This window comes from Pacificispira sp. (assembly GCF_965228185.1).
Taxonomy (GTDB): Bacteria; Pseudomonadota; Alphaproteobacteria; order UBA8366; family Aestuariispiraceae; genus Pacificispira.
In genome coordinates this window covers 475485-533155 of sequence record NZ_CBDDHE010000006.1, presented here as the reverse complement: position 1 = coordinate 533155, position 57671 = coordinate 475485, and the positions used below count along the sequence as shown (strand labels likewise).

The following is a 57671-nucleotide window of genomic DNA, read 5'->3' as shown; positions in this document are numbered from 1 at the left end:
TCAAAGCCGTATTCGCAACTTCTCCATCGTCGCCCATATCGACCACGGGAAATCCACCCTGGCCGACCGGCTGATTCAGCTGTGCGGCGGGCTGACCGATCGGGAGATGAAGGCGCAGGTGCTCGATTCCATGGATATCGAGCGCGAGCGCGGCATTACCATCAAGGCGCAGACGGTCCGCCTGCTCTACACCGCCCAGGACGGCGTGCAATACACGCTGAACCTGATGGACACGCCCGGCCATGTCGACTTCTCCTATGAGGTCAGCCGGTCGCTGGCAGCCTGCGAGGGCGCGTTGCTGGTGGTCGACGCGTCCCAGGGTGTCGAGGCGCAGACCCTGGCCAACGTCTATCTGGCGCTGGACAACGATCTGGAAATCCTGCCGGTCCTGAACAAGATCGACCTGCCGGCGGCCGAACCGGAGCGGATCAAGCGCCAGGTCGAGGACGTGATCGGGCTGGATTGTTCCGAGGCGCTGGAGATTTCCGCGAAAAGCGGCCTGGGCGTGAACGCCCTGCTGGAAGCCATCGTCAAGCGCCTGCCGCCGCCGCCGCAGGAAGACGCCGCCGCCCCGCTTCGCGCCATGCTGGTCGACAGCTGGTACGACGCCTATCTGGGCATCGTGACCATGATCCGGGTTGTCGAAGGCACGATCAAGAAGGGGCAGAAGATCCGTCTGCTCGCCACCGGCGCGGCCTATGAGGTCGACCGGGTCGGCGTCTTCACGCCCAAGGGCCTGGTCGTCGACAGCCTCGGCCCGGGCGAGATGGGCTTCATCACCGCCGGCATCAAGGCGGTCGCCGATTGTAAGATCGGGGATACGATCACCGAGGACAAGCGCCCGACCGACCGACCGCTGCCGGGCTTCAAGCCGACCGTGCCGGTCGTGTTCTGCGGCCTGTTCCCGGTCGACGCGTCGGATTTCGAGGCGCTGCGTGACGCCATGTCGAAACTGGCGCTGAACGATTCCAGCTTCCATTCGGAAATGGAAACCTCGGCGGCGCTGGGTTTCGGCTTCCGCTGCGGTTTCCTCGGTCTGCTGCATCTGGAAATCATCCAGGAGCGCCTGAACCGCGAATACGATCTGGACCTGATCTCCACGGCGCCCTCCGTCGTCTATAAGATCACGCTCAACAACGGCCAGGAAATCGATCTCCACAATCCGGCGGACTTTCCGGATGTGACCTATATCGACACGATCGAAGAGCCGTGGATCAAGGCGACGATCCTGGTGCCGGACGATTTCCTCGGCCCGGTCCTGACCCTGTGCACCGAAAAGCGCGGCGAACAGCGGGAACTGACCTATGTCGGCAACCGCGCCATGGTGGTCTATGACCTGCCGCTGAACGAGGTCGTGTTCGATTTCTACGACCGCCTGAAATCGGTCAGCCGGGGCTATGCCAGCTTCGATTATGAAATGACCGGCTATCGCGAGGGCGATCTGGTCAAGGTGTCGATCCTGATCAACGGCGATCCGGTCGACGCGCTGGCCATGATCGTGCACCGCAGCCAGGCCGAATACCGCGGCCGCCATATCTGTTCGCGCCTGAAGGATCTGATCCCGCGCCAACTGTTCAAGGTCGCGCTGCAGGCGGCGATCGGCGGCAAGGTCATCGCCCGCGAAACTCTCGGCGCCCTGCGCAAGGACGTCACCGCTAAATGCTATGGCGGCGATATTACCCGGAAGCGGAAACTGCTGGAAAAGCAGAAGGAAGGAAAGAAGCGCATGCGGCAGTTCGGCAAGGTCGAAATCCCGCAATCCGCCTTCCTGGAAGCCCTGAAAATGGGCGACAACTGACGCGTCCTGGGCGCGGCACCGGCCCGCACCGTCTTCCGCCCCTTCTCCGGACCCGCCATGCGTCATGATCGGGACGTGGAGCGGGCCGGACCCGAGTTCGGAAAGACCCCTAGTTGTTGAAGCCGCCGCTGCGCCGGCGCCGCCCGCGTCCCAGGAAGATCAGGACGCCGCCCGCGATCAGCAGGGCGATGACGGCCCACAGGATCGCCTCCCAGGCCGGGCGCTGCAGATAGGGCAGCACGCTGTCGAACCAGAATTTGTCCAGGCCCAGATGGCGCTGGATGATGACCTGGGAATAGTTCAGCGTGAACTGGCTCATCTCGAACCAGACCTGGCCCGCCTTGTCGGTCGCGCGCCCGTCGAGCCAGATATAGATGCCCAGTCCCAGCAGGAACAGAGCGAGAAGCGTGAACAGCCGGCCGATAAAGCGAAGGACGGCCATACGGCGCCTCCCGTCATAAGGTCTTGATTCGGCGAGGACCGTATCATGATTTTCCGGCCAAACCAAAGACCCGGATTTCATCCGCGGACCGCCCGCACAGCGCGGCGACTTTTCGCCATTCCGCCTCTTGCCCGCCGGGGAAGCATTGGGTATGTTCCGCCGCCTTCAAAAAAGGCACCCGCATCCCGCCCGCCGGGATGACGATCCGGAGAGATGGCCGAGCGGTTTAAGGCGCACGACTGGAAATCGTGTTGGGGCGGAAGCCCCTCGGGGGTTCGAATCCCCCTCTCTCCGCCAGTGCCCCCGTCATTGAATCCCGATTTCTGTGATTTCCCATTTAACTTGGCACTGACCAGTTAAGAATGGCACTGGCGATTCTTGATTTCTTTGAAATCAACGCGCTAGCTGTTATCCGCTCTTGGACGCACTAAGGCTGTCGTCTCGATGTTCGTGCAAGATATCTGAGCCAAAATGCCGCTTAATCTTGGCACTGAAGATTTTGTACCCGAAATTCCCCACATACGGACAGCCGAGCGTACCACCCTTGTAAAATGACACATGACCTTGGACAGAACGGGTTCGAAACCCTGCGATGCGTGACGCATAAGTTTGGACCGTTTTGACAGATTTCCTTAGGATCGTATGCCACGTGTAAACGCTCGGGCTCTTATCCGTGGAAGTCCGATCCTGATCACTCAGAGGACATATAGGGCGCAGGACAGAGCCGGCCGGGACTAGCCAAATTCAGTCATTTCAGTGTAATGCGTCACTGCGGGTTTTGCGCATTTTTGGGCGGATGATTGTCGGCTAAACACTTTGAATGGTCGGCCAGGACCTCAATGATCCGGCATTCCGCGACCTTTCCGCCGACGCATTCACGGATCATTAGCTTCAGTTCGCGCTCCATGGATTGCAGGCGTGCGAGCCGCTCCTGCACATCTCCCAAGTGTTTCCGTGCAATTGCATCCACTCGCCCACAGGGTTGGTCAGGGTGGTCGGAAAACGAAAGCAATTGCCGAATAGCGTCCAGACTGAACCCAAGTTCTCGGCTGTGACGGATAAAGATTAGTCGCGACGCCTGATCTTCCGAATAGACCCGCCGATTGCCCCTGGTCCGTCGTGGTTCGGGCAGAAGCCTGATTTTTTCGTAATGCCGAATGATCTGAACGGTGCATCCGGCCCGCTCGGCAAGTTCGCCGATGGGGAGGTTTTCTACGGCCATGGATTTGCCCTCTTGCTCCTACAACGATTGTAGATTGTAGTATCTGAGGGTCGAAGAATACAGAATGGGGTCCAGGCTCCAATACTGGTCGTATAGAACAAAAGGACAAGGACATGAGCGGCAGTTGTTGCGGGCAGGACGCGCAATTCGATGGTACCTCAGAGGCGTTCAAGAGAGCGCTGTGGACCGTCATCGCCATCAACGGCGGAATGTTCTTCGTCGAAATGACAGCAGGTGCTTTCGCTGGCTCGAAAGCCCTACAGGCCGATGCGTTAGACTTCCTGGGTGACACGGCGACCTATGCGATCAGCCTTTTCGTCATCGGCATGTCTCTCAGGGTCCGAGCGACGGCGGCAATTGCAAAGGGGCTCAGCCTTGGTGCCATGGGGCTTTGGGTGTTCGGCTCGACGGCCTATCAAGTCCTGGTTTTGGGCGTTCCGTCAGCGACGGTCATGGGCGGGGTCGGGTTTCTGGCGCTCATGGCAAACCTCGCCAGCGTCGTCCTTCTGATGCGGTTTAAAGACGGCGACGCGAATGTCCGCTCTGTCTGGCTCTGCAGCCGAAATGATGCCATCGGCAACGTGGCCGTCATGCTGGCGGCAGCAGGTGTTTGGTTCACGGGGACGGCCTGGCCCGACTTGACCGTCGCGGCGATCATGGCGGGGCTCTTCCTTTGGTCCGCCACGCAGATCGTTTTGCAGGCTCAATCTGAATTGTCGGCGGAACGGCAGACGAGTTAGATGGAGATATCGAAAGAAGAAGGGCAGTCGGGACCGGGAGGGACCAGCACCGGGCCGAAAAGTATGGCGATTCGCGCCGTGCGTACATTCGGCTGGGGCATCATTGGTCTGCTTGCCGCCTTTCTATTCAACAATTTCCTGACCAATTGGCTCGGTTGGCCCGGCGTGGTCCGTTTGGCTGACGGGGCAGTTGGCGGGCCCGATCCCCGCGGCTGGTTGCAGGCGGCTGTCTACGCTGGCTCCGTGCTGGCTGCCGCTGCCTATGTGGCGCGCACCGGGGAACACAGTCTGCGAACCGATCACGAGCGGGCTTTCGCGCTCAACGCCGTTCTGATCCGCGCCGGTTTTTGGGCCGTTCTCCTGATCGGCTTGGTTGATTTCACCCTTGCCTTTTTGAAGGGCGAGGAATTCCTGATTGCTCTGGTCGGCGCGCCGCTGGCCGATACTTTGGGCCGCGCAGAATTGCGCGGTGCCTACTTGCATATGCCGCTGGTTGCTGTCGGTGTCGTAATCGCGCTCCGCACACGCGCCTTGGCGCTGCCCTGGCTGGCTCTGATGATCGTCGTCGCCGAACTGCTGATCGTGTTGTTCCGGTTCGAGTTTTCCTACGAACAGGTCTACATGGGCGATCTGGTCCGTTTCTGGTATGCTACCCTATTCATGCTGGGTTGCGCCTATACCCTCCATGAGGACGGCCATGTGCGGATTGACCTGTTGTATGCGGAAGCAAGCCCGCGCCGACGCGGGTTGGTCAACACTGTTGGCGCTTTGGTGCTCGGTATGCCGTTCTGCTGGCTGATCTTGATTGTCGGCACGGCAGGTCGCACCGGCATCCTCAACAGCGCACTGCGGACGTTTGAGATCGAGGGTGTCGGCGACGGTATGTATATCCTCTACCTGATGACCGTCCTGGTCGGCGCTTTCGCCGTCACCCTCATCATCCAATTCGTCAGCATGATGTTCTGCGGTATGGCCGACGCGCTGGGCGAGCCCGCACTGACTGGCAGCGCTGAAGGGAGCTGAGGATGGAATTCTTCTTTCTCGCCCTGCTGATCGTGCTGCTGGCTGTCTCCCTCGGCTCGGGCTTCCCTGTCGCCTTCGCCATTCCGGGCTCGGCGATCGTCGCCGTTGGCCTGGCCGCGCTCTCAGGCCTGATCGTTTCTGGAAATCCGGATGCCTTCTTTACCCACGGTGGGGGGCCTGGGGAATGGCTGTTCGCGGGAGCCATGAACATCCGGGGAATCTATAACAACGTCGGCACGGATGTGTTGATCGCCGTACCGTTGTTCATCTTCATGGGCTTGATGCTGGAGAAGTCGCGCGTCGCTGAGGACCTTCTCGTTGCCATGGCGCGTTTGTTCGGCACGCTGCGCGGCGGGCTCGGAATTTCTGTCGTCCTGGTCGGTGCCTTGTTGGCAGCAACGACCAGCGTGATCGGCGCCACGGTGATCGCCATGGGCATGATCTCGCTGCCGACCATGTTGCGGAACCGATATTCCAAACCCATGGCAACCGGCATAGTCGCGGCCACGGGGACGCTCGGCCAGATCGTCCCGCCGTCCATCGTGTTGCTGATCCTGGTCCATCAACTCACCACCGCCGTCAACGAAGCCAATGCCGCCCGACGGGCCCTATACAAGACCGTGACGGGCGAGTTGCTGATGCCGAGCCAGTTCGACGTACCGTCGGTCAGCGCCGGGGAGATGTTCATGGGCGCGATGGTGCCAAGCCTGGTCCTCGTCGCTCTCTATGTCCTCTACATCCTCGCCGCGGCCCATCTGCGCCCGGACCTGGCGCCGGTGCACCAGCGTACGGAGACCACAAGCAAGAATGCTGTTGCGGCGCTGTTTGTCGCCCTAGCCCCTCCCATGACCCTTATTCTCTTGGTGCTTGGTTCGATCATCGCCGGTGTCACCACGGTCAATCAGGCCGGTGCCGTGGGTGCCGCTGGCGCAACCATGATGGCCGGGTACCGCCTGCGCGAGGGCCAACGCGGCGCCTTCTGGCCGACCCTGATCGCCATCGTCGCTCTGGTTGCGCTCGGCGTCATCAACGCCGTTTTTCACGTCAATCTGCGCAAGATCGAAGGCACGGCGGACATTATAGGCATCGGGCTCGCCGCATTTGCCTCAAGCGCTCTCGCCGTCGCCCTCGGCTGGAGCCTGTGGCGCACGTGGGCGACCGGCGACACCTTAAAGCGGGTCCTTGAAGACACGACGAAGACGACCTCCCTGGTGTTCGCAATCCTGATTGGCGCCGTCATGCTGACGGCGGCGTTCCGGGGGTTCGGCGGCGAAGACATGGTGCGTGACTTCATGCGCGGTCTGTCGGGTGGTTTCTGGGGCCAGTTCGCGGTCGCCATGGCAATCATTTTCGTGCTCGGCTTTTTCCTCGACTTCCTGGAAATCACCGTCGTCGTCGTGCCGATCATCGCGCCGATCTTGCTGACCGATCCCGCCGCGAACGTCACCGCTGTCTGGTTCGGCGTCATGATCGCGTTGAACATCCAGACTTCGTTTCTGACTCCGCCCTTCGGTTTTGCTCTCTTCTACCTGCGCGGTGTCGCGCCGAAAGAGGTGCGCACGCTCGACATCTACAAGGGGGTAATCCCCTTCATCGCGGTTCAGTTGCTGGTCTTGGGTGTGGTCGCGGCCTTTCCGACCCTGGTGACCTATCTTCCGACCCGGATTTTGCTTGGGGCAGAAGCCTCGCCGCCGCCGACTAATCCCCGCCTTCAGTATTGTATCGAGGAGTTCGTAGATGATGAATTTCGAGCAAATAGGGTGGCCATTCGGCGGGCCATAGGCAGAGCGAGAAAAATTGACCTAGCGGTCCTTCCTCCGCCCCTTCGGGCTGAACTGACACGCAGCTTTGAACAGGCGGAAAACGCCTTTCCGGCGATGGAGGAGATCACCCGAACCGCTGAGATGATAAGTGAGGCCGCGCCAACCTATCGTCCGGTCCACGACAAGGTGCGGCGGATCGAGCGCGATATCCGACGGATCGACAAGATGATCGAGAAAAACCGGACCATCATTTCTTGGGCCAGCGGGTCCGCTTCGCCGGAGGACGGCATACGGGCGGAAGAACGGATTAAGACCCTGACGAACGAACGCGCCCAGCTAATGGCCCAAATTCCGTCAGGCTGGAAAGGCCTGCGGTCAGATATGGCGGCCAAGCTGAAGGCCCATCATGACGCACGCAATCGTTATCGGCAGACTGTTGATGCGGCTTATAATCCGGTGGCCGAAGTAATCCAGGTTATCAAAGACCGGGATCAACTGGGTGCTCTTGAGGAGGCATTGAGAACCCTGAGCGCTGAATTGAATGTGATGTCCTTGGGTGGTCTGACAGATCGCTTGAAAGCAATTTACAGCCAGGCTGCCGTGATCCGCCGTTCTGAGGAAGTCAGAAATGCCCTAACTCAAGCCCGCCGGACGTTGCATGCCGACCAAGCGGACCGCGCAGCGATTGCAGACAAGATTCAGGGCGCGCTTGTGGTTGTCGCCAAGGAACGCGCGTGGCGGGTTAAGGCTGCTCAAAAAATCCTAGGCGACCTGGAAGTCTTTGAGGCAGCCATCGCAGATACCATCGGCATCCGGGGGCGCTCGCGGCTTTCGGATCGCGTGGCATCGGAAATTTCCAACTGCGTTGCGACGCCGAGGGACATCAATCTGAATTTTTGAGATAGCTGGATCACGCCACTCCGATGGACAGACTAAGATGGTCACTTGATCCCGATTTGGGTTCTGCTATGGGTCAGCTGTGACCCTGGTTCCGACCCTCCTTCGCCGACGGCCGGTAGCCATAAACGGACGTCCGATCGAACAGACGAATCCACACTCTGTGCCCATTTAGCGGACCTTCGCTCGAATTCATACGAAGGGGCATCCGAATAGAAAATCTACCATCCGGAACGGCGTCATCCATTACATTTCGATCCAAAGATGGTCGATCAGGATTGGATTGAGGCCGGAACTACGTCGATGTATCGACTGCAAGGAAGCAACCCGGCTCGTGCTATCGTGGGTCTCTAAAGTCAGCTTGTCGTCCGTTGACCAACCTTGAATCGTGTTGGCGACCAGTTCATCGATCCATGTGTCGAGCTGCGCGCGCCAAAAGGGGATGTCTCGATCCTGAACGTACGCAATCATGGCAGCTCGCGCATGTGCTGCAGCATGATGACCTGCTTTGAATCGCTGAATCCCGCCAGTTGAACTGAACTGGCTGATAACATACTCCCTTTCGTCCCGGTTCTTGCCTGGAGGGGTCGGCAACCGCTTGCACTCTATAGGCAGGAGAGTCCGATACTCGCTGTATTCGCGTCCGGCCATCCATATACGGGCGCCACTCGGAGCAACAACGAGATCAATCGAACGTCCGGCGCGAATATCGTCGGGCTCCTCGCGACGGAATTGCAGAAAATCCCATCCAGGCGAGAGACGGCTGATACTGTTCAGTCGCGCGCAAAGCTGTGCCGTCAATCCAGTTTCGCCGGTCCGAGTCGGACGTGTCGAATCGTCGCGCCAGCTGGACAAGGCTGCGGCTATAAAGCCAACCAAAGACGAATGCCATTCTCCCGGAAGGTGGATGTCGGCGCTGAGCGCTCCGGCCTGAACCGTGTTTTCGACTTCGTCCGCCAGCACAGCTAGAATCCCTGTGCTCGAAGATCCGCGAGAACGTCATCGGCATCGCGCAACGCGATCGACCGCGTCCAGAACCGGTGGCGATCAGGCTTCAGAAGAAAGACGAACCCCTGATCATATAGTCGCGTAACACGCGTTATCGTCAGACTGGAGCTACGGTACTCCTGCAACAATACATCCAACTTTGCCTGCAACTCACCGGCCCCAGACCAGTCTACGACCCCATCCCCGAAAGCATACGCTCCGCATATGGCGCCGGTCCAATGGGCGCGATCCACAGCGCGTAGCGGCTTGCGTGGGTAGACGGCGCTAATCTGTGCAGTGAAGGTCGCGTCAAATTTAGCGAGTGCATCTTCTGGTGCGACGCGCATCAGTGCTGACCCCGTGCCTCGCCGGATGAACTCGCGTTGATAGTCGACGATATCTTGAGCGACGATGCGCTCATTCTCGCTGAGGTCGAGATCTTCGTTTTCAGGGTACGGAAGCGCCAGGATATCCGCTTGCAGAATGGCCGTGGCGCGCTGCACGAAGAGGCTGGCACTTATTCCCGCGATATAGGCCCTGAGGACGGTTTGCTCTTTCCGCAACCAAGCCTCGATCGCCTGCAACCGGGCAAGGTCATTGTGCTTTGCGGCAAAGCCCATGATACGATGCTTGTAGGTGAGATAGGAGCCTTGCCAGAGCCCGTGATGAAGGTCCTCGTTTTCCTTAATAAGTAGGTACGGAGGTGTGAATCGCTTAGCCGTCTTGGTATCCTTGATCGGCTGATCGGGCACCGTCTGCAAGACGCTAGCATCGATGCCGGCTTCGGACAGCGCCTCCGTCGGCAACAGCGGTTTGCCGATCAAGTGCCCCGCTGGTCGAGAGATGCCCTTCCGCCCGGCGATATAGCCTTCACCGAAGTCCCACTCGTGGCGTGTGGCAATGTCCCGGAGTGTTGGATACTGTCGGAGGTGTCCAATAAGGTCGCGCACCCGGTTGCCGCCGAGGAGGTTTGATCTCCAGACGTCAGAAGACTCTCCGGCCTCGCCATTCCGCACCCAGTGCAGATCGTAGTAGTCGATATCGAAACCTTGCTCGGCGGTAGCGCGCCCACTTCGACGAAACACGGCGTGCAGGATGCGTCCATCGGGAACAGGCTCAACCGCCTCCGCGAGCACGACGACGATTTTTGGGTCAGCCTCGCCCTTTTTGAAAAGACCTCGAACGGAAACGAAGTCCAGAATCTCGCGTACACACCAACGAGTGAAGATACCGGCGCGGAATGGAGCGACATTCTGGTTGTAGAGAAAACCGGCCGGTGCGACTAATGCCAGTATCCCATTTGGAGTGAGAAGGTCCATCGTCTCATGCAAGAAGAGGTATGCAAGCTGCATGTCGGCAAGCAGACCATGGGTCCTGGTGTAGGCCGCATAGCTTCGCTTGGCGCCGTCTGTCGTGAGCGTCGACTCGAAGGGAGGGTTGCCGACCACTGCTGCGACTGGCACCTTCAGTAGCCCTTGTTCCTTGGCTTTGAAGAAGCAGCTGCGGTGCAGAGTCACATTGGCCAGAGGTGGGAAGAGTCCCGCGCTAGCGCGGATTTCCTCCGGCTGAAGGGCGTCGCAGAGGCTGAGGCACAGACTGAACGCGGCAAGTTCAATAGCTCCTTCCTCGACGTCCACTCCGTGGACACGCTGAAGTAGCGGGCGCAAGTCATCGACACCGGGGCGACTCCATCCGTTGTTTAGTCGCCAATGCAGAACTAGCCGTTTGTATGCTTCCACGAGGAAAACGCCCGAACCGCACGCGGGATCGAGGATTACGCCGTCACCGGCCATCATCGTATCCAGACGCTCCCAACTAAGAGTTTCCTCGAGCATCAAGCGAACCAACGCGGGCGGTGTGTAGATTGAACTTGCGACGTCATTCACGAAAAGCTGGTAGATGTTACTGATCAACTCCACCGGCAGGTCACGAAACGAATAGAGCCGCCACAGGCTAAGCTGGCCCGACGCCTCTTCGCGACCCTCGACCAGCCGCGCATATCGTGCGAGCTCTTTGCTCGCAAGCAACGCTGAGCGCTCCTCATCTGTCAGGCGAAACACATGCCCGTTGAAACGCCGCTCCAGAACTTCGAGCAGTTTTACCAATGCGGCGCCATCGCCAAGAACCTCAAAGAAGCGCTTCGCGCCTTTGCGCGCGCGGGCGAAATCCGTTGGCAGGAGGACCAAACGCTCTTCGAGATATGCTATAAGCAATGAAAGAATGAGAAGTCGACGGCGCAGCCGTGGCTCGAGCAGACGACTATCGGTTAGCTGCTTGGCGAGAGCGCGCACTTCATCAACGAGCGTACGGTGCGCAGATTTCTGCGCCGAGAGCATAAGGCCACATGCAACCGGATCATCCCAAATTGTGCCATTCCGAAGCCGCGCTGCATTCCACCATGCATCCTCGGCAGCGATTTCCGCTCCGAGGATTAGGCTTCGGATAGGCCGGCAAACGGGTACATTATCAGGACCGACAAAATCCGGTTCGTGCGCGCAGCGGAATAGCTGGATGCGGCCAGCGGAGGCACGATAGACAAGCGGCACGCCGCCCCAACTCCAAAGCCGCTTGTGCAGTTTGGCAAACTCTCCGTCATCAGCCCCTACACTTGCGTCGAACACAAAGGCTTGCGCTACCGGAGCGCGCCCATGCCGAGCGGCCTCGAAAAACACGGCACTCGCCCCATAGTCGCGTGCCTTCTCCATGACTGAAACTTCCTCAGGCGGGCGACCTGACGGTTCATAAGCATCTACCGCCAGCAAGCCATCGACGTCGGGGCAACCACGACCTTCGCCAATGGCAAACAGCCAATCAGCCTCAGATCCAGGACTTGCTAATACGTCCAGTGTCATAGGTGCCACCCAAGCGGCGTGTGTGGACAAAGAGCGCGGACACGCAACTCAAGTCGAACCTTCATTTCTGCCGCTTATTCTTTGAGAGGACGAAGCCCTCTTTGAGGAGATGGGTCATACTGATCCCCTCCGACACCGCGAAACCTTTGAACTCTTTCTTAAATTCGGGGCTGACCTTGAAGTTGAGCGATTCTTTTTCGCTTTCTAGTGGACTGCTTCCGCTACTGTCCTCGTTGCGCCTGCCAGCCATAGTTATCCCTTCTTGGCGCGGTAAACACCGACGCAGTCAATTGATCCCCTACGCCAGGATACCGATTTCTGCTTTTCTTGCAATCCAGAAAGCCAGAAATCTGGATCGGAACGCTCACCTATGCATAGCCCGTCGTCGACGATCCGTGCTCGCGAAACCCCACCGAATGACGAAACAGCTTGGGCGCTCATATGGACGTTGCCACCATTCGGCATCTCGTACATCCCGGCTGGGCAGAGCAATGACCGCCTTTGGATGTGATTGAGATGTCCTCGAAGACCGCCATTCGGCGCAAAGCAGTCATTCGGCAGGCTTAATCGGAACGTCTGAACCGGGTCACGAACGGCCGTTCCGGGACGCGCGGTTAGTTGTCAGGTCACGAACTGTAAGCGGACAGGACGCGGATCGACAGGTGCTCCACGATCGAACTCTAGGCGACCGTGCGTCCAGCACTATGCGTCTGCAATTCCAAGGATGCCTGCCAGAAATCCGGCGTTATCTGTTATTCCACAGCCCTAATCAAATCTGCGCGCGTTTTCCTGGGTTAATAGCATCCTTGGTGCCGTAGCCAGCCGTTCGCTTCTGCTCTAGCATTTCATACCGCTTCATTCCGGGACATGAGAAATGCACACGACTGGACCCTGGCCGCGGCGCCCTGCGCCGTTCGGGGATGAGTCTTTTTTGTCTTGGTTCACGCGCGTGGCGCTCGCGAATTGCGTCACGGCATCGGAGCTGTATCGTCTCGCGCTGCCGGGCGGACATATGTACTTCGCCGACTTGGATCGGCACTACTCTCCTCAGCTCTTGGCGGGCCTGGAGGAAGGCACCAAGGTTCCCTCGGTCGACATTCTATCGATGACCTTCCATCGGTGGATTGGAACCCTGATTGGCGACGACGATGGCCGGGGCGCGTTGAATTGGCTGCCGCCCGTTGGGAACCGCCGACGGATTAGATCGTACGGACAGCAGGTATGTCCACAGTGTCTCGCGGAAGATGAGGTGCCGTATCTGCGGGCCGCATGGCGGACCGCGTTCAACACAGTTTGTCCCGCGCATGGGTGCCTGCTGAGCGACCGATGTTCAGACTGCGGCGCCGTGATCTATCCCCCGAATCTCGGAGGACCAGAAAAGCGGATTTCGATGTGCTGGAATTGTGGTTTCGATCTTCGACGCGCGGCGGCCGATGCCCCAACCGTTCTGTCGATCGATTCGAACAATCAGACGCTCGCTATTGCCCTGGAGTACGGATGGACCGAGCTACGCCCTGGAGAACCCATCCACGCCTTGCTCTACTTTCGGCTTCTGTGGCTCGTCTACCGGCTCTTGGCGTCTGGCCGCCGCGCTTACCCCCTTCGAGACCATGTCTGCGAGGCCCATGGCCTAAACATCCAGGGCCGCGCAATCCCAGCCCTCCGCGAAACGGACAAGCTCAACCCGAGACAGCGTCATGCCCTGATGCGAATGACGCTGGCGCTGCTCGAGGATTGGCCTCGCCGCTTCGTCACAGCCTGCGAGGAACTTGGCATCCGAAGTCGCCATATCTTTAAGGACCGGCGAGACGAGCCGTTCGCAATCGTCGAACCAGTCGACGCCATTCCTTACGGCACTCCCGCCAAGGCGAACCGGCTGCATTTGGAGGAGATTAAGAAGCACCTGGCCGGTCGGAACGTGCAACCGACACAGCGTGCGATACGGGCTCTGTCCGGACGAAAACCCAGGTTGCTGCCTCATGTCGCTGAACCGGCACTCGAACACGTCCCCTATGGCCAAAGCCGGTACTGGAAACTCGACGGGGTTTCTCCTCGGGTACGACGTCTGGCCAAGGAAGCGGCCAAGCGGGAAGGCGAGAAAATCGCGGCGTGGGTCGAGAAAACCATCATGGAAGCAATTGCTGGTGACGAAGATCGAATCGCTACATCCATAAAGTGCAATCCCGAGAAGATTAAGAGCTGACTTATGCCAGTCCGCAAAATCCCGCCGAAGCAAATCAGCCTTTCCGGAATCCATGCCGGAACGGGTGGGCGCGGGACGGCGTTCGAGTCCTCTTTAGAGCGCGATTTCATCACGCTGATGGTGTTCGACGAGGGGTTCATCGATATCGAGGAGCAGCCCGTTGAGATCCCGGTTCCAGGAAAGACTGGCCGGGCCGCCACCTATGTTCCGGACTTCCTGGTGCATCGGCGCAATCGTCCAACGACTCTGGTGGAGGTAAAGCCCGCCGAGGTCCTTGAGACGGAAGCTGAGAAGTTCACCGACCGATTCGAAGCGGCCCGCCGCTACGCGAACGACCGCGATTGGGAGTTCTCGATCTGGACCGAGGACGACATCCGCGTCCCCCGCCTCGAGAACGGCAAGTTCCTGCTGCCCTTCCGCGATCAGGATATCGATCCGTCGATTGCTCGCGGTGTTGAGGCCCGTCTGTCCGAGAACCCGGATGGGGAGAGCGTCGAGCGGCTGTCGCGATGTAACGGGACCTCCTTCACGCTCGTTGGAAGCACGATCCATACGATTTGGTGCCTTCTCGCGACCGGTATCCTGAAAGCCGACCTGAACGAGGAACTGTCGATGGGCTCGACCGTCTGGCTGCCGAGGATCGGAGTCCCCGTATGAGCACCCTGAAGCGGTTCACGCTCGGAACGAAAGCGATCTACCTTAACCGACCATGCGAGATCGTCAGGGTTATCGGCGTGGCGGAAGTCTTGGTACTGCTAAAGGACACGGGCGAGACCAAATCCGTCTTGGTTTCCGATCTCAAGGATCCCGCGAGCGAAGCGCGGCCCGCCCGGGCGCCTCACCCGGACTCTCTGTCCCCTAAGAAAATGGCCGTCGCGGAGAAGCGGTATGAGATCATTCGTCCGCTGTTGACCGGCCCAGTGAGCAAAGCGCAGGTCGCAGAACGCGCCAAAGAGTGCGGCACGTCCACTAGATCGATTTATCGATGGATCTCTGATTATCGAGCGGTTGAAGCCCAATCGGCGCTTGCTCCAAAGCATGAGAAAACCCGAAAGAAGCGACTGAGCGACGAGATCGAAGAGATCATCCGTATCGCAATCGAAGAACACTATCTCGAGTCGCAGCGCCTTTCCCAAGGGAAGGTCGTGGCGGCCGTCCAACGCAAGTGCCGGTTGGCTGGCCTCAAGCCACCGAACCATAAGACGATTCGCCGCCGTATTAAGGATGTTCCCAGCAAGAAAGCCGTCCGGGCTCGGCGTGGAAAGAGCGCGGAGCGCGATCGGTTTGAACCAACGCCTAGTGAGTTCCCAGGCGCGTCCTATCCCCTGGCTGTCGTCCAGATCGACCATCACTATCTAGACATTGAGCTGGTTGACGACGTTACCCGGAACCCGATCGGAAGAGCCTGGCTGACCCTCGCGATCGATGTCTATAGCCGAATGGTCGTCGGATATTACCTTTCGTTGGAGGCGCCAAGCGCGAACTCGGTCGGGCTCTGCATGCAAAACGCAATTCTTCCCAAGGACCATGAACTCGCGGATCTGGGTATCTCCAACCGTTGGGACGTGTGGGGACGGATGGCGACACTCCACGCGGACAACGGAACCGACTTCCGATGCAAATCTGTAACGGACTCCTGTGTCGAGCACGGCATATCCATCGAATGGCGTCCAGTGGGAAAACCAAATTGGGGAGGTCGTATCGAGCGATTGTTTGGAACTATCGCGAAGGAATTCCACGCATTGCCGGGCACCACGTTCTCGAACATTCGGGATCGAGAAGGATATGACTCGGCCGCGAAATCCGCGTTGACGCTGAAGGAAGCTCAAAAGTGGCTGCTGCTATGGATAACCGGTGTTTACCACGAACGGGTCCATTCCCAACTCGGCATGTCTCCGCGCGCGATGTGGGAGCGGGGCATCCTTGGGGACGGGAAGAAACAACGCGGGATCGGTATCCCACCAAAGCACCAGGATCCGGAGCGACTGCGGCTGGACTTTCTGCCCTGCGAGGAGCGCACGGTACAGCGAAGCGGCATAACGATAGACCACGTCAACTACTACAGCGATGAGATACGTGTATGGATCGGTGAGAAGCTTGGCGGCCTAACCCCGAAGTTCAAGGTGCGCCGCGACCCTTTCGACATCAGCAAGGTCTTCTTCCTGGACCCAACACGGGGCGATTACATCGAAGTTCCCTACGCCGATATCAGACTGCCGAGCATCACGATATGGGAACTCAAGGCGGGTATTCGGGAACTGAAACGACGCGGTGCAACCGAAGTCAACGAGGCACTTATCTTCCGAACGTTGGAGGAAATGGAAGCGCTCGCAGATAAGGCAAAGTCCGATACGCGGAAGGCGCGGCGGTCCAAGCAACGAAAGTCGATGGCCGAGCAACACCGAGACAAGAACAGCAAACGAGAACGGCCGCCCGTCGAACCAAAGAACCGACCGGCGCCGGCACCGAAGGATCTCCATGTCGTTGTTGACAACGATGCACCGACCCCCGCCGACGAAGACGCTGGTGAGGAGTTTTATGAATTCACCGACGAGGAATTGGATTCCGGATGGCACAAGTTGAACTAGCCACGCCCGCTGACGGGACAACATCCAAGAGCGAGCGCATAAAGGCCATCCAGGAGCAAACCTGGATAGACTACGAAGCGGGAGAAACGATCCTTTCCCGCCTGCAATGGATGTTTGAGCACCCACTGACCTTTAGACCGCCCTGCGCCCTGATCGTAGGCGAATCGAACTCCGGCAAGACGAGGCTGGCCCGGGAGTTCCAGCGGTGTCATCGGCCACCGGAATCGGAGGCCGACGAAACGGAAGAAACATACCCCGTTGTCTTCGTGGAAACGCCACCAGGCCCCTACGTGCCAGATTTCTACGGCGGCCTTCTTCGAGCGGTGAATGCCGCTTTCCAACCGACCTGGAGCCGGCAGCGGAAGGAAACCCAAATTTTAGACCTCTTCCCACGGGTCGGCGTCCGCATGATCATCGTTGACGAGATCCACAACATCCTGCCCGGCAGTCGTGATCAGCGTACGATCTTCTTGAATTCGCTGAAGTTCCTAACGAACAGCCTGCGCATTCCGATTGTCGCGATCGGTACGAAATCGGCCGTCACCGCATTCCAAACAGACCAACAGTTCGGTAACCGCTTCGAACCGCTGCAGGTACCGAATTGGGAGCCTAACCAAGACTACGCCCGTTTCATCTTCAGATACGTTCGAGCGGCCGGCTTCGAAATGGAGAAGGCGTTCACGGCGAAACGAGTTACTGATGATATCCATGCGAAAACGAAGGGGCTGACGGGCGAGACGGTAAAGCTCCTACGCGGCGCTATGTATGCGTCGGCGCGCATGGGTGTTGAGAAGCTTCATCCTTCGATTCTCGAAGGGCTGAACTTTGTATCAGTTCGGCAAAGACGAAAGAAGGCATCTAGCCAGGCTGAGATGCTATGAGCCGGTTCTTTGGAAGCCTGATACCAATCGTTGGGCAGTCGCTATCGAAGGCTCATGCATCAACACGCCTAGGCCCTGTTTCGTGTTATCGAGGAATCGTTGATCGGCGCTAGCGGTACCGAACAAGGAGCTCCTAACAAAGGGCACCGACGAAAGACATGATATACCTCCCGCCCGACCAGAAGGTCGAGGAACTGGGTAGATACGTAGACACGCGAGCGACCATCTTGAGACGCCTAAACATCCCTGAATCGCCCCCGCTTCAACGCATCACAGTGAAACAGGTGAACGAACGAATGCGGCGGTTTATGGCGAGGCTGATTGCGCGCGCCAGCCGCTCCGATCCGTCGATCTTCGAAACGGCAAGGGAGGAGATCGCCGAACGAATTTCCGATCTTGAAAAAGAACACGAACCTGTCCGAGTTGTGGACTTAGCCTGGTCGGAAGTCCTATCTTGGACAGACGAAGAGATTCGCCGAGAGATCATAAGGGTCAGCCGGTTTCACGACCGATTGAGAACAGATTCCCCGGTCCCAGCTCCAGAACTCGATACTGAAACGCGCCGAAAAAATTGGCGCAAATGCCGGCGCGGCTTGCGAATTGATTGATGGTTCTCCCGAAACTGATTTCGGCGATTGCGAGGGAACAGCGATGAGAAGATCTCGTCCGGCAAGAAATCAGGTCAGCGCGGCCGCAGTATGTCTGTAAATCGCTAAAACAATGGTAGCTATCGGTTCTCAGAAACGCTGTCCATTGCGCTTACGTGATATCAATCACTTAGAGAAATCCGTCTCACTTGGAATCTCCGCAATTCTCATAAACTCTGTCTTTTTCGAACAGGCATAACGACAGGCGAGAACAAAACACGATCTCACCACGTTGTGACGTTGCCGCCGATTTGAGGTGCGAGATTCCCCCGGCGACGGATATCGCCGGGGGAATGACCTCAGAACAGGACGCGGACACCGACAACACCGAAAATGGCGTCATCGTCCTTTCCTTCGGACGTGGCGATATCCGCCGTTTCGCCGAAGACGCGTTCGTAGTGAACACCGACGTAAGGCGACAGAAGGCGGTCGACCACGTCGTAGCTAAGACGGGCGCCGAGTTCGAGCTTCGGCCCGAAGGCGCCGACCTCCCTGTCGGTATCGTCGTTGAGCGGTACGTCGAGTTCCACGCTCGGAGTCAGGGTTACCTGATTGGTGATCAGCCCCTCATACTCGACCTCGAACCGGGCCGCCGGGTGTTCGGCGAGGAACAGGTCCGCATCGAACTCGAACCATTGCTTCGCCAGACCGTGCAGACCTAGGACGCCGTACACGCGGTCCTGACCCTTCGGCGTGTCGATCCGAACTCCGGCGACGGCGTCGAAGAAGTCCGTCACAGGCACCTGGATGCGCGCTTGGTTTTCCAACGATTCGAATATTTCCGCGTTGGTTTCGTACTCCGCTTCGGAACGCCAGACGAATTTGAGCTCGTCCGTGCCGACCAGGGCGTCGAAGTCCCAGGCGAGAACGTTGTCTGGTCCCTCGCCGAGCCGATACTCCAACTGTTCGGCCTGGATGCCCCAGAACACCGTTTCGGCGGACGCACTCGAGACGTGGAGGGCGGAGGCGCCAATAAGCGCCGCCGAGAGAATCAACTTTTTCATGCCGATCACCCTCCGACACTGGTGTCGAGCGACGCGGCTTCTTCGGTGGGGCCGCCTTCGACGATCACCTTCCGGAACATGCCGCTATCCGCGTGATAGGAAAGATGGCAGTGGAACGCCCACTCACCAGGCGCATCGACTTCCGTCTCCATATAGACGGTCGTCCCTGGGGCGACGCTGACGACGTGTTTGATCGGGTCCCATTTGCCCTGTCCGTTGTCGAGGATCGACCACATGCCGTGCAGATGCATCGGATGGGTCATCATGGTCTCATTGACGAACTTAAAGCGAACCCGTTCCCCGTACTGCAGCCGGATCGGATCGGCGTCGCTATACTTCACGCCGTTGATCGACCACATGTAGCGTTCCATGTTGCCGGTCAGCCGAAGCTCGATCTCCCGCGTCGCCTCGCGATCCTCGTAGAGCGGCGACTGGGCTTTCAGATCCGCATAAGACAGGAACTTGCCGCCATCGGCCGCGACCGGCGCGAGACCACTTCCAGGCGCGTAATACGGATCGGCTGATGCCATCGCGCCGTGCCCCGAATGGTCTATCCCACCATGGCCTTCATGGCTGGCGCCGTCCATGACGGTGCCGTCGGCCATCGTATGGGTGGAGCCGCCATGGCTGTCATGGCTCATACCCTGCATGACCGTGCCGTCCGCCATGGTATGGCTCATATCGGACATGCCGCCATGGTCCATACCGGACATGCTGCCGTGGTCCATACCAGACATGTTGCCGTGATCCATGCCAGCCATGTCACCATGACCCGCGTGCTCTCCATGCGCCATGCCCATATCGGCCATGGTCAGCAGGGACGGTTCCCGCAGTTCCGGCACCTCGGCTTCCATCCCGTCTCGCGGCGCCAGGGTGGCGCGGGCATAGCCCGTCCGGCCCATGCTTTCGGCGAAGATGGTATATGCCTTATCGTCCCGGGGACGGACAATGACGTCGTAGGTCTCCGCCACGGCGATGCGAAACTCGTCGACCTTGACCGGCTGAACGTTGTTTCCGTCAGCCTGGACGACGACCATTTCGAGACCGGGGATCCGGATATCGAAATAGGTCATGGCCGAGGAGTTAATGAAGCGAAGCCGCACTCGCTCGCCCGGCTCGAACAAGCCGGTCCAATTCTGCTCGGCACTCTTGCCGTTAATCAACGCGGTGAAGCCCTGCAGATCCTCAATGTCGGTCGGCATCATTCTCATATCGCCCCAGGCTTCACGATCCGCCATCGCAGCGTCGAAACCTTTCTCCTCGGCGTCCCGAAGGAAATCGAGGAAGGTACGCTGTTGCCGATTGTAGTAGTCCGGCATCAATTTCAGGTTTCGCATGATCCGGTCGCCGCTATGCGGATGCGCGTCGGTCAGTTGGATCACGTATTCCCGATCGTATCGGAAAGGCTCGCGGCCCTTCGGTTCGATAACGATCGCTCCGTAGGCGCCGTCTGGTTCCTGAAAACCGGTATGGCTATGGAACCAGTAGGTCCCGGACTGAACGATCGGAAAGCGATAGGTGAAGGTCTCGCCTGGCGCGATGCCGTCGTAACTGATCCCAGGCACCCCATCCTGCTGAAAGGGCAGAATCAGCCCGTGCCAATGGATCGAGGTCGGTTCGGACAGGTTGTTCGTCACATTGATGACAACGTCCTCGCCTTCCTTGAACCGCAGGACCGGACCGGGGGACGCCCCGTTGTAGCCGATCCCGGTCCTGGTGAAGGCCCCGGTGTCGATCGTCACCTCGTCGACGGTGAGATTGTACGTTTCCGCCCAGGCGGCACTGGCCGACGCGACCGCTATGGCAAGCCCGAACGCCGAGGCGCGGGCTAGGTTCGTAAATGTCATGTCTCTTGCCCCCAAGCTCAATGCGTCAGCTTGATGCTGCCAGCCATGCCCAATGCGTAGTGACCGGGCATGCTGCAGCCGAATTCCAGATCGGCATGCTGCGGGAAGGTCCAGACGAGTTCGGCGGTTTGACCGGGTTCAAGCAAAACGGCATAGGGCCGTTCGGTCATGCCATGCCCCATGGATTTCTTCATCGCTTCCGCGGCTTCCATATCGACGCTGTCAGATTTGATGACCCCATGATCGACCATCATCTGCATCTCCGACTCGTGCGCCTCATGCATCTCGCCGGTCGCGATCGCGAATTCATGCACGGTCGAGCCGTTGTTCGTGATCACGAAACGAACGGTTTCGCCCTCTTTTACCTCGATCTCTTCGGGTTCGTAGTAGTTGTCGTAGATCTGGATTTCCACCGTCGTGGTGGCGTCGGCGGCCATGCCGGGAGAGCCATTCTCACCCATCATGTCACCGTGACCGTGGCCGCCGGAGGCCAGAGCAGCGGCGGGAGCGAGGGCGAGGGCAAACGCGGCCGCGGCGATGCGGCTGTTCATCGAAATAGACATTCGGATTTCCTTCTTTGATCGATCATTAAACGTCCGGCCAAGATCGGCGGACGCGAAGCAGTTCTGAGATGATCAAATAAGGAAAATAGGAGGCGGGTCTTCCGGTGGATGCGATCGACCGTCTCTAACATCTTTCCGAGCGTGCCAATCAGCGACGCCATTGGAAAACACTGAAACCGGAACGGAGGCAGGCTCGAAATACGCGATACCGCAATGGCTGACAGCCATAGGGCACCCTGCCATATCCATTCGATCGCACGGTTCACTATCGGACGACGGATCGGCCATCTGAGCATGCATCGAGCCGACCGAATGCTCAGACATGGTCTCGGCGCCCAAGGGGCCAATGCCCAGCGACGCGAGAAACATTCCGAGTATCATGGTCAATGTCACAAGCTTCATGGCAGTGAAGATAGTCACTTGTTTTCTCCCGTCAATCCGGATCGGACGACTGGCTCAACGCGGCTTGAAGCCGTGTCAGTTTCTTGCCGTATCGAGGTCTTTGGGTTCTCCCAGCAGATAAACAGCCATCGCTTCCAGGTCAGACTGGCTCAGGAACCGCGTTCCATATGCGACCACTTCCCCCATACTGCCGCCGAAGGCGTCGCCCGACGGGGTAACTCCAGTGCGCAGCGCATAAGCCAGCTTCGAGACGGTCCACCCTTCCGTCACTAGGTCGGACGCCAATATCGACGGCGCCTTATTGTTGTCCGGCAATTCGTCGTTACCGGCGAAAGCACTGGTGCTGACGCGTGCGCCGGCAAAGTTCCTCGGCGTGTGGCAGGCTCCGCAATGCGCGGCCCCTTCGACCAGCCATCGCCCACGATTCCACCGATCGGTTTTTCCCTCGACGGGTTCCGTACTGGGGTCCGTCAGAAAGGCCGCCCGCCAGGCTTTCATGCCCCAGCGTTGGCTGAAGGGAAATGAAACGGCGTGGTCGGGCGCGCTTTCGGGCACCGGCGGCACGGTTTGAAAGGCCGCCCAGAGGTCGGCGATATCCTGATCGGAAAAGTCGGAATAGAAGGGATATGGGAAGGTCGGAAAGTATGGCTGACCGTCCCTGTCGATCCCCTGGCGCACCGCCTTCGCGAAATCGTCCACCGTCCAGGCGCCGATCCCATGATCGAGATCCGTCGTTATGTTGGGCGGATAATAGTCCCCGAAGGCCGTCTTCAAAGGCGCTCCGCCGGCAAGCGGCGCACCGCCACCGGCGAAGTCGGTGTGACAGGCGATACAGCCGCTGGCCCGCGCCAGATATGCACCGCGCTCCACGTCACCAGAGAGCTCAATCTCCTCCGTCGCGAAACCGATCGGCCAAACGACAAGGGTGCCGACGGCCACAGCGCCAAGCGCTGCAGCCGCCAGCCCAACCAGAATGGGCTTCTTCATGGATTACTTGTCCTCGGCGCGGAACCGAGTGTGACAGGCCGAACAGACTTGGCTCGTCATCGCGAAGGCGCCGTCGACCGGCATGGTGCCGATGTCTTCGGCGGACAGGTTTCCATGCATCTGATCGCCGCCCATCATACCGGAACCCGAGCCCATCATGCCGCTATCGGATCCCATCATGTTGGAACCGGCCCCCATCATTCCGCCGGATCCCATTCCGCCCTGATCCGCCATCATGCCGTTATCCGCAGCCAGCGCCAGGCCGTCCGCATAGACCGCCAAGCGGCCTGCCAAATCACTGAATTCGTCCCATTTGGACCAGATTTCAGGCTTCGCCTCGGACGGGTGGCCGGTGCTTCCTTCGGGGAAGAGTTCCGTCATCGCGTCGCCGGAATGCTGCTTGATCAATGCGGCGGCCTCGCGCACGGCGTCGGCGTCGTAGGCCACCTCACCGCGCATCATCGCGGCAACGGCCTTCATCGATTTCCCCATGGACATCATCGCGTCCATGCGTTCCTTAACGACACCGGTGGCGCCGCTGTGGGCAAACGCAGTTCCACCTGCCAAACCGGTTGCCACAACAGCGGCCAAAACGATTTTTTTCATTTCGCTATCCTCACACTAGGTTTCTGCCAATTTTCTGGAAGGAATGGCTCAAACTCTGGGAGGAGGGTAGTCAGGAGAGGGTGTTTGGCCCTCATAAAGCTGAGGAATAACGAAGAACCGATATGCCGTCATAGAAGGTTCCATCGCGGCGGTCGGCGACGCCAGTTGGATCATCAGCATCGCACATCCTGCCGTGGGATGGCATTAGACGCCTCTCGCACGCTCGGCCTGTTGCGTCTCGGCATCGGCACTCTGCATCTGCTGACCGTTAAGGGCAGTCGCCGCGCTCTCGACATGGGCTGCAGCACTTCCCGCGAACACCGTCGCCGCAAGAAATCCGAGCAGAGCCGCGACAGAGAGACTTCTGATAAACCCAAGAAACTGGCTCTGGATCATTTCGAAAAACCTGACCTCGGTTCCCAAGCCCCAAACGCTCTCAGCGTCCAATGTCGTCATTCGGCACCAATATCGCTAGCCGCCCGGCAACGGTCGAGACACATTATGCTGCATGTTCCGGTCTCCGATAGCGTCCAATGCCTTTAGTGGCCGATACCGTTCGCGACCTGAAGTTCTCGAATATACGCAATAATTCGGGTCACTTCCGGCGGGCTGACCTGCGGCTGTGCCGGCATGTCGCCGAAACGCCAGTGATGTTGCCTCGAGCCCATCGCCACCGCGCGGTAGAACGCTTCGTCCGAATGGTGTCCTGGTTCGTAGATTTTATGTATCAGCGGAGGACCATTTTCGGACCCATTCGCGCTGCTGCCATGACATGCCGAACAATTCTTGTTGAAAATCTGCTGCCCGGCGACGGCGACTTCCGAGAATTCCGGGATACTCAAGCCCGCATCCGCGTCCATGGAGGCCTTGTCCTGCTGCCACCACAGATAACCTCCTGCGGCCAGCAGCCCTACGCCTACAATGAATGCCGCCGGTCTAAGTCCGATCTTTGTCATTCGGTCCTCCGCTTTCTATCTCTTGCTCATTCCTCAGGCTTCGTCGCCTCTTCGTTCTGAAGCTTAGAAACACCCCTCCCAGCGCAAGCACGCCAAGCCCCGCCAGCCCAACGAGGACGTCGACCGCGCCGCCTTGACTGGCGCGAAGTCCGGCGCCGGTATGAGACAGCAGGAACGTAGCGGGCACCATACCCGATACCGTCGCAATGGCGAACCAGCGCCGGCGCAACTCGGTCAACCCGGCAGCATAACTCACGACGTCGAACGATACCGCGGGAACCAGCCGCGCCACGAATACGGCGGTCGATAAACCGATCTGAGATGTAAGAACTGCCGGAACAGATCGATCACCGACCCACCGTGCGACGCTCTCGCGCCCGAGCCGCCGGGCGATCTCGAACGCGATCAGCGCGCCAATCTCCGCCCCGATGAGGGCGTAGACCGTACCCCAGAGATGCCCATACACCGCGCCGGCCGCCAAGGTGATCGGCGCACTCGGGATCGGACTGATGACCACAGCTCCTGCCATTAGCAGGATAAGAAGAACCGGTCCCAGAACCGGAAAGCCGGACAACAGTTCCGACACTGTCCCCACCGATGCTAAGTCAAAATGCTCGACAACGAGATAGAGCCCTGCAGAGACTGCAAGCACACCGATGATAGCGGTAAGCACAATCGCGGTTCTTTGCGGGAATGGTCGCGTTTCAGGCATGATGAAGCCCGCCGAAACAGTGCCGCGACATTCCGCGCCACAACCCGGCGGCACTCTGATTTGCGCATCCGCAGAGGCGTCGATGCGCTGCCCAATCCAACGATCTCTCTCGGGCCGCCCAACCGGTAGAGGACGCGACAATCATTGCGGTGCCTCGTCCCGGACCTGTCCCATCCAATGCGACAGGTAGAAACGTTCAAACACGAAAACCCCCACGATGGCCGCAGCCGCATAGGTGACAATGAGCGGGTCGGTCCGAAGCTTCATCACGGTAAACATGACAAGAACCAAACCATCGAACACGAATGCGCCGAGGACCACAAAACCAACCGCGCCAATCTCACGGCGGCGGAAGCGCCAAACACCCCAATGTACGGTCATGTCCATAACCAGATAGAAGAACGCTCCGAGCGACGCGATCCGACTGAGATCAAAGAACACTGCCAGGGCAGAAGCGATCACGACCGTGTAGACGAGCGTATGCCGCTGGATCGGACCGGACATGCCGAAATGGCTATGCGGGATCATCTTCATATCGGTCAGCATTGCCAGCATCCGCGAAACGGCGAAGACACTGGCCAGGACAGCCGACGCCGTGGCGACGACCGCCAGAACGACGGTCAGAAGGAACCCGATTTCGCCCAGCGCCGGTTCAGCGGCCTCGGCGAGCGAATAGTCCCGGGCGGCGATGATCTCGTCGATGGACAGGCTGGCCCCGACACCGTATGCCACGAGCAGATAAATCACGACACAGATCATGATCGAAATCGTAATCGCGCGGCCGACGTTGCGATGCGGCTCGGTAATCTCGGCACCGCTGTTCGTGATCGTGGTGAACCCTTTAAATGCCAGGATCGCCAAAGCGACGGAAGCGGCGAAACCCGACAGTCCAAAGTCTTCGCCCGTACCGGATGCTGACGCGAAGTCGACACCGCTCGACCAAAGCGCCGCGATCCCGAACAGCGCGATGCCGCCAATCTTGATGACGGCCATAACCATCGAAAAGAGGCCGATAGACCGATTTCCCGCGACGTTGATCAGAAAGGCGAAGACGATCACGGCCACGGCGAGAATTGATACCAATACCCCGCCAGCAATGTCGAAGGGACGAAGCAGATAGGTGGCAAAGGTTCGTGCGACGAGACTTTCTGCGATGACCATGCTGAGTGCCATTAGCAGCGCCGCCCCCGCCGCGATGGCGCCGGGGCCATAGCACTTCTGCAAAATCATCGCGATTCCGCCAGCCGAAGGCCACGCGTTCGACATCTTGATATAACTGTATGCGCTGAAACCGGTGATCACTGCACCTGCGATGAAGGCGAGCGGAAAAAACGGCCCCGCGAGTTCGGCGATTTGGCCGGTCAACGCAAAGATACCGGCCCCGATCATGACACCGGTGCCCATCGCGACAGCGCCGCCGAGGGTTATCGAACCCGGTTTGTATCCGTTGTCGGCGTGGTCATGATGCATGTTCTGTCCCACATCATAAGAAGTTGGCGTAGTTAACCTGACAGACCTCACACTTGGGAAACTCCGTCAGGCCGCGACGTCATGCATCGCTAACCCGCGTTCCGATACGCGGTATGAATCGCGGAACGAGGTCCGCATACAGATCATAGTCGGCTCCAAACCGCGCCCGTGTATCGACTTCCTCAGACTTTGCGAGACGCGAGTACATCCAGACTAAGACCGGGAACATGGCCAGCGTGAGCAGAGTCGGCCATTGCACCAAAAAGCCCGCCATAACGAGCACAAACCCAGCGTATTGCGGATGCCTCACTCGGGCATAGGGGCCGGTCGTTGCAAGCCGCCCCGCTCTCTGAGCAGACCAAAGATGATGCCACGCGACCGAGATCAGCCAAAAGCCAGCGCCGATCAACGCGAAGCTCACCAAATGAAACGGACCAAAATGGGGGTTTTCGCCCCATCCCAGGATCATTTCCGGCAGATGTCCGCTGTCATGTGCGAACCAGTCGATACCCGGCCAGTTCGATTGCAGCCACCCAGACAGTACGAAAATCGTCAGCGGAAAGCCGTACATCTCGGTAAACAACGCGATGATAAAGGCGCTAAACGCCCCGAAACTTCGCCAGTCGCGCGACGTCTTCGGCTTGAAAAAGCTTAACCCGAACATGATGAAGACGGCCGAGTTGATGATCACCATCAGCCACAAGCCGTAGGCGCTTCCGAGATCGCTCATCACTTGTCTCCGTCGGACCCATGCCCGCCATGCCCGCCATGCATGAAGAAATGCATGGCGACGCAGACGAGAAGCGGCAACCAGATGATCCAATCGCTCCCAAGGATGTGAATTCGGTGTTCGTAAACCAACAGCAATCCACCGAGAGCAATCGCTACAATGAGGGCTACCCCGGTTCGAGATTTCCAGAAGGATGGTGGGGTTGTGGCTTCACTAGGACGATCATCGTTATGTGAATTGGACGACATTTTCATATAGCCTCTCCTCAACCTAAATCCGCGCGTTCCGGAGTCTCAGCGAGTTCAAAACAACCGAGACCGACGACGCGCTCATCGCGAAGGCGGCGAACATCGGGCTTATGAGAATGCCGAAGAACGGGAACAGAATTCCCGCTGCTACCGGCACACCTGCCGCATTGTAGATCAGCGCGAAGAACAGGTTCTGGCGGATGTTGCGCATCGTCGATTGGGCCAGACGACGGGCCCGAACGATGCCGTCCAGGTTGCCTTTCACCAAGGTGATGCCGGCGCTTTCGATCGCGACGTCCGCGCCGGTTCCCATCGCGATTCCGACATCCGCCTGGGCGAGCGCCGGCGCATCGTTGACGCCGTCCCCCGCCATCGCGACCTTGCGGCCTTCGGACTGCAGATCGCGAATGATACGCGCCTTGTCTTCGGGCAGGACGTCGGCCCGGATCTCGTCGATGCCGAGTTTCGACGCTACCGCCGACGCGGTCCTCTCATTATCTCCGGTTGCCATGATGATCCGGAACCCGAGATCATGGAGCGCCCGCAAGGCATCCGGCGTCGTCTCCTTCACCGGATCCGCGACACTGATCATGCCGCCGATCGCGCCGTCGACGATGACGAACATCACGGTCTCGCCTTCGTCGCGGCGGGCATTGGCGGTTTCGGCGACAGTACCGCCGTCGATCTTCAGGTCCTGAAGCATCTTCGCGTTCCCGAGCGCCACCGAGCGGCCGGTAACCGTTCCTTTGACGCCCTTCCCGGTGACAGCCTCGAATTCCGTGGCGTCTTCGAGAGAAACGCCCCGCTCCTCGGCCCCGCGGAGGATGGCCTCTGCAAGCGGGTGTTCCGATCCCTTCTCCAAGGTCGCGGCGACACGAAGAATATCCGTCTCGTCGAACCCGTCTTGCGGCATGACGGCGACAAGCCGGGGCTTCCCTTCCGTCAACGTCCCGGTCTTGTCGACGATGAGAGTATCGACCTTTTCGAACCGCTCGAGCGCTTCCGCGTTCTTGATCAGCACACCGAGCTGCGCACCGCGCCCCGTAGCGGTCATGATCGACATGGGCGTCGCGAGACCCAACGCGCACGGACATGCGATGATCAGCACCGCAACCGCCGAGATCAGCGCATAGGACAGCGCCGGGGCGGGACCCCAGATCGCCCACCCAATGAAGGCGACGACAGCGACGCCGATGACGGCCGGCACGAAATAGCCAGCCACCATGTCCGCGTATTTTTGGATCGGTGCGCGGGACCGCTGAGCCTGAGAAACCATCTCGACGATTTGAGACAGCATCGTATCGGATCCGACCCGCGTGGCTTCCATGATGAAACTCCCCGTTCCATTGATCGTCGCGCCGGTCACCGTGTCGCCAGCCGTTTTTTCGACCGGAACGGGTTCGCCTGTAATCATGCTTTCGTCGATGGAAGAGCGCCCTTCCAGGACCGTCCCGTCGACAGGAATCTTCTCGCCCGGGCGGACACGAATACGCGCACCGATTTGCACGTCCTCCAGCGGGACTTCCGCTTCCGTGCCGTCGGCACCGATGACACGGGCGGTCTTCGCGGCGAGGTCTAGAAGCGCGCGAATGGCCTTCCCCGTGCCTTCTCTTGCCCGCAGTTCCATAACCTGACCGAGCAGCACGAGCGTGACGATGACGGCCGCCGCCTCGAAATACACGCCGACATGCCCATCGGCACTGCGAAAGCCGTCCGGAAAGATATCCGGCGCCAATACCGCCACGACACTGAATATCCAGGCCGAAGACACACCCATCGCGATGAGCGAGAACATGTTGAGGTTCATAGAGCGGAACGAATTGTAACCCCGCACCAAAAACGGCCAGCCGCACCAAAGCACGACCGGCGTTCCCAACGCCAATTCGATCCAAAGTGTGGCACGTTCCCCGAATATCTCGCGAACGCCGGAGAGACCCAGCAACGGGCCCATCGTCAGGACGAGAAGCGGCGCGGTCAGGGCCGCCCCGATCCAAAACCGTCGCGAAAAGTCCACGAGTTCCGGGTTAGGCCCCTCATCGGCCATCCCGGCGCTTTCCAGTTCCAGTCCCATGCCGCAGATCGGGCACGACCCGGGTGTCGGCTGCCGAACTTCAGGGTGCATCGGGCAGATGTAGACCGGCCCGACATGTCCCGCTGGAACGAGATTGTAGCGACCATCGTCGGCCCCAGCCGGGTGTGCGTGGCAAGAATGATGGCCGTGCCCGTGTCCATGGGACTGGGCAGGACCGGCCTGCCCCTCGGGCACGAGATGCATGCCGCATGTCGGACAGTCGCCCGGCCCGTCCTGACGGACCTCCGGGTGCATGGGGCAGACATAGGTTTCAGCGCTGTTGTCCAGTGTGTTTCGATCGGAACCATGGGTCATTGTCGTAATCCTTCGCATCGGGATGCAGTGTCATCGTACAAGCTTCCAGCGCTGGAAGGTCAAACACAGACAGCGCCGACAAGGTTCGCATTCGAACCCGCTTGCAGCCCGTAGACGACGTTCCCGGCCAGGCGTTACAGAAAAACTTTGAGAACGGTTGAGCCGTGAAGGCGGCAGCCCGGCGGTCAGCGCGTGTGTGATCCGCAGACCGCCTCGTGTTTCGCGCAACCGCAGTCGTCGAAACCGTGCCGGCAGCATCCGCCGCAGTGACGCATCAGCCGGTCGCGCAATGCGATCCGCGCACGGTGAAGGCGAATACGCAACGCGCCCTGATTGATGCCCAAACTCTTGGCCACGCCGGCCCGGTCTTCGTCCCCGAGGTCCAACTGCCGGATCAGATCGGCATCCGCTTCCCTTAGGTCCGTCAGCAGCTCACCGACGCAGGTACAGATTTCTCCAAACAGTTCCGCGTCATTCTCGACCGTAGGGAACTGCACAGGGTCGCGCGACAATGCGTCTTCCATCCGTTGTCGGCGAGAAAGCTTCCGATAGTGGTCGTTCAGAACGGATCTGAGAACCGCGAACAGCCAGGCGTCCAGCCGATCCGGCATTTGCGGATGCGACTTGCGGGACAGCACGCGCAGGCAAAACTCCTGCAGCACGTCCTCCGCTTCCGCGCGGGAGGCTAGGCGCTTGGTAAGGAAACCCAGAAACAAACCGCGTTTGCTCTGCAGTTCGGAGAGCACAGCCCGACCCGTATCCGCTTCTCGCTCCGCCAGAGAAGGAACGCGAGCAGGATCGAGATCGTCTTCGGGAATGACGCGTGCGCCAAGCTCGTCTTGTTTCATGGTCTCGGATCAGTTCATGCCGACCGCCTCATCGGTCGGATCGGTGTATCCCCTCAGGACAGCATAACGCCGAATTTGCTGTTTCGTTAGGAACTTTACCGTTTCCAGATGCGCCGAAAGATGGACGAACCGGAGCCGGGCCCGTGTCACCGCGATCTCGTCCAAAAGATTCTTCAGCCGTACCGGCGTCATGGATCCGCCTCGGAAGCCCTGTTCCAATTCGACCTCGAGCGCTATCAGTTCCTCGCCGAGCTGGATAGCATGGTGGCGCATCGTTTCGACCAATTCCGCAGCGCGCGCCGCCTGCGCCTCGGACAGCGGAATCTCGTCCTTGAGCTCGAGGAGATGCGCCGGCCCCGGCACACCGTTGAGCTCCGCCGGCCGCGCAAGCCCCCAGCCGCCGCCCCTTCGCAGTTCCGCAACATCCGCCCCCGACAGGCTTCGCACATCGGACAGGTCGGCGGTTCGCGGCGCCGCTCCGTGCCGATGATCCTGAGCGTTCGCGGAAACCGGTATCGCGAAAAGCGACAGTACAATCAGGAAATGTTTCATATCTCGTGGCCTTCGACGTTGCTGCCTAGTTGCGAGGCACCTTGCCGCCTGAAGGATTTCTGCGACATGATAGCGATCATGCTGGGAGCGCTTCAGAAAATTTTCTTATCCGACGACGGAGTTCGCCACGCGGCGCCCGGGGGGACGGCCGTCTTTCATCGAGGCGACCCGGTCGACCGAGTATTCTGGGTCGAAAGCGGCCTCGTCGAGTTGGTCCGCTTCCAGGAAAACGGCGATCCCTTGATCCTCCAATCCGCCGGAGACGGATCCTTGCTGGCCGAGGCATCGCTGTACTCCGACGTCTATCATTGCGACGCCATCGTCCGGCAGTCCGCCGCGGTTCTCAGTGTGTCAAAGATAACTCTCAGACATCGGCTTGAAGTCGACCGCACGCTCGCCGCATCGTGGTGCGCCTACCTGGCCAAGGAGGTCCAACACGGCAGAAGCCGCGCCGAAATTCTCTCGCGGAAGACGGTCTCGAAGAGACTGGACGGATGGCTTACCCTGACCGGCAGATCCCTGCCGCCAAAGGGCGAATGGCGATCCGTCGCCGATCAGATCGCCGTAAGCCCAGAAGCCCTCTACAGGGAACTCGCAAAACGCCGAGCCGCGTATGACCAGAATTGAACCGTGCCAAGCTTCACGACAGAAGCCTCACCGAATTCCACTATGCGCGTTATCGTGGAAAATTTGTTAGTTCTCATAAGCGCTGCCTTTTTTGACAGCCCCACATCGCGCCCTAAAATTGAGGAATCTATTGATCGTTAAACCAATCATAACTGGAACAAATATCCATAAAGGCCGAGTTCATGTTGTTCGTGCGCAATAACGATGAGATTCGATAACGGATGCGATGAATGACCGGCAGATCAAGGTGCTGAACCGGTTGCTGGACGGTTTTGAAGGAAAACTCACGACATCGAAATGGGCCAAGCTCGCGAAATGCTCCCAGGACACGGCCTACCGAGATATCCTCGACCTTATCGACCGCGGACTTATGAGGAAGCGCGCCGGCGGCGGCCGGAGCACTGCCTATGATTTGATCCTGGAGTGAGCATCTCTTTCGATTGAAACCCGTCATACGCTGAGGCCGGATGTTTTTCGTCGCCAACTCTAAGAACCTGTCCTTGCAGCTTTGCGAAATGTTAAGCTATTGATATTGCACTTTCTCAAGTGAATACGGTGCCACCCTTAACCGGCATATCGCAATGTGGTGCCAAAGTTAACTGGCATGGAGTGCCAAGTTTAAGCGGTATCTGCGTTAACTCGGTGATCGTGGTGCCATTCTCAATAGGTACTTAACAATTTCTATCCGGACACGATCGCGTCGGGCTCCCCGGACATATCCTGGGGCGCCTTGCCCGGTGCTATTCGGCGGCCTCGGAGCGGGATGGCGGGGTGTAGTTCAGGACTGGGCCGAGCCAGCGTTCTACTGCGGTGACATCCATCTTCTTTCGGTCGGCGTAATCTTCGACCTGGTCGCGTTCGACCTTTGCGACGCCGAAATAGTAGGCGTCGGGATGTGACAGGTAGAGGCCCGAGACGGAGGATCCGGGCCACATGGCCATGCTTTCCGTCAGGCGGACGCCCGTCTGCTTCTCCGCGTCCAACAATTGGAACAGCGTTACCTTTTCGGTGTGGTCCGGTTGCGCCGGATAGCCGGGTGCGGGCCGGATGCCCTGATAGGGTTCGCCGATCAGCTCGTCGGGCGCCAGCGCCTCGTCCGGCGCATAGCCCCAATATTCCTTGCGCACCGCCTCGTGCAGCCGTTCGGCGAAGGCTTCCGCGATGCGGTCGGCCAGCGCCTTGACCAGGATGGCATTGTAATCGTCATTGGCCCGTTCGAAACGCGCGGCGATTTCGGCCTCCGCCGCGCCGGCGGTGACGACGAAACCGCCGATGTAATCCGCCTTGCCGGAGTCGAGGGGCGCGACGAAGTCCGACAGCGCCACATTCGCCCGGCCGTCGCGTTTCGATAGCTGCTGGCGCAGGGTGTAGAATGTCGCCAGTGCCTCGGTTCGGTCCGCATCGGCAAAAAGGCGGATGTCGTCCCCGACCGCCGAGGCGGGCCAGAATCCGATGACCGCGCTGGGCGCGAACCATTTCTCGTCGATGATGCGTTTCAGCATCGCCTGGGCGTCGTCGAAAAGCTGACGCGCGGCCGGGCCCTGTTTCTCGTCGTCCAGGATCTTCGGATAGCGGCCCTTCAGCTCCCAGGTCTGGAAGAACGGCGTCCAGTCGATATACCGGGCGAGATCGGCCAAATCCCAGCTCTCGAAGGTCTTGGTGCCCAGGAAGCCGGGCTTCGGCGGCGCGTAATCCGACCAGTCGATCTTGAACGCATTCTCGCGCGCCTTGGCCAGCGGCACGCGCTGCTTGTCGCGCTCGGATCGCTCATGCTTCTCCCGGACGGTCTGATACTCCGCGCGCAGATTACCGATGTAACCGGGCTTGAGATCGTCGGAGAGCAGGTTGCCGACGACACCCACCGCGCGGCTGGCGTCGGTCACATAGATCGCCTGCCCGCGCGCGTATTTCGGATGGATCTTGACGGCGGTATGGACGCGGCTTGTGGTCGCGCCGCCGATCAGCAGCGGGATGTCGAAGCCCTCGCGCTCCAACTCGGCGGCCATGTGGACCATCTCGTCGAGCGACGGGGTGATCAGGCCCGAAAGACCGATAATGTCGACCTTCTCCTGGCGCGCGGTCTCGATGATCTTGGCGGCCGGGACCATCACACCCAGATCGATGATCTCGTAATTGTTGCAGGCCAGAACGACGCCGACGATGTTCTTGCCGATATCGTGAACGTCGCCTTTCACCGTCGCCATCAGGATCTTGCCCGCGCTGGATCGGCCTTCCCCGCCTTGCGCCAGTTTCTCCTGTTCCATGTAGGGGAGGAGGACCGCGACAGCCTGTTTCATGACGCGGGCCGATTTGACCACCTGCGGCAGGAACATCTTCCCGGCGCCGAACAGATCGCCGACGACATTCATACCCGCCATCAGCGGCCCTTCGATCACGTGCAGGGGGCGTTCTGCGTCGCGCCGGGCCTCCTCGGTATCGGCCTCGATGAATTCGGTGATGCCGTTGACCAGGGCGTGTTCCAGCCGTTTCTCGACCGGCCATTCGCGCCAGGCTGTATCCTTTTCCCGGGCCTCTCGGCCACCGGAATCCCGGAAATTCGCGGCCAGATCCAGCAGGCGTTCGGTCGCCGAGCCACCCGCCTTGGGCGTGCGGTTGAGCACCACATCCTCACAGGCCTCGCGCAGATCCGGATCGATGGATTCGTAAACGGCGAGCTGCCCGGCATTGACGATGCCCATGTCCATCCCGGCCTGGATGGCATGGTACAGGAACACGGCATGCATCGCCTCGCGTACCGGCTCGTTGCCGCGAAAACTGAAGGAAAGGTTTGAGACCCCACCGGAGACATGGGCATGAGGCAGGTTCTGCCGGATCCAGCGCGTCGCCTCGATGAAGTCGACGCCGTAATTGTCGTGCTCCTCGATGCCGGTGGCCACGGCGAAGATATTGGGATCGAAGATGATGTCTTCGGGTGGGAAGCCGACTTCGTCGACCAGAATGCGATAGGCGCGCGCGCAGATCTCGGTCTTGCGCGCGAAAGTATCGGCCTGCCCCTTCTCGTCGAAGGCCATGACCACGACCGCGGCCCCATAGGCGAGACACAGGCCCGCAGAGTGCCGGAACGCGTCTTCGCCCTCTTTCAGGCTGATCGAGTTGACGACGGACTTGCCCTGCACGCATTGCAGGCCGGCCTCGATCACCTCCCATTTGGAGCTGTCGATCATCACCGGCACGCGGGCGATGTCGGGTTCGGAGGCGACGAGGTTCAGGAACTCGACCATGGCGGCCTTGGAGTCGATCAACCCCTCGTCCATGTTGACGTCGATGATCTGTGCGCCGTTTTCCACCTGATCGCGCGCGACCTCGAGGGCGGCGGCATAGTCGCGGTTGACGATCAGCTTTCGGAAGCGGGCGGAGCCGGTGACATTTGTCCGCTCGCCGACATTCACAAAGGGGATGTCCGGCGTCAGGACGAAGGGTTCGAGACCCGAAAGGCGCAGATACCGGGTCATTGCGGTACCTCCCGAGGGGGGAAGGGTGCAACTGCATCGGCGATGGCGCGGATATGATCGGGCGTCGTGCCGCAGCAGCCGCCGATGACATTGACCAGGCCTTCCCGCGCATAATCGGCGGCTTGCGCGGCGGTTTCCTCGGGCGTCTCGTCATACTGGCCGAAGGCGTTTGGCAATCCGGCATTCGGATAGGCGCAGGTGTGCACGGGGGCGACACCGGCGATCTCGGCCATATGGGGCCGCATGGCTTCGGCCCCCAAGGCGCAGTTGAGCCCTACCGTGAAGGGTCGGGCATGGGCCACCGAATGCCAGAAGGCCGTCGGTGTCTGACCCGACAGCGTGCGGCCGGAGGCATCGGTGATGGTGCCCGAGATCATCAGCGGCAATTGCCGTCCGGTGTCACGGAAGGCCTCGAAACAGGCAAAGATCGCGGCCTTGGCGTTCAGCGTGTCGAAGATGGTTTCGATCAGGATCAGATCCGCGCCCCCTTCGATCAGGCCTTTGACCTGTTGACCATAGGCGATCCGGAGGTCGTCGAAGGTCACGGCCCGGAAGCCGGGGTCGTTCACATCGGGGCTGAGGCTCGCCGTACGGTTGGTGGGGCCGAGGGCGCCAGCGACGAAACGGGGCCGCCCGTCTTCAGCCTGGGCGCGGTCCGCGGCCCGGCGCGCAATGCGGGCGCCAGCCACATTCAGGTCATGCACCGCGTCTTCCATGCCGTAATCGGCCTGCGCGATGGTGGTGGACGAGAAGGTGTTGGTCTCGAGAATATCCGCGCCTGCCTTGGCATAACGATAGTGGATTTCCTCAATGGCCTGCGGTTGGGTCAGGACCAGAAGGTCGTTATTGCCCTGCTGCGGCTCATCCGAATGATGGTGATGCGCGCAGGCGCCATGCCCGTGGCCGGCGTAATCGTCCTCGCCCAGGCCCAGGGCCTGAATCTGCGTCCCCATCGCCCCGTCGAGGACCAATATGCGCTCGCGCGCCGCCGCCCGTAAGGTTTCCAGCGTCCCGGAAATGGTGCGGTTATCGCCGGTCGGCCGCGAAGGGCGGTGAAGTTCGGACATAGGCTCCTCTGGGATCCAATCGCGTGGAAGACGTCATGAAGAGCATAGTACTTACAACATCGAAGAGGGGGCTTTCAACCAAACCACACAAATTTTATGGCATTTTCGTCAGCCGCCAACTTGTGTCAGTCGTCGTCTTCCGTCAGGGCGCGGTCGCGTTGGAGTTCGAGCCACATTGCGTTCATTACGGCGAAGATCGCGGCGAGGGAGAGGCCGAGGATCCAGGCGAAGTACCACATGGTCGGGGCTCCTTTCTCAATAGACCGTGTCGGAACCGGATTCGACGTCGGTTTCGGTGACCTTGCCCCAGAGGACCAGATAGACCCAGGCGGTATAGGCGAGGATCAGGGGCATGAAGAGCGCGGTCGCGACCAGCATCACGAACAGAGTTTCGTGAGAGGAAGACGAATCCCAGACCGTCAGCGAGCTGTCCGGCGCGATGGATGACGGCAGGATGAAGGGGAACATGGTCAGGCCGACGGAAGATATGCCGCCGAGAATCCCCAGTTTCGACCAGAGCAGCGTTGTCACTTCTCCCCGGCCTTCCTCTCTCTTCCGACGCAGACCGCGGACGGTCAGGATCATGCCCAGGAAGCCAATCACGGGCGCAACCGCGATCCAGGGCCGGTCGGCATAGGCGGCAAGCCAGCTTCCGGTGCGTGTCACTTCGGAATAGAGCGGGTTCGACGGGCCGTCGGTAACCGGTGTGCCGACGAAGGCGTATCCGCCGATTCCGAAGGCGAGCCACAACCCGGCCCCGGCATAGCCCGCGATGGTCACCAGCCCGGTGACGCCGCCGATGGCCCGCGCCCGCGCCGCGACCGCCCCGTCCGATTTCAGGACCAGCCAGGCCGCCCCATGGGTTACCAGCATGCACAGCGAGACGACCCCGCAAAGCAGGGCGAACGGGTTCAACAGGCCCAGGAACTTGCCGTAGAACGTGCCCTCGTAGAGCGGGAACAGATCCTCGGTCAGTTGGAAGGGCACGCCCTGCAACACATTGCCGACGGCGACGCCGAAGATGACGGGCGGCACCGCCCCGGCGGAGAACAGCGCCCAGTCCCAGCCCCGGCGCCAGGCGGGCGAGGGGCGCTTGGAGCGGTATTTGAACGCGACGGGCCGGACGATCAGGGTTGCCAGCACCGCGAACATCGCCAGATAGAAGCCGCTGAAACTGACGGCGTAGAGCGGCGGCCAGGCCGCGAAAATCGCACCGCCGCCCAGGATGAACCAAACCTGATTGCCTTCCCAGACCGGGCCGACCGTGTTGATCGCAACCCGCCGTTCCGTATCGGTCCTGGCGACGAAGGGCAGCAGTGCGCCGACGCCCATATCGAACCCGTCGGTCATGGCGAAACCGATCAGCAGCACGCCGAGCAGCCCCCACCAGATGACCCGCAAGACTTCATAGTCGATCAATTCGTGCAGGATCATGATCGTTACTCCGCCGGATTGGGCGCGAAGGGCCCTTTGCCGTCATGGGTTCGAAGCCGGTGTTCGTGGCGCGCCTCCCAGGCCTCGGTTTCCTCGACATCCATAAAGGGTCCCTTGCGGATGTATTTCAGCATCAGGCCCATCTCGATCACGAACAGAACCGAATAGAACGCGACGAACCCGGCCAGGGTGATCAGCAGGTCCGCGACGGACAGATGGCTGACCGACATGGCGGTCGGCAGGACACCGTCGACGGTCCAGGGCTGACGGCCGAATTCCGCGACGAACCAGCCCATCTCGGCGGCGATCCAGGGGGCCGGGATGATGAAGACCGCCCCCCAGAGCGCCCAGCGCGGATAGGTCTGGCCCCGGAAACTGCTGCGCCAGAAGAAATAGGCCATTGTCGCGACGAAGAGGAATCCCAGCCCGACCATGATGCGGAAGGCCCAGAACAGGGGCCAGACGGTCGGGACCGTATCCTCGGCCGCCTGCAGGATCTGTTCCTCCGTCGCGGTGCGAGGATCGTCCGTATAGCGCTTCAGCAACAGGGCATAGCCCAGGTCTCCGCCGTGATCCTCGAACCGGTCGCGCACGTCCTGCGGAACGGCGCCGCGTTCGGCGCGGATCTGCATAAGCGCGTCATAGGCGATGATCCCCGACCGGATACGGTCCTCGGAAATCGCCTCCAACTCGTTGATCCCCGGAATCTCGGTGTTCAGCGACCGTGTGCCGATCAACCCCATGACCCAGGGGATTTCGACCGCATAATGGGTTTCGCGCGCTTCCTGGTCGGGAAAACCGATCGCGGTGAAGGGCGCCGGCGCGTCATGGGTTTCCCACATCGCCTCTATCGCCGCGAGCTTCATCTTCTGGGTATGGGTCGCCGAATATCCCGACTCGTCGCCCAGGACCACGACGGACAGCGCGGAGGCGAGGCCGAAAGCCGACGCGACGGTGATGGAGCGTTTGGCCAGGCCGATATGGCGGCCCTTGATCAGATACCAGGCCGACACACCCAGCACGAAAACGGCGGCGGTGACATAGCCGGCGGAGACAGTGTGGACGAACTTCGCCTGTGCGACCTCGTTGAACATCACCTCGAAGAAGGAGGTCATCTCCATACGCATCGTGTCCGGATTGAATACCGCGCCCACCGGATTCTGCATCCAGCCATTCGCGATCAGAATCCACAAAGCGGAGAAGTTCGATCCGATGGCCACCAGCCAGGCGACGAGCAGATGCTGGACGCGGGAAAGCTTGTCCCAGCCGAAGAAGAACAGGCCGACGAAGGTCGCCTCCAGGAAAAAGGCCATCAGGCCTTCAATGGCCAGCGGGGCCCCAAAGACATCGCCGACATAGTGACTGTAATAGGACCAGTTCATGCCGAACTGGAATTCCATCGTGATGCCGGTGGCGACCCCCAGGACGAAATTGATCCCGAACAGCGTGCCCCAGAACTTCGTCATCTGGCGCCAGATCGGCCGGCCCGTCATGACATAGACGGTCTCCATGATCGCGACCAGGACGGACAGGCCGAGCGTCAGCGGCACGAACAGGAAGTGATACATCGCGGTCATCGCGAATTGCAGGCGTGAGAGGGTTACGACGTCGATTTCCATCACGGTACCTCGTCTTACCTAGACCGGGTCCAATGTAATGGATCCGGCGGGTCTGGGACCAATGGCCCCGCGTTTCCCGGACGCCGCAGAGTAACGCGTTCCGCCCTTCTGCGCAGCGTCAATGTCACTGATGGTAGAGTATCCTGTCGAAGACGAAATGCTCCTGATTGCGGTGCATCGCCGCACAAAGGGCGGTGCCCGGCAGAAAGTCCCGGATTGCCGTAAGAAGCCGGTGCGACGCGATCTCATCCAGCCCCTCGGTCGGTTCGTCGAGCAAAAGCAGGGCCGGGCGGGTCATCAGGGCGCGGGCCAGGCACAACCGCCGCGCCTCGCCGCCCGACAGACCGGCGCCGCCTTCGCCCAGGATCAGATCCAGCCCGCCGCGCGGGGCCAGGGCACCGGTCAGACCGACACATTTCAGCACCGCGCGCAGGTCCTCGTCCCCCACCGGCGCGGCGAGGGTCAGGTTATCCCGCACCGACCCGGCCATCAGGGCGCTGCGCTGCGGCAGCAGAACGACTTGGCGGCGCAACGCGTCCTCCGGCCAATCGGCGATGTCGATGCCCTGGATGCGAATACGCGTCGGCCCCGCGGGCATCAGACCCGCGATCTGCATCAACAGCGTGGTTTTTCCCGAGCCGCTGGGCCCGATCAGCGCCAAACCTTGGCCCGAAGACAGAACCGTCTCGGTCCCCTCTTTTTCGATCCGCAGCACCGGGCCGTCTGGATCGAGCCGAGGGGACATGGCCGTGTGCGCGGTCGCGGGGGCCGGCGACGGACCGCTCTCGTCCGCCACGACATTGCGGGCGGCGATCAGCGTTCGCCCCAGTTCCGCCGCGCCGCGCCGGATACCGGACAGGATTTCCGCCAAAGCCAGGCTGACGAAGACAGCGATGGCCGCCTGCGGTGCGTCGATCCGGCCGTCGGCGATCAGCGCGCCGCAGAGAAGGATCATGCCTGCAACGCACAGGCTGGTCAGGGTCGATAGTCCGAAGACGGTCCCCCGTTCGGCGCGGTCGAGTTTCCGTGCGGCGGCGCGCAGCCCGTGGTCCAGCGCGATCAGGCGCGACGCCGCCTGCCTTAAGCGTCCACCGACGATCAGTGCGTCCCGGTCCCGCAGCAGGTCGATCAGCCGCCGCCGCAGGGTCTGCTGCCGGGCCTCATGGACCGCCGACGGTCGGACGGAACGCAGGCCCAGCCGATGAAGAATGACAGCGCCGAAAAGGCCATAAATCGCGGCAAGGAGAACGGCGCAGCTCCAATGGACCAACAGCCAAAGCGCCAGGCAGGCCAGGGCCAGGGTCAACACCCCCGCCGCTATCGGCGCCCAGAGACGCAGGACGACCCCGTCCAGTGCCTCGACATCCGCAACGATCCGGGTCAGCGCCGCTTCGCCCCGCAGGCCGCTGAGCGCGCGGTAGCCGCGCCGGGACAGGCCGTGCAGCAGATCGACCCTCAGGGCGGCCAGCGCCTTCAATGTCGCTTCATGCGTAACCAGACGCTCGCCATATCGCGCGGCGGTGCGGCCAAGCGCCAGGAACCGGACGCCCGCCGAGGGGCGGAAGAAATCGAAGCCGATGCCGATCCCCGCGATGCCTGCGACCCCGGCCGCCGTGATGAACCAGCCGGACAAGCCCAGCAGCGCCGCCGCCATGACCAGAACCAGAACGGACAGCGCCAGCCCGGCCGCCCAGACTCGGGGCGAGGCGGCGATCAGCAGGCGCGTCGCGGAAATCAGGGATTTCATGACCCCACCTCAATCCGTTGCGCCATGGCCTGGGCCAGGTCCGGATCATGGGTCGCAACCAGGACCGTGACCCCGCGTCGGTTCAGGTTGCGCAGTGTCTCGATCACCAGACCGGCGTTGTGCCGATCAAGATCCGCCGTCGGTTCGTCCGCCAGGATCACGTCCCGGCCCTCGAAGATCGCGCGTGCCAGCATCAGCCGCCGGAACTCACCGCCCGACAGGCCGCCTCCCGTCTCGCCCAAACGCGTCTGCAATCCGTCGGGCAGGGCGCGAACGAACCCGTCCGCATGGGCGGCGACCAGTGCGGGCCAGGGGTCGCGACCCGTCCGGTCGGGATCCAGATAGACGCAAATCCGTGTCGCCGGGAAATGCGGCGTCTGCGCCACCAGCGAGATCCGGCGCCGCCAGGCATCCGCCGTCCGTGCGTCCAGATCCCGGCCGCAAACCGTGACGATTCCGCCAGACAGGGGCAGCAGCCCGGCGACGGCATGCAGAATCGTCGTCTTTCCCGATCCGCTAGGGCCGACCAGCGCCGCGCTGCCGCCTGCTTCCAGCGTCAGATCGGGGAGGGGTCGGACAGTGTCGCCCAAGCGGACGGACGCGGCCCGCAAGGACAGGGCTGCCGACCCTGGCAGCGGATCGGCGAGGTTCGCTTTGCCGACGAATGGAAGCCGGGGGCTGGCCACGATCTCCGTCACCGCGCCGAGCACCGCGCGGCCCGCCGCCCGGTCGTGCCAGGCGGCGGCCAGTTCGCGCATCGGCTGGAAAAATTCTGGGGCCAGCAGCAGCAGAAAGACGCCCTGCCAGACGGTCAGGCTGCCGCCCCAGGCCCCGAAGGTCACTTCGCCCAGCAAGGAGAACCCGACATAGACCGCCACCATCGCGACGCCGAGCGCCGAGAACAGCTCCAGCACGGCCGAGGACAGGAAGGCGATTTTCAGGACCGCCATGGTCTGACGCCGCAGCGTGTCCGCCCGTTCCGCGAAGTCCGTCAGGACGCGGCCGACCGCGCCGAGCGCCCGGGCATCCAGCAGCGCGCCAAGCCGATCCTGCAGCATCGTGTTGATCGTGCCGATTTCGCGCAGATGCTTGCGCGATGCGTCTTCGGCCGCCATGCCGACCAGCGCCATGAAGATCGGAATCAAAGGCCCCGCCGCCGCCAAGATCAGTGCCACCGCCCAGGAATGATAAAGAGCGAGCGCCAGGATCACCGCCGGAACGATCATCGTTCGGGTCATGGCGGCGCGGTACCGCGTGATCCAGGGATGCAGCATGGGCAGGGTCTGAACCGCCGTGGCGGCGATGGCCGCCGAGCTGACCTCCGACCGGCTCCTTGTCTCACGCCGGATCAAGCGACCGCGCTCTCGTGCCACGATCACGTCGGCGGCCCCGAACAACCGGCCGCCCGCGCGATGGTCGATGGCGGCGCGGATCAGTCCGAGGATCAGGAAGGTGCCCGCCAGAGCGGCGGTCTCGGTCAAATCCACCGGTCCGGATACCCAGCCGTCGAGCACTGTTGCCAGGATCGCCGCCTGGGCCGGCCAGATCAGTGCGGCGGCCGCGGTCAGGGCACCGGCGGTACGTAACCGACCGGCAACCGGCCGCAGCAGGCTCCGTTCCGGCTTGTTCCGATCTTTCCTGGGCTGCACCACCTGCGTCCCTTCTACATAGCCGTCCATAATGTCCGACCGGGTCATCTATAGAGGGCATGCGTCCCGGTGCAACTCGGGCGGATCGTCGCCCCGGTTCGTTGCCCGGCGGCGGCCGGTCCGCTTCGGTAGCGACAATTTGCTTGCGGCCGGTGGAACGGGGTCGACAATGGCGATACCATATTGAGGATCGATATCGTGCGCCGCATTCGCGTATCGGAGGATTTCGTGAGCCAGTATCCCATCGACATTTCCGTCCGACCGGACGTCAAAGCCTTCTTCGATCCCGCGACAAATACGATCAGCTATGTCGTCAAGGATCCGGCGTCGAATGCCTGTGCGATCGTCGACAGTGTCCTGGATATCGATTACGCCGCCGGGCGTATTTCCCATGACAGCGCGGACCGGATTCTGGAATTTCTGGAAAGCCGGGGTCTGGACCTTCAATGGATCATCGAAACCCATGTGCATGCCGATCACCTGTCGGCGGCAACATATATCCAGGACCGAGCCGGGGGGAAGATCGGGGTCGGCGAGAAGATCACGCTGATTCAGGAAACCTTCGGCAAGATCTTCAATGAAGGAACCGAGTTTCAGCGGGACGGGTCGCAGTTCGACGCCCTGTTCCGGGACGGCGATTCCTACCGGATCGGGGAATTGCGGTGTTTCGCGATGGAGACACCCGGCCATACGCCTGCCTGCATGGTTCATGTCATGGGCGACGCCGCCTTTGTCGGGGATACGATCTTCATGCCGGATGGCGGGTCCGCGCGCGCCGACTTTCCGGGCGGCGATGCGGCGACCTTGTACGATTCCATTCAGAAGGTTCTGTCCCTGCCGGACGAGACCCGCCTTTTCATGTGCCACGATTATGGCCCGAATGGCCGCGAGATACGCTGGGAAACCACGGTGGCGGAGGAGAAGGCCGACAACATTCATGTCGGCGGCGGCAAGACACGGGACGAATTCGTCGCCTTCCGGACCAAGCGCGATGCGGAACTGAACATGCCCGCGCTTATCCTGCCCTCTCTGCAGGTCAATATGCGTGCCGGGACGATCCCCGAGGATTCCGGCGGGCGGCCGATGCTGAAGGTGCCGGTCAACGGGCTTTGATCGCGCAGGGCGGCGCCTGGAGGCGGGAAACGGCCTTTCTTTTCCGCGGATGAACCCCAGATACGGTCGGTACTCGCGCCAGCCATGGACCGATTGAGGGGATGCAATGACCGACAAGACGCGCAGGGAAACAGATTCGTTCGGGGCGCTGGATGTGCCTGGGGAAATGTATTACGGCGCGCAGACAGCGCGGTCGCTGATGAATTTTCCGATCGGCGGCGAGACCATGCCGCGTCCGCTGATCCATGCGCTGGGCGTCATCAAACAGGCGGCGGCACGGGTCAACGCGGCGCAGGGGCAATTGGATGCAGAGCGCGCCGCGGCCATCGAACAGGCGGCCTCGGAAGTGGCCGGGGGCCGGTTCGATGCGCATTTCCCCCTGGTTGTCTGGCAGACCGGGTCCGGCACTCAAACCAATATGAATGCGAATGAGGTGATCGCGAACCGGGCGATTGAAATCCTGGGTGGCGTGGTCGGATCCAAGGACCCCGTGCATCCGAACGACCATTGCAATATGAGCCAATCGTCAAACGACACTTTCCCCACCGCCATGCATATCGCGGCGGCGGTGCAGATCCGGCATTCCCTGCTGCCGGCGCTTGAGCATCTTCGCGCGGCGCTGGCTGCGAAAGCCGAGGAATGGGCGCATATCGTCAAGATCGGTCGAACCCATACTCAGGACGCGACGCCCCTGACCCTTGGGCAGGAATTCGGCGGCTATGCCGCGCAGCTCGGCCTTGGGATCGGGCGGGTCGAAGCGGCGCTGGACGGGCTCTACGACCTCGCCCAGGGCGGTACGGCGGTCGGCACCGGGCTGAACGCGAAAAAGGGGTTTGCTGACGCTTTTGCCACCGAGGTCGCGGCGATCACGGGACTGCCCTTCCGCACGGCCCCGAACAAGTTCGAGGCACTGGCGGCCAATGACGCCTATGTCTTTGCCCATGGTGCCCTGAACACGGTCGCCGTATCGCTGTTCAAGATCGCGAACGACATCCGCTTCCTGGGTTCCGGTCCGCGTTCCGGCTTGGGTGAGTTGTCCCTGCCGGAAAACGAACCCGGCTCCTCCATCATGCCGGGCAAGGTCAATCCGACCCAATGCGAGGCCATGACCATGGTCTGCGCGCAGGTGCACGGCAATCAGGCGACAATCTCCTTCGCTGGAAGCCAGGGCCATTTCGAATTGAATGTGTTCAAGCCGGTCATGGCCCATGCCATGCTGCAATCGATCAAGCTGTTGTCCGACGCGGCGGTCAGCTTTGCCGATCGCTGTGTTGCGGGCATCGAACCGAATGAAACGAATATTACCCAGTTGATGGAAAGATCCTTGATGCTGGTCACCGCCCTGGCGCCCGCCATCGGGTATGACCGGGCGACCGAGATTGCGAAATCCGCCCATAAGCACGGAACGTCGCTGCGCGAGGAGGCGCTGCGCCTCGGTTATGTGACGGAGGCGCAGTTCGACGAGCTGGTCCGGCCTGATCGCATGATCGGTCCGTCGGATTGATCTTGCACGTCGGAACCGTGCGGATCCTCAACCTACGTAACAATGCAGGTCACGCATACCCGACCCATCCCCGCCAGGTGAAGGCGGCATAGAAAAGCGTTACGCCGCTGAATCCTGCGGCACGCAGGATCGCCGTATCGTCTTCGGGCGACAGGACGTCCAGGCTGCGGCCCACCGTGTCCCGGGCATTGATCGCCATCTTGGGGTCGGCACCGGAGGCGATGGCGAAGTCCGCATACCGGTTCAGCCAGACCGCGCGTTCCGCCGTGGCTTGCGGAAAGCTGGAATGCGCTGCCACAAATGGCGCAGCGGGTCGTAAGCGGCGGTGAATTTCCGCTGCCGTACGGCGACGCTCTTCGGAAGCAAGAAAGTGCAGCGTCAGAAGGCAGATCGCGCCATCGAACGGGCCTTCCGGCGCTTGATCGATATAGCCTTCCACAAACGCCGCCCGGCTGGCATGTGGCCCCAGGGTGCGCTGGGCCAAGCCAATCATTTGTCCGGCCGGATCTACGCCGGTGAATCGCCAAGAAGGATAGGCATCTGCCAGGACGCGCATTTCCATCCCTCCGCCAGCGCCGAGAACGAGGATATGAGCGTCCTCCGGGACCCGTTCCGCCAACAGAATGCCCGCCATGCGATGCATGTCGGTCAATCCCGGAACAAACCGCCGGACGCCGTCAGCATAAGACGCAACGGTTTCCGGCCGCGAAAAGTGTTCTTGGAACTCGTTGCCTTCACTCCGCATCCGATTTCTCCAGACCGCAAACCTGTTTCCGGACGGACAAGCGTGCCCGGAATTCGGCGTTCAATTGCGCCAGGGTGACATTTTCCAGATGCGCCAAGAGCGTGGCCTCCGCCTCCCGAAATGCGCTGTCGAGAGAGGCATTTACGGCCTGTTCCACCAGGCATTCCGGCGCGTCACTTCGATTGCCCATGGCCAACATGACCGGCTGGCCCAACGCCCGGTACACATCCAACAAGGTGATTTCGGGCAGCTTGCGTACCAGCCGCCAACCGCCGCCATGTCCTTTCTCGGACGCGACCAAACCGGCACGGCGCAAGCCAGCCATCAGGCGGCGTACCACGACAGGGTTGGTCCGCATGGCACGGGCCAGGGAGTCGGACGGAATGGGATCGGCCTGTTCCGCCAAGTGGAGAAGCAGATGAAGGGTTGCCGAAAGGCGACTATCTCGTATCATGTAACTTTATAAGCTACATGATACGATCGACGTCAAGCCCCGCGGGACAGAGCGGTTCGCGCCAATCGAGATTAAGACATCCGGCGATTGCGGGCATTTTGCGAAAATCCTGTGGAATTGCGACGGTTCTTTAACGATTGCTCAATGGGTTTGCGTCAAGTTCCGCCTTCCCATTCTTGTTCGTGAGTTGTCGATGAATCCCACCCTCGAATCCGTCGTCTTCGCATCGCCCAGCGTCGCCTTGAAGGTCAATCAATTGTCGCGAGACCTGGCCAAGGAAAATCAACTGTTCGAGAATCAGACCCTCAATACGACGATCATTTTCAAGTATCCCAACTTCGATGCGGCCCAGGCGCCCAGTGAGGATATCATTCCCGGTCTGGAGGATTTTCTGGCCGACAAGACGGAAAAGAAGCCTATCCGTACGGCGATTTTCGTTCCAAAGGACGCGAAGGATGTGCGGCTGGGCGGGTTCGGAATTTTCATGGATGACGACAAATTTCCCGAACTGTCCGAACGGTATCTGGGGTTCAAGATCGACAAGACAATCCGACAGCCGGATGCGGAAAAACTGGCGATTCTGGAGAACTGCCCTTCCTTCGACCCGTTCCTGGTGAAAGAGGCCTTTGATCTTGCTGGCACCCCGATCGACCAAAGCTATGTGACGATTTCCGAAGAGGAGGCGCAGCAGGTACGGGGGCTGATCCAGGCCAAGCTGAAGCCGATCGTCGCCAAGGCGCTGAACCTGTCCCATGAAGGCAAGATCGAGAATTCGTCGCGCCAGTTCCTGGAAACGATCTGGGACCCGCAGGCGGAAACCGGCGCCCATTTCATAGCCGCCTTCGGAATCGGGATCGGCGATGCGCCGAAGGTGTTCTCCGCCTGGAAAGGGGTCGCCTATTTCGACAATGAATTCAATCAGCGGCAGTCCGAGTCCCGCCAATTGGTGGCCTGGTTGAAGAGCGACGCCTCGTCGCCCAGTGACTATGCAAAACTGTCGACCCAGGAGAAGCAGCAGATCGACATGTTCCGGAAATCGGTCACGTCAAAAATCCTGAATGTTAGTAACAATATTTCTCTGATTTTGAACCGTTACCAGCAAAGCTACCGGGCCTTCATCGACCATGACCGGCCTAAGGAATTTCAAAAATTCCTGATGGGGGCTGAAAAGTACTATTGGACGTTGGGGGGCTGTAACGGCGTGCTGGCGCAGGTGATCGGTACCTGGAAACGTTATATGAAGGCGGCAACCGGCACGCGGCTGAACTATGAGGTCAACGAGCGGATGCTGAAAGTCTGCGACGCCATTCTGCGCGCCCGCGGCGAGGATAAGCAGATCGCATTGTGATGCGCCATTTCCGCATTCATTCTTTATAAACCAAATGGTCCGATCCTTATCGGACGATCCGTTATGAACCGCTGGTAAACGGGCGGGCCGGATCGGAGCCGCTGCGGAAGTCTAGCCTGCACGGTTTCGCGCCGGGGCGGAATTTGAAACGCTTCCATGGGTGGAGCCGCATGCCCGAAAAGGCTACGCCGATAACCGATGCCGTCAACGCGGCGCTGCATCTACGCGATGCAACAATTCTGCGTGAATCCATCCAGGAGTTTCCGGGCCCCGTCGCCGTTTATGACGCGGATGACCGCCTGATTGCCTGCAACGACCTTTACCGCTGGGTCCATGGAGACGCATTCCGCCGACTTGAGGCGGCGTCGTCGGACGGTCGAATCGACTATGCCGATCTCATCCGTGAATCGGCCAGACAGATTTTCGACCCCGAGGAAATGGAGGCCCATGTCGCCGACCGGGTCCGGGCCCAGCGCGAAGCGAATGGGGAACCGATGGACCGATACTATCCGGAACGCGGCTGGTTCCGGATCGTCAAGGTTCGAACGCCCAGCGGGGCGGTTGTAGGGTTCGCGACGGACATCACCGAATTAAAGGAAACCTCACTGGCGCTGGAACAGGCCCGCGCCGCCGCCGAGGCTGCGAACATCGCCAAGTCGGCCTTTTTGGCAAATATGAGCCATGAACTGCGTACCCCGCTGAACGCAATCATCGGTCTGTCGGAAGCTCTGGAACTGGGTGTGTTCGGTCCGATAGAGGACGAAAGACACCTCCGGTATCTGGGCGACATTCGCCAATCGGGGCACCATCTGCTGGCGCTGATTTCGGACATTCTCGACCTTGCCAAAGTCGAGGCCGGCGCGTTGGACATCAATTACGAGGTATTCGCCCTCAGTGAATTGATCGAGGAATGCCTGCATATGATGCAAACCATATCGGAACGTCAGGGGGTGGCGCTGCGCCTCGACGGGCCGGTTGTGCCCGTTCAGGTCAGCGCGGATCGCAGAAAAATCCTTCAGGCTCTGATCAATATCCTGTCGAACGCCGTAAAATACTCCCCAGGAGGCGGCACGGTCAGCCTGTCGGCCTTACTGGACGAGGATGGATTGCATTTGTCCGTAAGGGACCAGGGAATTGGTATCGAGGAGTCTCAGATTACCCGGATTTTTCAGCCCTTCGGACGCCTGAATCAGGCCCTGTCTTCCGCCGTAGAGGGGGCGGGTTTGGGCCTGCCGATCGCGCAACGCTTTATCGACCTGCACGGCGGCACCATTCGGGTGTCGAGCCGCGTCGGCGCCGGGACGCGCGTGACGATCGATCTACCGTTGAACCTGGTCCGCAGCGACTAAATCCGCCGACAACATTCTGCCCGCCGCCGTTCTTCTTGCGTCCGGACCGTCATGCCGTCCCGTTAGTCCGATTGCGGGGGCACGACCGGTCCGCCGGCCTCCGCCCAACCCTTGAACCCGTCCTTGATGTGGGCCACTCGCTCCATCCCCATTTCCTGCAAGGTCGAGACCGTCAGAGCGGACCGCCAGCCGGAGGCGCAATGGAACAGGAAGGTCTTGTCCTGGCCGAACTCCGGCTTGAAATAGGGACTGTCGGGATCGACCCAGAACTCCGCCATGCCCCGGGGACAGTGAAAGCTGTTCGGGATATAGCCCATGCGTTGGCGTTCCCGAACATCGCGCAGGTCGACGATCAGGACATCGTCCCGCTCCGCCATGGCGATGGCGTCCGTGCTTGCCACTTCCTCGATCTTTGCCCGCGCGGCGGCGACCAGTTCCGCCGCGCTCGTCTTCAGTTTCTTCGTCATTGGGGTTCCTCCTGGGGACACAATCCTTCGAACAGATCTTTCACGCCGCGAAACTCTTTGTGCAGGAACTCCGATAGCGCACGCACCTTGGCGACTTTGCGCAATTCGGGCCGCGTCAGGAACCACAGCGTGCTGGCCAGTTCTTCCATCGGCGGTGACACGCGGCGGAGCCGGGGGTCCGGATCGGCAAGGTAACAGGGCAGGATGCCGAGGCCAAACCCGCCCGCCACACCCTCGCAAACCGCCAGCAGACTGTCCGCCTTCAAAGCCGCCCGCGTATAGTGGCCTTGCGCGCGCAGCCAGCGGGCGGAGGCGAGATGGGACAATTGCTCGTCCGGGACGACCCAATCGGCCTGTGCCGCATCCTGCAGGGAGATAGGTTCGGACAGGCTGGGTCGATAGATGGCGACCGCGATGCCGCAAAGCTTCCGGCCGACCAGATCTTCGGGCGGCGTGCCGCCGGCACGGATCGCGACATCCACTTCCCGCTGGGCGATGTCGGCCATTGCGACGTCTATCAGCATGTCGATTTCGATTGCGGGCATGGCGTCTCGAAAGGCGCGCAGGACCCCGATCAGCGGGCTGCGCAGCAGGGTGTCGACTGTTGCCACCCGAAGTTCGCCCTCCGCCGCGATGTCCTGGTCGACGAAATGGCGTTCCAAGTCCTGGGCCTCGCGATCCAGCGTTTCGGCAACGTCGCGGATGGCCGCGCCGGCCGCTGTCAGCGTGATGCCGGCCCGGTCGCGATAGAAGAGCTGCGTGCCGAAGCGTTCCTCCAGCGCGCGTGCCTTTCGGAAGACGGTGGGATGGCTCATGCCCAGGCATTTCGCCGCCCCGGTCAGCGATCCCGCACGCGCGATCGCCAGAACCAAGGCGAAATCGCCGAGATCGAGCCGGTGTTCGATTTTGAAATCCGACATTGCAGACCTGGTACTGTCGCGCGGAACCAACCCTGCATACCATCGCGCCGTGCAACCGGGAAGGCGATGGAAAAATGAAATGTACGATCTTGGATTGGAGCGACCGGCCCCAACCCCTATCCAGCGAAATGCAGGGCGCGGCGTATGGAACCCGCACATCGTTGATTTTCAACCATCTGCAAGACGATGGGGACGGCGCTGCGCTGCACCGGCATCCCTATGCGGAAACCTTCGTCATTCGGCGTGGTCAGGTGATGTTCACCGACGGACAGACAAACACTGTCGCCCGCGCCGGTCAGATTGTGATCGTCGCACCCCATGTGCCGCACGCCTTCCGCGCCATCGGTGGCGAACCTGTCGAGATGCTGGATATCCACGACAATGGCCGCTTCGTCACCGAATGGCTGTCGTCTCCCCCAAACCCGTTCCATGAAAAGGACCAGTAGCATGACGAAAATGGTGTTTGTGAATTTGCCCGTTGCCGACCTGGGGGTCTCTATCCGCTTCTACGAGGCATTGGGCTTCGTGCGGAATGAACAGTTCAGCAATGAAGAGGCGGCGGTGATGAATTGGTCCGATGCGATCTCGGTGAACTTGATGACGCATGGTGCCTTCGCCGGTTACACGCCGAGACCCGTTGCCGATGCAAGACAGGCCACCGAAGTGCTGATCGCCTTGTCACGGGACAGCCGCGCGGAAGTGGACGCCATGGCCGAGGCGGCCGCCCGGTCGGGCGGGGCCGCGGATGTCCGGGAACCGCAGGATCTCGGCTTCATGTATGTCCGGGCGATCGAAGATCCGGACGGCCATATGCTGGAACCGGCCTGGATGGACATGTCCGCCATCGCCGCCGCGTCCTGATACGATTTTCGGGGCAGGAAGTCCGGCCGATGTTCGGGCGGTGCGGTTGGTTCGATCAGTCGAACAACTTCGCCGTCCGAACCTCCGGGTCGTGATAGGGGGTCGGCACATTGCCGACCAGGAACTTGGTGATCGTTCCCGATCCGTCATGCAGGGGCAGGACGACGCGATGCCAGGTCGCGATGGTCAGGTTCGGCGGCGGATTATGTTCCGTATAGATCGGTGTGCGTTTCTGAAGCACGGCTTCATAGACCGTGCTGAAGAACGCTTTCATCAGCGGATGCGCCTTGGTTTCCGATATGCGCAGGCCCGTCGAATCGAATTTGGCAATCTCCGCAATTTTCGATCCGAAAAGGCGGTATCGGAAATCCTGTCCGCCTTCCAGGATATCCAGAAGAATGATGTATCCCAAGGCGGGAACAAGGTCATAGGGGGCAAGGTCCGACGCCCGCATACCGACTTCGCCCTCCGGCACGCGGGCCTTCCAGTAATCGTACAGGAAGATGATCGGCTCGGTGACAAGGTCGGTGCGTTCGGGATTCCAGACAATCACGGGCTGGCTGATATCTGTACTGCTGAACCAAGCATCCACGGTGGAGGTGTCCCCCGTCGCCAGACGTGTCGCTTCAGACTGGATGTCCGTGAAACTTATCGAATTATACGGGATCGCCATGCCCACCCACGATAACCCTACATACTGTCGCGTTAATAGTGATAGCGAGGGTGCGATGCGGATTGCAAGAAGAATGGCCACGCATGCGTGTATCGGATAACGATCCAGGTGCGTTCATGCACCAGGAAACAGGATGCTGAGACAATAAGCGGCCAGGTCCCCCGATGAGCGAAACGCGGATCCGTCCCAGTCCGTGAAGGCGCGGGGGCGATGACTTTCGAACCAGACCGTCGCCGGCGTCGTACCGAATACGAATTGCAGAACCCATCGGTCGCGGTTTGCGGGAGGGCACCCTCGGTGCAATCCCTGGGTGTCCGCTATGAACCGCTTTCCCGCCGGTCCGGTGATGGCGTCCGGCGCGGTTCCGAACCATTTTACGACGTCCGCTTCCGATTTGCGGACGGTTTCGAAATACCATTGATCGAATGCCGCCTGATCGGGATTTCCGTCGGGTGGCCGTTTCGCCGAGATCGTTTCCAATCTATGGGTCGTCGGTACGAAAATGTGCGGCCCGGACTCACTGTCGACATCCGTCAGATAGATGAAAAGTTTACAGAACCGGTAGTTATCCAAGTCGAAATGGAACAGTTGCGCATCTCTCGCGTCCTTCGGCCCGGCCTCGCCGGCGAAGGATTTCCAAGCGGAGATGTCGGTCAAGATCGGCGGGGCGCCCAGATACCGGCGGATCAGGTTCAAATGCGCCGGCTCCACCGCAATCGGCAACAGACCCGGCATCCGCAGCAGTCGGGACCGCGGCACATAGGCCAAATTCCAATCCCGGCGCAGGATGTTTGCGTCGGTCGGCGTAGTCTCTCTCTCAGGACGACGGAGCGCGTCGGACGGCACCAGCGGCGATGCGTCCAAATAGGCCCGCATCGCCTCGGTCCGCTCGGCCGACAGGGGCGCGAGATCGGCATAGCCCCGGTCGCGAAGGGCATCGAGCGTGGGCGCGCGGTCGGCATCGGATTGCGCCGACGGGGGCAATCGTGCGAAGGCGTCGACGACGTTGGAAAATCCATTCGCCAGGTTAGGGTCGCGCAATCGATGGAAGAACCCGACTGCCTTGGTGTGAAGGCGGACGAGGTCCGCCCCCGGCAAATCCATCACCGCCGCGCCGCCGTAAAGGTCGGCGATGGGCTTCAGCCCCGGCTCCGACAGGACGAAACGGTGAAAGGCGCGGTACCATTCGATTGACCGGTGCATCGGGGTGGGGCCGGCAACTTGTCCCAGTTTCAGACCGGGCGTGTCATCCGCGTCGACGACGACCTTCATCCACTCAATCCAGCGTCCGTTCCGGGGGGAAATCCAGGTCCATCCGCGTGCCTATGCCGATCGTGCTGTGAACGGACAACCGCCCGCCATGCTCGCCGACCAAGCCGTTCACGATCGACAGGCCCAGGCCTGTCCCTTCCTGATTGGCCCGGCCTGTCCGGACCTGTGTGAACGGTTCCAGAATCTTGGCGACATCCTCCTTCGCGATACCGGGGCCGGTATCCGAAACGGAGATCGTGACGCCGCCCTTCTTGCGCCGGCGGGTAGAAATCCGGATCGTCCCGCCTTCGGGCGTGAATTTAACGGCGTTCGACAGCAGGTTCAGCAACATCTGATGAACACGCCGCGCATTGGCCTGAAGGCGTCCGGAATAGTCGGACAGATCCGATTCCAGCGACTGCGATTTCGATCCGGCCCTTTCCGCGACGGTCACCAAGGCGGCCCGCACGGCTTCCTCCAGATCCACCGGCTCGTCCGTGATAGCCGCTTTGCCGGATTCCATGCGCGCCATCTCCAGGATGTCATTGATCAGTTCCAGCAAATGGCTTCCCGACCAATGAATGGAATCCATGTACTCGCGATAGCGCTCATTCGCGATGGGTCCGAACATTTCCTGCCGGACCACGTCGGAATAGCCGATGATGGAATTTAGCGGCGTCCGCAATTCATGGCTCATCTGCGCCAGGAAACTGGATTTTGCCCGGTTGGCCCGTTCTGCGCGGTCCTTGGCTTCCGTCAGCTCACGCGTGCGCTCGGTGACACGGGTTTCCAGTTCGGCATTCGCCTCGCGCAGCAGGGCTTCCGCGCGCTTCTGCTCCGTCACATCGGTATAGGTCGTCACGAAACCGCCCGGAACCGGATGTCCGACGATTTCGATTTGTGAGCCGTCCGGCCGCGCGCGCACGAAGGCGTGAGGTTCGAACCGCCTTGCCGCCGCGATGCGGTCTCGCACTTGCTGTTCCGGATCGCCGGGGCCGTACTCGCCACGTAGGGCGTTGTACATAAGGATTTCTTCGAAAGGTATGCCCGGCGTCCCGAACCGTTTGGGGAGATCCAGCATCTCCAACAACCGGTCATTGGCGAGAACGACCTTCAGGTCGTTGTCGACCATGGTAATGCCGTTCGTCACGCTGTGCAGGACCGTTTCCAGGGTCGCGGTCTTCTCGCGAAGTTGGCGTTCGCGCTCGACCAGTTCGTCGCTGCGCGCGCGGACTCGGTTATCCAGGGTCTCGTTTGCCCGTTTCAGAGCTTCCTCTGAATTTCTCAGGGCGGTAATGTCGGTATAGGTCGTGACGAATCCACCGCCTTGGACGGGATTGCCTTCGATTAGAAGGACCAGCCCATCCGGTCTTCGGCGTTCGAATCGGTGGGGTTCGAATTGGCGGACCAGTTCCAATCGTTCTTGGACCAGGGTTTCAATATCGCCGGGCCCATACTCGCCGCGTTTAGCGTTGTATCTCAGGAAATCTTCTGCGGTCGTGCCTGGCCGGCCCATCCAGTCCGGAAATTCGAGTAGGGTCAGATACTGACGATTGCAGCAGATCAGCCGCAAATCCCGATCGAAATAGCTGAGGCCCTGATGCAGATGTTCGATGACATCCCGCAGCACCGGGCCGGCTGGGTCCGGCGCGCCTGTGATTTCCACATTCCTGCCCGCACACATACTCATTCACCTCGACCGCACCGAATGGGGCGATAGGGGGCGTTCGCTCCCGATTCCGGTCCTATCCTTGGAACTTAGACCGAACAGCCCAAACAAAACGTTAACGAATACGCAGGCCAAACGACAAACGAAAAAGGGGCGGTCCAACGGACCGCCCCTTTTGCAACACGTATTGTGTGAGGATCAGCCCAGTTCGGCCTCCAGGGCCGGAACCGCCTCGAACAGATCCGCCACCAGGCCGTAATCGGCGACCTGGAAGATCGGGGCTTCGTCGTCCTTGTTGATGGCGACGATGACCTTCGAATCCTTCATGCCGGCCAGGTGCTGAATGGCGCCCGAAATACCGACGGCGATATAGAGATCCGGTGCGACGACCTTGCCGGTCTGGCCGACCTGATAGTCGTTCGGGACGAACCCGGCATCGACCGCGGCACGCGAGGCACCGACCGCGGCGCCCAGCTTGTCCGCAACGCGTTCCAGCATGGCGAAATTGTCGCCCGACTGCATGCCGCGCCCGCCGGAGATCACGATCTTGGCCGACGTCAGTTCCGGACGATCGCTTTCGGTGACCGATTGGCCGACATAGCTGGACAGATCCTGCCCGCCCGTGCCGCCGACTTCCTCAATCGCCGCGCTGCCGCCTTCGGCCGCGACGGCGTCGAACGAGGTCATGCGGACGGTCAGCACATCGACCTTCTCGGCCGATTTGACGGTTGCGATGGCGTTGCCGGCATAGATCGGGCGCTCATAGGTCTTGTCGCCCAGGACGGCCGAGACTTCCGAAATCTGCTGCACGTCCATCAGCGCGGCAACGCGCGGCATGACGTTCTTGCCGAAAGTGTTGGCCGGGGCCATGACGGCGTCATAGCCATCGGCCATCTTCACGATCGCCGGGGCGACCGCTTCGGCCATTTGGTTGTCGTACTCTGCGCTGTCGGCGACCAGAACCTTCGACACGCCCGCGATCTTGGCGGCGGCGTCGGCGGCGGCCTTGCAGCCGGATCCGATAACCGCAACGGTGATGTCGCCACCGGCGGCCTGCGCCGCGGCAACGGTGTTCAGGGTGTGCGGTTTGACTTCCGCACCGTCATGTTCCGCGATGACCAGAATGCCCATCTGCTTTCTCCTTTTCGGTGCGGCTTAGCCGATGACTTTGGCTTCGTTGCGAAGCTTCGCGACCAGTTCGGCCACGTCGGCGACCTTGACGCCGGCTTGGCGCGGCGGCGGCTCGACGACTTTGACCGTCTGCAGGCGCGGGGTCGGGTCGACGCCCAGATCCGCCGGGGTCTTGGTGTCGATCGGCTTTTTCTTCGCCTTCATGATGTTCGGCAGCGAGGCATAGCGCGGCTCGTTCAGGCGCAGGTCGACCGAGCAGACGGCCGGCAGCTTGACCTTGATCGTCTCCAGGCCGCCATCGACTTCGCGGGTCGCCGTGGCTTCGCCGTCGCCGATTTCCAGCTTCGACACGAAGGTCGCCTGCGGCCAGCCCAGCAGGGCGGACAGCATCTGCGCCGTCTGGTTGGCGTCGTCGTCGATCGCCTGCTTGCCGCACAGGACGACGCCCGGGCCTTCGGCTTCGGCGACGGCCTTCAGGATCTTCGCGACGGCCAGCGGTTCCACTTCGCCGTCATGCTGAACCAGGATGCCGCGATCGGCGCCCATGGCCAGCGCGGTGCGGATGGTTTCCTGGCTTTGCTGCGGGCCGATGGAAACGGCGATGACTTCCTCGGCCTGTCCGGCCTCTTTCATCCGAACGGCCTGTTCGACGGCGATTTCGTCGAACGGGTTCATCGACATTTTCACATTGGCGGTCTCGACCCCCGTCTGATCCGCTTTGACGCGGATTTTGACGTTGTAGTCGACGACGCGCTTAACCGGCACCAAGACCTTCATTGCGGCGCGCTCCCTCTTCGTTTGAACGCTCGGGCATTAGCCCCTCAAATCGGAAGCTCCCGCCGCTTTGGGTGGGAGCTCCCATAGGATCAACGCGGATGTTTAGGAGGCCACACTAAAGCGGTCAAGCGTTGTAGGGCCGATTTTGCGCCGCTTTGCGACATCGGGGCGCAATTCGTCAAAGCACCCAAATGCCGACCTGGGTCTCGATTGTACTCCCATCGTGCCGCTCCCCCTTTGGCGCGATCGGCCAGTGCCAGGAAACCTTAGGGGCGGGAAGCAGCGCCTGTGCCGCCAGATTTTCATCGTCCACGACCGCACCTTTCCGGTCGCGGGTGATGCGTCGGGCGTCCGCGATCAGGATGGATTTGGCGGCCAGAGACTTCAGGTCTCGCACGTGATCCCGTATGATCTGTCCGGACAGGCCGTGTTCGAAGAT

General features: G+C 60.7%; 51 protein-coding genes and 1 tRNA gene (2 of these 52 cut by a window edge). 17 read left to right on the top strand and 35 right to left on the bottom strand.

Translation table 11 applies throughout. The features are described 5' to 3' along the window. A protein-coding gene (lepA, locus tag ACO06O_RS13190; protein WP_421880456.1) for a translation elongation factor 4 crosses the window boundary here: on the top strand, positions 1 to 1798 show its 3' portion. It extends 8 nt beyond the left edge of the window; the window shows 1798 of its 1806 coding nt (coding positions 9–1806); the start codon falls outside the window, past its left edge; the stop codon is at positions 1796 to 1798. Positions 1799 to 1907: 109 nt separating this feature from the next. On the opposite strand, the gene ACO06O_RS13185 is transcribed toward lepA, so the two are convergent. Beyond that, positions 1908 to 2240 carry a hypothetical protein gene (locus ACO06O_RS13185; RefSeq protein ID WP_420419732.1) on the bottom strand — a complete coding sequence of 111 codons (333 nt, stop codon included), beginning with the start codon at positions 2238 to 2240 and terminating at the stop codon, positions 1908 to 1910. 207 nt (positions 2241 to 2447) lie between these two features. Between ACO06O_RS13185 and ACO06O_RS13180 the strand changes: the two genes are divergently transcribed. Continuing rightward, a tRNA-Ser gene (locus ACO06O_RS13180) sits at positions 2448 to 2537 on the top strand. Between the two features lie 469 nt (positions 2538 to 3006). On the opposite strand, the gene ACO06O_RS13175 is transcribed toward ACO06O_RS13180, so the two are convergent. After that, positions 3007 to 3462, bottom strand: coding sequence for a MerR family transcriptional regulator (locus tag ACO06O_RS13175; protein ID WP_421880453.1), 456 nt, complete (start codon positions 3460 to 3462; stop codon positions 3007 to 3009). A 113-nt stretch (positions 3463 to 3575) separates the two neighbouring features. Here ACO06O_RS13175 and ACO06O_RS13170 point away from each other — a divergent pair, with 113 nt between their 5' ends. The 3 genes from ACO06O_RS13170 to ACO06O_RS13160 all read left to right on the top strand — a co-directional run bounded on the left by ACO06O_RS13170 (position 3576) and on the right by ACO06O_RS13160 (position 7888). Then, a complete protein-coding gene (locus ACO06O_RS13170; protein ID WP_421880451.1) occupies positions 3576 to 4202 on the top strand; it encodes a cation transporter in 627 nt (208 codons plus the stop codon). Between the two features lie 63 nt (positions 4203 to 4265). Then, entirely contained in the window at positions 4266 to 5225 is a 960-nt protein-coding gene (locus tag ACO06O_RS13165; RefSeq protein WP_421880448.1) for a TRAP transporter small permease subunit, read from the top strand. 2 nt (positions 5226 to 5227) lie between these two features. Continuing rightward, positions 5228 to 7888 carry a TRAP transporter large permease subunit gene (locus ACO06O_RS13160; RefSeq protein WP_421880445.1) on the top strand — a complete coding sequence of 887 codons (2661 nt, stop codon included), beginning with the start codon at positions 5228 to 5230 and terminating at the stop codon, positions 7886 to 7888. A 243-nt stretch (positions 7889 to 8131) separates the two neighbouring features. On the opposite strand, the gene ACO06O_RS13155 is transcribed toward ACO06O_RS13160, so the two are convergent. Together ACO06O_RS13155 and ACO06O_RS13150 are read right to left on the bottom strand one after the other, a co-directional pair. Next, the gene (locus ACO06O_RS13155) at positions 8132 to 8848 is read right to left on the bottom strand and encodes a hypothetical protein (protein ID WP_421880442.1); all 717 of its coding nucleotides are present in this window, start codon (positions 8846 to 8848) and stop codon (positions 8132 to 8134) included. Between the two features lie 2 nt (positions 8849 to 8850). Further along, on the bottom strand, positions 8851 to 11724 hold the full coding sequence (locus ACO06O_RS13150) for an HsdM family class I SAM-dependent methyltransferase (RefSeq protein ID WP_421880439.1): 2874 nt from the start codon (positions 11722 to 11724) through the stop codon (positions 8851 to 8853). A gap of 874 nt (positions 11725 to 12598) precedes the next feature. Here ACO06O_RS13150 and ACO06O_RS13145 point away from each other — a divergent pair. Genes ACO06O_RS13145 through ACO06O_RS13130 form a run of 4 tightly spaced genes read left to right on the top strand, consistent with a single transcriptional unit; the run spans position 12599 to position 17396 of the window. Next, the gene (locus ACO06O_RS13145) at positions 12599 to 13927 is read left to right on the top strand and encodes a TniQ family protein (RefSeq protein ID WP_421880436.1); all 1329 of its coding nucleotides are present in this window, start codon (positions 12599 to 12601) and stop codon (positions 13925 to 13927) included. Between the two features lie 3 nt (positions 13928 to 13930). Continuing rightward, on the top strand, positions 13931 to 14584 hold the full coding sequence (locus tag ACO06O_RS13140) for a TnsA endonuclease N-terminal domain-containing protein (RefSeq protein ID WP_421880434.1): 654 nt from the start codon (positions 13931 to 13933) through the stop codon (positions 14582 to 14584). Further along, positions 14581 to 16515: a Mu transposase C-terminal domain-containing protein gene (locus tag ACO06O_RS13135; RefSeq protein WP_421880432.1), complete on the top strand. Its 1935-nt coding sequence runs from the start codon at positions 14581 to 14583 to the stop codon at positions 16513 to 16515. Before ACO06O_RS13140 ends, ACO06O_RS13135 begins: the two co-directional genes overlap by 4 nt. Continuing rightward, positions 16497 to 17396, top strand: coding sequence for a TniB family NTP-binding protein (locus tag ACO06O_RS13130; protein WP_421880430.1), 900 nt, complete (start codon positions 16497 to 16499; stop codon positions 17394 to 17396). Before ACO06O_RS13135 ends, ACO06O_RS13130 begins: the two co-directional genes overlap by 19 nt. A 946-nt stretch (positions 17397 to 18342) precedes the next feature. Here ACO06O_RS13130 and ACO06O_RS13125 read toward each other — a convergent pair. The 14 genes from ACO06O_RS13125 to ACO06O_RS13060 all read right to left on the bottom strand — a co-directional run bounded on the left by ACO06O_RS13125 (position 18343) and on the right by ACO06O_RS13060 (position 31354). Further along, on the bottom strand, positions 18343 to 19047 hold the full coding sequence (locus ACO06O_RS13125; protein ID WP_421881119.1) for a copper resistance protein B: 705 nt from the start codon (positions 19045 to 19047) through the stop codon (positions 18343 to 18345). Between the two features lie 5 nt (positions 19048 to 19052). After that, the gene (locus tag ACO06O_RS13120; RefSeq protein ID WP_421880428.1) at positions 19053 to 20894 is read right to left on the bottom strand and encodes a copper resistance system multicopper oxidase; all 1842 of its coding nucleotides are present in this window, start codon (positions 20892 to 20894) and stop codon (positions 19053 to 19055) included. Positions 20895 to 20911: 17 nt separating this feature from the next. Continuing rightward, positions 20912 to 21457, bottom strand: a complete 546-nt coding sequence (locus tag ACO06O_RS13115; RefSeq protein WP_421880426.1) for a cupredoxin domain-containing protein — start codon at positions 21455 to 21457, stop codon at positions 20912 to 20914. A gap of 477 nt (positions 21458 to 21934) precedes the next feature. Then, entirely contained in the window at positions 21935 to 22846 is a 912-nt protein-coding gene (locus ACO06O_RS13110) for a c-type cytochrome (protein WP_421880424.1), read from the bottom strand. Between the two features lie 3 nt (positions 22847 to 22849). Continuing rightward, positions 22850 to 23452: a c-type cytochrome gene (locus tag ACO06O_RS13105; RefSeq protein WP_421880422.1), complete on the bottom strand. Its 603-nt coding sequence runs from the start codon at positions 23450 to 23452 to the stop codon at positions 22850 to 22852. A gap of 204 nt (positions 23453 to 23656) precedes the next feature. Then, on the bottom strand, positions 23657 to 23908 hold the full coding sequence (locus ACO06O_RS13100) for a hypothetical protein (RefSeq protein WP_421880420.1): 252 nt from the start codon (positions 23906 to 23908) through the stop codon (positions 23657 to 23659). An 83-nt stretch (positions 23909 to 23991) separates the two neighbouring features. After that, complete coding sequence (locus ACO06O_RS13095; protein WP_421880418.1) at positions 23992 to 24408, bottom strand: c-type cytochrome; 417 nt, start codon at positions 24406 to 24408, stop codon at positions 23992 to 23994. Continuing rightward, the gene (locus ACO06O_RS13090; protein WP_421880416.1) at positions 24389 to 25120 is read right to left on the bottom strand and encodes a TVP38/TMEM64 family protein; all 732 of its coding nucleotides are present in this window, start codon (positions 25118 to 25120) and stop codon (positions 24389 to 24391) included. Before ACO06O_RS13090 ends, ACO06O_RS13095 begins: the two co-directional genes overlap by 20 nt. A 141-nt stretch (positions 25121 to 25261) precedes the next feature. Next, positions 25262 to 26590 (bottom strand): APC family permease, encoded by a 1329-nt coding sequence (locus ACO06O_RS13085; protein ID WP_421880414.1) that lies wholly within the window; start codon positions 26588 to 26590, stop codon positions 25262 to 25264. A 79-nt stretch (positions 26591 to 26669) separates the two neighbouring features. Further along, entirely contained in the window at positions 26670 to 27320 is a 651-nt protein-coding gene (locus ACO06O_RS13080; protein ID WP_421880412.1) for a methyltransferase family protein, read from the bottom strand. After that, on the bottom strand, positions 27320 to 27568 hold the full coding sequence (locus ACO06O_RS13075; protein ID WP_421881117.1) for a DUF2933 domain-containing protein: 249 nt from the start codon (positions 27566 to 27568) through the stop codon (positions 27320 to 27322). Before ACO06O_RS13075 ends, ACO06O_RS13080 begins: the two co-directional genes overlap by 1 nt. Before the next feature lie 22 nt (positions 27569 to 27590). Next, positions 27591 to 29954 (bottom strand): copper-transporting P-type ATPase, encoded by a 2364-nt coding sequence (locus ACO06O_RS13070; protein ID WP_421880410.1) that lies wholly within the window; start codon positions 29952 to 29954, stop codon positions 27591 to 27593. Between the two features lie 185 nt (positions 29955 to 30139). Continuing rightward, positions 30140 to 30802, bottom strand: a complete 663-nt coding sequence (locus ACO06O_RS13065) for an RNA polymerase sigma factor (protein ID WP_421880408.1) — start codon at positions 30800 to 30802, stop codon at positions 30140 to 30142. 9 nt (positions 30803 to 30811) lie between these two features. Further along, the gene (locus ACO06O_RS13060; RefSeq protein ID WP_421880406.1) at positions 30812 to 31354 is read right to left on the bottom strand and encodes a hypothetical protein; all 543 of its coding nucleotides are present in this window, start codon (positions 31352 to 31354) and stop codon (positions 30812 to 30814) included. Positions 31355 to 31420: 66 nt separating this feature from the next. On the opposite strand from ACO06O_RS13060, the gene ACO06O_RS13055 reads away from it, so the two are divergent. Next, entirely contained in the window at positions 31421 to 31981 is a 561-nt protein-coding gene (locus ACO06O_RS13055; RefSeq protein WP_421880404.1) for a Crp/Fnr family transcriptional regulator, read from the top strand. Between the two features lie 226 nt (positions 31982 to 32207). After that, positions 32208 to 32408 carry a hypothetical protein gene (locus ACO06O_RS13050; RefSeq protein WP_421880402.1) on the top strand — a complete coding sequence of 67 codons (201 nt, stop codon included), beginning with the start codon at positions 32208 to 32210 and terminating at the stop codon, positions 32406 to 32408. A gap of 313 nt (positions 32409 to 32721) precedes the next feature. Here the strand turns inward: ACO06O_RS13050 and metH are convergent, their stop codons facing one another. The 7 genes from metH to ACO06O_RS13015 all read right to left on the bottom strand — a co-directional run bounded on the left by metH (position 32722) and on the right by ACO06O_RS13015 (position 42970). After that, entirely contained in the window at positions 32722 to 35454 is a 2733-nt protein-coding gene (metH, locus tag ACO06O_RS13045) for a methionine synthase (protein ID WP_421880400.1), read from the bottom strand. Then, the gene (locus ACO06O_RS13040) at positions 35451 to 36521 is read right to left on the bottom strand and encodes a homocysteine S-methyltransferase family protein (RefSeq protein ID WP_421880398.1); all 1071 of its coding nucleotides are present in this window, start codon (positions 36519 to 36521) and stop codon (positions 35451 to 35453) included. Before ACO06O_RS13040 ends, metH begins: the two co-directional genes overlap by 4 nt. A gap of 125 nt (positions 36522 to 36646) precedes the next feature. Continuing rightward, positions 36647 to 36760: a cytochrome bd-I oxidase subunit CydX gene (gene cydX, locus ACO06O_RS13035; RefSeq protein WP_420419760.1), complete on the bottom strand. Its 114-nt coding sequence runs from the start codon at positions 36758 to 36760 to the stop codon at positions 36647 to 36649. Positions 36761 to 36776: 16 nt separating this feature from the next. Continuing rightward, entirely contained in the window at positions 36777 to 37955 is a 1179-nt protein-coding gene (gene cydB / locus ACO06O_RS13030; protein WP_421880396.1) for a cytochrome d ubiquinol oxidase subunit II, read from the bottom strand. Positions 37956 to 37960: 5 nt separating this feature from the next. Next, the gene (locus ACO06O_RS13025; RefSeq protein WP_421880394.1) at positions 37961 to 39574 is read right to left on the bottom strand and encodes a cytochrome ubiquinol oxidase subunit I; all 1614 of its coding nucleotides are present in this window, start codon (positions 39572 to 39574) and stop codon (positions 37961 to 37963) included. A gap of 124 nt (positions 39575 to 39698) precedes the next feature. Then, positions 39699 to 41321, bottom strand: coding sequence for an amino acid ABC transporter ATP-binding/permease protein (locus ACO06O_RS13020; RefSeq protein ID WP_421880392.1), 1623 nt, complete (start codon positions 41319 to 41321; stop codon positions 39699 to 39701). Continuing rightward, positions 41318 to 42970, bottom strand: coding sequence for an ABC transporter ATP-binding protein/permease (locus ACO06O_RS13015; protein WP_421880390.1), 1653 nt, complete (start codon positions 42968 to 42970; stop codon positions 41318 to 41320). Before ACO06O_RS13015 ends, ACO06O_RS13020 begins: the two co-directional genes overlap by 4 nt. Positions 42971 to 43219: 249 nt before the next feature. Between ACO06O_RS13015 and ACO06O_RS13010 the strand changes: the two genes are divergently transcribed. Next, on the top strand, positions 43220 to 44083 hold the full coding sequence (locus ACO06O_RS13010; RefSeq protein WP_421881115.1) for an MBL fold metallo-hydrolase: 864 nt from the start codon (positions 43220 to 43222) through the stop codon (positions 44081 to 44083). Between the two features lie 106 nt (positions 44084 to 44189). Continuing rightward, positions 44190 to 45587 (top strand): class II fumarate hydratase, encoded by a 1398-nt coding sequence (fumC, locus tag ACO06O_RS13005; protein WP_421880388.1) that lies wholly within the window; start codon positions 44190 to 44192, stop codon positions 45585 to 45587. Between the two features lie 49 nt (positions 45588 to 45636). Here the strand turns inward: fumC and ACO06O_RS13000 are convergent, their stop codons facing one another. Together ACO06O_RS13000 and ACO06O_RS12995 are read right to left on the bottom strand one after the other, a co-directional pair. Further along, positions 45637 to 46230: a class I SAM-dependent methyltransferase gene (locus ACO06O_RS13000; RefSeq protein ID WP_421880386.1), complete on the bottom strand. Its 594-nt coding sequence runs from the start codon at positions 46228 to 46230 to the stop codon at positions 45637 to 45639. A 91-nt stretch (positions 46231 to 46321) separates the two neighbouring features. Then, on the bottom strand, positions 46322 to 46786 hold the full coding sequence (locus ACO06O_RS12995; protein ID WP_421880384.1) for an RrF2 family transcriptional regulator: 465 nt from the start codon (positions 46784 to 46786) through the stop codon (positions 46322 to 46324). Between the two features lie 193 nt (positions 46787 to 46979). Here ACO06O_RS12995 and ACO06O_RS12990 point away from each other — a divergent pair, with 193 nt between their 5' ends. After that, positions 46980 to 48134, top strand: coding sequence for a hypothetical protein (locus ACO06O_RS12990; protein ID WP_421880382.1), 1155 nt, complete (start codon positions 46980 to 46982; stop codon positions 48132 to 48134). A 170-nt stretch (positions 48135 to 48304) separates the two neighbouring features. Then, complete coding sequence (locus ACO06O_RS12985; RefSeq protein ID WP_421880380.1) at positions 48305 to 49483, top strand: sensor histidine kinase; 1179 nt, start codon at positions 48305 to 48307, stop codon at positions 49481 to 49483. Positions 49484 to 49545: 62 nt separating this feature from the next. Here ACO06O_RS12985 and ACO06O_RS12980 read toward each other — a convergent pair whose 3' ends face one another. Together ACO06O_RS12980 and ACO06O_RS12975 are read right to left on the bottom strand one after the other, a co-directional pair. Next, complete coding sequence (locus tag ACO06O_RS12980) at positions 49546 to 49950, bottom strand: rhodanese-like domain-containing protein (protein WP_421880378.1); 405 nt, start codon at positions 49948 to 49950, stop codon at positions 49546 to 49548. Continuing rightward, complete coding sequence (locus ACO06O_RS12975) at positions 49947 to 50870, bottom strand: LysR family transcriptional regulator (protein WP_421880376.1); 924 nt, start codon at positions 50868 to 50870, stop codon at positions 49947 to 49949. The genes ACO06O_RS12980 and ACO06O_RS12975 overlap by 4 nt, the downstream gene beginning before the upstream one ends. Positions 50871 to 50944: 74 nt before the next feature. On the opposite strand from ACO06O_RS12975, the gene ACO06O_RS12970 reads away from it, so the two are divergent. Beyond that, positions 50945 to 51316 (top strand): cupin domain-containing protein, encoded by a 372-nt coding sequence (locus ACO06O_RS12970; protein WP_421880374.1) that lies wholly within the window; start codon positions 50945 to 50947, stop codon positions 51314 to 51316. A gap of 1 nt (position 51317) precedes the next feature. Next, the gene (locus ACO06O_RS12965) at positions 51318 to 51731 is read left to right on the top strand and encodes a VOC family protein (protein ID WP_421880372.1); all 414 of its coding nucleotides are present in this window, start codon (positions 51318 to 51320) and stop codon (positions 51729 to 51731) included. A 55-nt stretch (positions 51732 to 51786) separates the two neighbouring features. On the opposite strand, the gene ACO06O_RS12960 is transcribed toward ACO06O_RS12965, so the two are convergent. The 6 genes from ACO06O_RS12960 to ACO06O_RS12935 form a co-directional block, all read right to left on the bottom strand. Continuing rightward, positions 51787 to 52404: a hypothetical protein gene (locus ACO06O_RS12960; protein WP_421880370.1), complete on the bottom strand. Its 618-nt coding sequence runs from the start codon at positions 52402 to 52404 to the stop codon at positions 51787 to 51789. A gap of 114 nt (positions 52405 to 52518) precedes the next feature. After that, positions 52519 to 53676, bottom strand: a complete 1158-nt coding sequence (locus tag ACO06O_RS12955; protein ID WP_421880368.1) for a hypothetical protein — start codon at positions 53674 to 53676, stop codon at positions 52519 to 52521. A 4-nt stretch (positions 53677 to 53680) separates the two neighbouring features. Then, on the bottom strand, positions 53681 to 55339 hold the full coding sequence (locus ACO06O_RS12950; protein ID WP_421880366.1) for a PAS-domain containing protein: 1659 nt from the start codon (positions 55337 to 55339) through the stop codon (positions 53681 to 53683). Between the two features lie 183 nt (positions 55340 to 55522). Next, positions 55523 to 56455 carry an FAD-binding protein gene (locus ACO06O_RS12945; RefSeq protein WP_421880364.1) on the bottom strand — a complete coding sequence of 311 codons (933 nt, stop codon included), beginning with the start codon at positions 56453 to 56455 and terminating at the stop codon, positions 55523 to 55525. Between the two features lie 24 nt (positions 56456 to 56479). Next, a complete protein-coding gene (locus ACO06O_RS12940) occupies positions 56480 to 57232 on the bottom strand; it encodes an electron transfer flavoprotein subunit beta/FixA family protein (RefSeq protein WP_420419777.1) in 753 nt (250 codons plus the stop codon). Between the two features lie 178 nt (positions 57233 to 57410). Beyond that, positions 57411 to 57671, bottom strand: the 3' end of a protein-coding gene (locus ACO06O_RS12935; protein ID WP_421880362.1) for a hypothetical protein. The gene runs 492 nt beyond the window's last position; only the last 261 of its 753 coding nucleotides appear in the window; its start codon lies off the right edge, out of view — the gene reads right to left on this strand; it ends in the stop codon at positions 57411 to 57413.

Excerpts from the sequence above, each read along its gene's own strand:
- ACO06O_RS13185 (WP_420419732.1), bottom strand. The coding sequence starts at position 2,240 with ATGGCCGTCCTTCGCTTTATCGGCCGGCTGTTCACGCTTCTCGCTCTG.
- ACO06O_RS13175 (WP_421880453.1), bottom strand. The coding sequence starts at position 3,462 with ATGGCCGTAGAAAACCTCCCCATCGGCGAACTTGCCGAGCGGGCCGGA.
- ACO06O_RS13170 (WP_421880451.1), top strand. The coding sequence starts at position 3,576 with ATGAGCGGCAGTTGTTGCGGGCAGGACGCGCAATTCGATGGTACCTCA.
- ACO06O_RS13165 (WP_421880448.1), top strand. The coding sequence starts at position 4,266 with ATGGCGATTCGCGCCGTGCGTACATTCGGCTGGGGCATCATTGGTCTG.
- ACO06O_RS13160 (WP_421880445.1), top strand. The coding sequence starts at position 5,228 with ATGGAATTCTTCTTTCTCGCCCTGCTGATCGTGCTGCTGGCTGTCTCC.
- ACO06O_RS13150 (WP_421880439.1), bottom strand. The coding sequence starts at position 11,724 with ATGACACTGGACGTATTAGCAAGTCCTGGATCTGAGGCTGATTGGCTG.
- ACO06O_RS13145 (WP_421880436.1), top strand. The coding sequence starts at position 12,599 with ATGCACACGACTGGACCCTGGCCGCGGCGCCCTGCGCCGTTCGGGGAT.
- ACO06O_RS13140 (WP_421880434.1), top strand. The coding sequence starts at position 13,931 with ATGCCAGTCCGCAAAATCCCGCCGAAGCAAATCAGCCTTTCCGGAATC.
- ACO06O_RS13135 (WP_421880432.1), top strand. The coding sequence starts at position 14,581 with ATGAGCACCCTGAAGCGGTTCACGCTCGGAACGAAAGCGATCTACCTT.
- ACO06O_RS13130 (WP_421880430.1), top strand. The coding sequence starts at position 16,497 with ATGGCACAAGTTGAACTAGCCACGCCCGCTGACGGGACAACATCCAAG.
- ACO06O_RS13125 (WP_421881119.1), bottom strand. The coding sequence starts at position 19,047 with ATGAAAAAGTTGATTCTCTCGGCGGCGCTTATTGGCGCCTCCGCCCTC.
- ACO06O_RS13120 (WP_421880428.1), bottom strand. The coding sequence starts at position 20,894 with ATGACATTTACGAACCTAGCCCGCGCCTCGGCGTTCGGGCTTGCCATA.
- ACO06O_RS13115 (WP_421880426.1), bottom strand. The coding sequence starts at position 21,457 with ATGTCTATTTCGATGAACAGCCGCATCGCCGCGGCCGCGTTTGCCCTC.
- ACO06O_RS13110 (WP_421880424.1), bottom strand. The coding sequence starts at position 22,846 with ATGAAGAAGCCCATTCTGGTTGGGCTGGCGGCTGCAGCGCTTGGCGCT.
- ACO06O_RS13105 (WP_421880422.1), bottom strand. The coding sequence starts at position 23,452 with ATGAAAAAAATCGTTTTGGCCGCTGTTGTGGCAACCGGTTTGGCAGGT.
- ACO06O_RS13100 (WP_421880420.1), bottom strand. The coding sequence starts at position 23,908 with ATGACGACATTGGACGCTGAGAGCGTTTGGGGCTTGGGAACCGAGGTC.
- ACO06O_RS13095 (WP_421880418.1), bottom strand. The coding sequence starts at position 24,408 with ATGACAAAGATCGGACTTAGACCGGCGGCATTCATTGTAGGCGTAGGG.
- ACO06O_RS13090 (WP_421880416.1), bottom strand. The coding sequence starts at position 25,120 with ATGCCTGAAACGCGACCATTCCCGCAAAGAACCGCGATTGTGCTTACC.
- ACO06O_RS13085 (WP_421880414.1), bottom strand. The coding sequence starts at position 26,590 with ATGCATCATGACCACGCCGACAACGGATACAAACCGGGTTCGATAACC.
- ACO06O_RS13080 (WP_421880412.1), bottom strand. The coding sequence starts at position 27,320 with ATGAGCGATCTCGGAAGCGCCTACGGCTTGTGGCTGATGGTGATCATC.
- ACO06O_RS13075 (WP_421881117.1), bottom strand. The coding sequence starts at position 27,568 with ATGTCGTCCAATTCACATAACGATGATCGTCCTAGTGAAGCCACAACC.
- ACO06O_RS13070 (WP_421880410.1), bottom strand. The coding sequence starts at position 29,954 with ATGACCCATGGTTCCGATCGAAACACACTGGACAACAGCGCTGAAACC.
- ACO06O_RS13065 (WP_421880408.1), bottom strand. The coding sequence starts at position 30,802 with ATGAAACAAGACGAGCTTGGCGCACGCGTCATTCCCGAAGACGATCTC.
- ACO06O_RS13060 (WP_421880406.1), bottom strand. The coding sequence starts at position 31,354 with ATGAAACATTTCCTGATTGTACTGTCGCTTTTCGCGATACCGGTTTCC.
- ACO06O_RS13055 (WP_421880404.1), top strand. The coding sequence starts at position 31,421 with ATGATAGCGATCATGCTGGGAGCGCTTCAGAAAATTTTCTTATCCGAC.
- ACO06O_RS13050 (WP_421880402.1), top strand. The coding sequence starts at position 32,208 with ATGAATGACCGGCAGATCAAGGTGCTGAACCGGTTGCTGGACGGTTTT.
- metH (WP_421880400.1), bottom strand. The coding sequence starts at position 35,454 with ATGACCCGGTATCTGCGCCTTTCGGGTCTCGAACCCTTCGTCCTGACG.
- ACO06O_RS13040 (WP_421880398.1), bottom strand. The coding sequence starts at position 36,521 with ATGTCCGAACTTCACCGCCCTTCGCGGCCGACCGGCGATAACCGCACC.
- cydX (WP_420419760.1), bottom strand. The coding sequence starts at position 36,760 with ATGTGGTACTTCGCCTGGATCCTCGGCCTCTCCCTCGCCGCGATCTTC.
- cydB (WP_421880396.1), bottom strand. The coding sequence starts at position 37,955 with ATGATCCTGCACGAATTGATCGACTATGAAGTCTTGCGGGTCATCTGG.
- ACO06O_RS13025 (WP_421880394.1), bottom strand. The coding sequence starts at position 39,574 with ATGGAAATCGACGTCGTAACCCTCTCACGCCTGCAATTCGCGATGACC.
- ACO06O_RS13020 (WP_421880392.1), bottom strand. The coding sequence starts at position 41,321 with ATGAAATCCCTGATTTCCGCGACGCGCCTGCTGATCGCCGCCTCGCCC.
- fumC (WP_421880388.1), top strand. The coding sequence starts at position 44,190 with ATGACCGACAAGACGCGCAGGGAAACAGATTCGTTCGGGGCGCTGGAT.
- ACO06O_RS13000 (WP_421880386.1), bottom strand. The coding sequence starts at position 46,230 with ATGCATCGCATGGCGGGCATTCTGTTGGCGGAACGGGTCCCGGAGGAC.
- ACO06O_RS12995 (WP_421880384.1), bottom strand. The coding sequence starts at position 46,786 with ATGATACGAGATAGTCGCCTTTCGGCAACCCTTCATCTGCTTCTCCAC.
- ACO06O_RS12990 (WP_421880382.1), top strand. The coding sequence starts at position 46,980 with ATGAATCCCACCCTCGAATCCGTCGTCTTCGCATCGCCCAGCGTCGCC.
- ACO06O_RS12985 (WP_421880380.1), top strand. The coding sequence starts at position 48,305 with ATGCCCGAAAAGGCTACGCCGATAACCGATGCCGTCAACGCGGCGCTG.
- ACO06O_RS12980 (WP_421880378.1), bottom strand. The coding sequence starts at position 49,950 with ATGACGAAGAAACTGAAGACGAGCGCGGCGGAACTGGTCGCCGCCGCG.
- ACO06O_RS12975 (WP_421880376.1), bottom strand. The coding sequence starts at position 50,870 with ATGTCGGATTTCAAAATCGAACACCGGCTCGATCTCGGCGATTTCGCC.
- ACO06O_RS12970 (WP_421880374.1), top strand. The coding sequence starts at position 50,945 with ATGAAATGTACGATCTTGGATTGGAGCGACCGGCCCCAACCCCTATCC.
- ACO06O_RS12965 (WP_421880372.1), top strand. The coding sequence starts at position 51,318 with ATGACGAAAATGGTGTTTGTGAATTTGCCCGTTGCCGACCTGGGGGTC.
- ACO06O_RS12960 (WP_421880370.1), bottom strand. The coding sequence starts at position 52,404 with ATGGCGATCCCGTATAATTCGATAAGTTTCACGGACATCCAGTCTGAA.
- ACO06O_RS12955 (WP_421880368.1), bottom strand. The coding sequence starts at position 53,676 with ATGAAGGTCGTCGTCGACGCGGATGACACGCCCGGTCTGAAACTGGGA.
- ACO06O_RS12950 (WP_421880366.1), bottom strand. The coding sequence starts at position 55,339 with ATGTGTGCGGGCAGGAATGTGGAAATCACAGGCGCGCCGGACCCAGCC.
- ACO06O_RS12945 (WP_421880364.1), bottom strand. The coding sequence starts at position 56,455 with ATGGGCATTCTGGTCATCGCGGAACATGACGGTGCGGAAGTCAAACCG.
- ACO06O_RS12940 (WP_420419777.1), bottom strand. The coding sequence starts at position 57,232 with ATGAAGGTCTTGGTGCCGGTTAAGCGCGTCGTCGACTACAACGTCAAA.